The sequence below is a fragment of the Pantoea conspicua genome, from assembly GCF_002095315.1.
GTDB classification, from domain to species: domain Bacteria; phylum Pseudomonadota; class Gammaproteobacteria; order Enterobacterales; family Enterobacteriaceae; genus Pantoea; species Pantoea conspicua.
Window position 1 is genome coordinate 57,672 of record NZ_MLFN01000002.1, and the last position, 57,671, is coordinate 115,342.

At 56.8% G+C, this 57,671-nt stretch carries 41 protein-coding genes, 5 pseudogenes and 1 riboswitch (2 of these 47 cut by a window edge); of the genes and pseudogenes, 25 read left to right on the top strand and 21 right to left on the bottom strand.

What is annotated here, in order from left to right:
* The 3 genes in view from HA41_RS01250 to HA41_RS01260 are tightly spaced (at most 9 nt apart) and all read right to left on the bottom strand, a layout consistent with a single transcriptional unit that may run on beyond the window.
* Nucleotides 1–444: the 5' portion of a PTS sugar transporter subunit IIB gene (locus HA41_RS01250; RefSeq protein WP_094119229.1), read on the bottom strand. 51 nt of this gene lie to the left of the window's left edge; the window shows 444 of its 495 coding nt (coding positions 1–444); its start codon is at nt 442–444; its stop codon lies beyond the left edge, outside the window.
* 9 nt (nt 445–453) lie between these two features.
* Nucleotides 454–882 (bottom strand): PTS sugar transporter subunit IIA, encoded by a 429-nt coding sequence (locus tag HA41_RS01255; RefSeq protein ID WP_094119230.1) that lies wholly within the window; start codon nt 880–882, stop codon nt 454–456.
* Between the two features lie 3 nt (nt 883–885).
* Nucleotides 886–2,634, bottom strand: a complete 1,749-nt coding sequence (locus tag HA41_RS01260) for a class I mannose-6-phosphate isomerase (RefSeq protein WP_094119231.1) — start codon at nt 2,632–2,634, stop codon at nt 886–888.
* Nucleotides 2,635–2,821: 187 nt separating this feature from the next.
* Here HA41_RS01260 and HA41_RS01265 point away from each other — a divergent pair, with 187 nt between their 5' ends.
* From HA41_RS01265 to HA41_RS01295, 7 genes are all read left to right on the top strand, one after another.
* Nucleotides 2,822–3,817 (top strand): LacI family DNA-binding transcriptional regulator, encoded by a 996-nt coding sequence (locus HA41_RS01265; protein WP_094119232.1) that lies wholly within the window; start codon nt 2,822–2,824, stop codon nt 3,815–3,817.
* 145 nt (nt 3,818–3,962) lie between these two features.
* Complete coding sequence (dapB, locus tag HA41_RS01270) at nt 3,963–4,784, top strand: 4-hydroxy-tetrahydrodipicolinate reductase (protein ID WP_094119233.1); 822 nt, start codon at nt 3,963–3,965, stop codon at nt 4,782–4,784.
* Nucleotides 4,785–5,252: 468 nt separating this feature from the next.
* Nucleotides 5,253–6,401: a glutamine-hydrolyzing carbamoyl-phosphate synthase small subunit gene (carA, locus tag HA41_RS01275; protein ID WP_094119234.1), complete on the top strand. Its 1,149-nt coding sequence runs from the start codon at nt 5,253–5,255 to the stop codon at nt 6,399–6,401.
* A gap of 13 nt (nt 6,402–6,414) precedes the next feature.
* Complete coding sequence (gene carB, locus HA41_RS01280; RefSeq protein ID WP_094119235.1) at nt 6,415–9,642, top strand: carbamoyl-phosphate synthase large subunit; 3,228 nt, start codon at nt 6,415–6,417, stop codon at nt 9,640–9,642.
* A gap of 237 nt (nt 9,643–9,879) precedes the next feature.
* Nucleotides 9,880–11,013 (top strand): porin, encoded by a 1,134-nt coding sequence (locus HA41_RS01285; protein ID WP_425270635.1) that lies wholly within the window; start codon nt 9,880–9,882, stop codon nt 11,011–11,013.
* A 235-nt stretch (nt 11,014–11,248) separates the two neighbouring features.
* Nucleotides 11,249–11,731, top strand: a complete 483-nt coding sequence (gene folA / locus HA41_RS01290; protein WP_094119237.1) for a type 3 dihydrofolate reductase — start codon at nt 11,249–11,251, stop codon at nt 11,729–11,731.
* A 101-nt stretch (nt 11,732–11,832) separates the two neighbouring features.
* Nucleotides 11,833–13,716, top strand: coding sequence for a PhoX family protein (locus HA41_RS01295; RefSeq protein ID WP_094119238.1), 1,884 nt, complete (start codon nt 11,833–11,835; stop codon nt 13,714–13,716).
* A gap of 36 nt (nt 13,717–13,752) precedes the next feature.
* Here HA41_RS01295 and apaH read toward each other — a convergent pair whose 3' ends face one another.
* The 6 genes and pseudogenes from apaH to lptD form a co-directional block, all read right to left on the bottom strand.
* Nucleotides 13,753–14,610, bottom strand: a complete 858-nt coding sequence (apaH, locus tag HA41_RS01300) for a bis(5'-nucleosyl)-tetraphosphatase (symmetrical) ApaH (protein ID WP_094119239.1) — start codon at nt 14,608–14,610, stop codon at nt 13,753–13,755.
* Between the two features lie 55 nt (nt 14,611–14,665).
* Complete coding sequence (gene apaG, locus HA41_RS01305; protein WP_094119240.1) at nt 14,666–15,043, bottom strand: Co2+/Mg2+ efflux protein ApaG; 378 nt, start codon at nt 15,041–15,043, stop codon at nt 14,666–14,668.
* Between the two features lie 3 nt (nt 15,044–15,046).
* Nucleotides 15,047–15,868 carry a 16S rRNA (adenine(1518)-N(6)/adenine(1519)-N(6))-dimethyltransferase RsmA gene (gene rsmA / locus HA41_RS01310; protein ID WP_094119241.1) on the bottom strand — a complete coding sequence of 274 codons (822 nt, stop codon included), beginning with the start codon at nt 15,866–15,868 and terminating at the stop codon, nt 15,047–15,049.
* On the bottom strand, nt 15,861–16,853 hold the full coding sequence (gene pdxA, locus HA41_RS01315) for a 4-hydroxythreonine-4-phosphate dehydrogenase PdxA (protein WP_094119242.1): 993 nt from the start codon (nt 16,851–16,853) through the stop codon (nt 15,861–15,863). Before pdxA ends, rsmA begins: the two co-directional genes overlap by 8 nt.
* Nucleotides 16,843–18,137 (bottom strand): annotated as a pseudogene (surA, locus tag HA41_RS01320) (peptidylprolyl isomerase SurA). Before surA ends, pdxA begins: the two are co-directional and overlap by 11 nt.
* 54 nt (nt 18,138–18,191) lie before the next feature.
* Entirely contained in the window at nt 18,192–20,564 is a 2,373-nt protein-coding gene (gene lptD, locus HA41_RS01325) for an LPS assembly protein LptD (protein ID WP_094119310.1), read from the bottom strand.
* Between the two features lie 182 nt (nt 20,565–20,746).
* Between lptD and djlA the strand changes: the two genes are divergently transcribed.
* Nucleotides 20,747–21,556 (top strand): co-chaperone DjlA, encoded by an 810-nt coding sequence (djlA, locus tag HA41_RS01330; RefSeq protein WP_094119243.1) that lies wholly within the window; start codon nt 20,747–20,749, stop codon nt 21,554–21,556.
* Nucleotides 21,557–21,618: 62 nt separating this feature from the next.
* On the opposite strand, the gene rluA is transcribed toward djlA, so the two are convergent.
* The 3 genes from rluA to polB form a co-directional block, all read right to left on the bottom strand.
* On the bottom strand, nt 21,619–22,272 hold the full coding sequence (rluA, locus tag HA41_RS01335; protein ID WP_094119244.1) for a bifunctional tRNA pseudouridine(32) synthase/23S rRNA pseudouridine(746) synthase RluA: 654 nt from the start codon (nt 22,270–22,272) through the stop codon (nt 21,619–21,621).
* A 39-nt stretch (nt 22,273–22,311) separates the two neighbouring features.
* Complete coding sequence (gene rapA / locus HA41_RS01340; RefSeq protein ID WP_094119245.1) at nt 22,312–25,218, bottom strand: RNA polymerase-associated protein RapA; 2,907 nt, start codon at nt 25,216–25,218, stop codon at nt 22,312–22,314.
* Between the two features lie 155 nt (nt 25,219–25,373).
* The gene (gene polB / locus HA41_RS01345) at nt 25,374–27,734 is read right to left on the bottom strand and encodes a DNA polymerase II (protein WP_094119246.1); all 2,361 of its coding nucleotides are present in this window, start codon (nt 27,732–27,734) and stop codon (nt 25,374–25,376) included.
* Between the two features lie 171 nt (nt 27,735–27,905).
* Between polB and HA41_RS01350 the strand changes: the two are divergent.
* Nucleotides 27,906–28,669 (top strand): annotated as a pseudogene (locus tag HA41_RS01350) (DedA family protein).
* Between the two features lies 1 nt (nt 28,670).
* Here the strand turns inward: HA41_RS01350 and thiQ are convergent.
* The 4 genes and pseudogenes from thiQ to sgrR form a co-directional block, all read right to left on the bottom strand.
* Nucleotides 28,671–29,372: a thiamine ABC transporter ATP-binding protein ThiQ gene (thiQ, locus tag HA41_RS01355; RefSeq protein ID WP_094119247.1), complete on the bottom strand. Its 702-nt coding sequence runs from the start codon at nt 29,370–29,372 to the stop codon at nt 28,671–28,673.
* Nucleotides 29,356–30,965, bottom strand: a pseudogene (thiP, locus tag HA41_RS01360) (thiamine/thiamine pyrophosphate ABC transporter permease ThiP). The gene thiQ and the pseudogene thiP overlap by 17 nt, the downstream one beginning before the upstream one ends.
* A pseudogene (gene thiB / locus HA41_RS01365) lies at nt 30,941–31,925 on the bottom strand (thiamine ABC transporter substrate binding subunit). The pseudogenes thiP and thiB overlap by 25 nt, the downstream one beginning before the upstream one ends.
* Before the next feature lie 45 nt (nt 31,926–31,970).
* Nucleotides 31,971–32,062, bottom strand: a riboswitch (TPP riboswitch).
* A gap of 35 nt (nt 32,063–32,097) precedes the next feature.
* On the bottom strand, nt 32,098–33,759 hold the full coding sequence (sgrR, locus tag HA41_RS01370) for an HTH-type transcriptional regulator SgrR (RefSeq protein WP_094119248.1): 1,662 nt from the start codon (nt 33,757–33,759) through the stop codon (nt 32,098–32,100).
* A gap of 252 nt (nt 33,760–34,011) precedes the next feature.
* Between sgrR and HA41_RS01375 the strand changes: the two genes are divergently transcribed.
* Nucleotides 34,012–35,190 carry an MFS transporter gene (locus tag HA41_RS01375; protein WP_094119249.1) on the top strand — a complete coding sequence of 393 codons (1,179 nt, stop codon included), beginning with the start codon at nt 34,012–34,014 and terminating at the stop codon, nt 35,188–35,190.
* Nucleotides 35,191–35,228: 38 nt separating this feature from the next.
* Here HA41_RS01375 and leuD read toward each other — a convergent pair whose 3' ends face one another.
* The 5 genes from leuD to leuL form a co-directional block, all read right to left on the bottom strand.
* Nucleotides 35,229–35,834, bottom strand: coding sequence for a 3-isopropylmalate dehydratase small subunit (leuD, locus tag HA41_RS01380; protein ID WP_094119250.1), 606 nt, complete (start codon nt 35,832–35,834; stop codon nt 35,229–35,231).
* A gap of 3 nt (nt 35,835–35,837) precedes the next feature.
* Nucleotides 35,838–37,241, bottom strand: coding sequence for a 3-isopropylmalate dehydratase large subunit (gene leuC, locus HA41_RS01385; protein WP_094119251.1), 1,404 nt, complete (start codon nt 37,239–37,241; stop codon nt 35,838–35,840).
* Between the two features lie 4 nt (nt 37,242–37,245).
* Nucleotides 37,246–38,337 carry a 3-isopropylmalate dehydrogenase gene (gene leuB / locus HA41_RS01390; protein WP_094119252.1) on the bottom strand — a complete coding sequence of 364 codons (1,092 nt, stop codon included), beginning with the start codon at nt 38,335–38,337 and terminating at the stop codon, nt 37,246–37,248.
* A gap of 2 nt (nt 38,338–38,339) precedes the next feature.
* Complete coding sequence (gene leuA, locus HA41_RS01395) at nt 38,340–39,902, bottom strand: 2-isopropylmalate synthase (RefSeq protein ID WP_094119253.1); 1,563 nt, start codon at nt 39,900–39,902, stop codon at nt 38,340–38,342.
* Nucleotides 39,903–39,990: 88 nt separating this feature from the next.
* Nucleotides 39,991–40,089 (bottom strand): leu operon leader peptide, encoded by a 99-nt coding sequence (gene leuL / locus HA41_RS21625; RefSeq protein WP_193387671.1) that lies wholly within the window; start codon nt 40,087–40,089, stop codon nt 39,991–39,993.
* Between the two features lie 718 nt (nt 40,090–40,807).
* Here leuL and ilvI point away from each other — a divergent pair.
* The 15 genes and pseudogenes from ilvI to HA41_RS01470 form a co-directional block, all read left to right on the top strand.
* On the top strand, nt 40,808–42,532 hold the full coding sequence (ilvI, locus tag HA41_RS01400; protein WP_094119254.1) for an acetolactate synthase 3 large subunit: 1,725 nt from the start codon (nt 40,808–40,810) through the stop codon (nt 42,530–42,532).
* A 2-nt stretch (nt 42,533–42,534) separates the two neighbouring features.
* Complete coding sequence (ilvN, locus tag HA41_RS01405) at nt 42,535–43,026, top strand: acetolactate synthase small subunit (protein WP_094119255.1); 492 nt, start codon at nt 42,535–42,537, stop codon at nt 43,024–43,026.
* A 196-nt stretch (nt 43,027–43,222) separates the two neighbouring features.
* Nucleotides 43,223–44,233 carry a catabolite repressor/activator gene (gene cra, locus HA41_RS01410; protein ID WP_094119256.1) on the top strand — a complete coding sequence of 337 codons (1,011 nt, stop codon included), beginning with the start codon at nt 43,223–43,225 and terminating at the stop codon, nt 44,231–44,233.
* A 500-nt stretch (nt 44,234–44,733) separates the two neighbouring features.
* Nucleotides 44,734–45,192 (top strand): division/cell wall cluster transcriptional repressor MraZ, encoded by a 459-nt coding sequence (gene mraZ, locus HA41_RS01415; RefSeq protein WP_094119257.1) that lies wholly within the window; start codon nt 44,734–44,736, stop codon nt 45,190–45,192.
* 2 nt (nt 45,193–45,194) lie between these two features.
* A pseudogene (rsmH, locus tag HA41_RS01420) lies at nt 45,195–46,135 on the top strand (16S rRNA (cytosine(1402)-N(4))-methyltransferase RsmH).
* On the top strand, nt 46,132–46,452 hold the full coding sequence (ftsL, locus tag HA41_RS01425; RefSeq protein ID WP_094119258.1) for a cell division protein FtsL: 321 nt from the start codon (nt 46,132–46,134) through the stop codon (nt 46,450–46,452). Before rsmH ends, ftsL begins: the two are co-directional and overlap by 4 nt.
* 16 nt (nt 46,453–46,468) lie before the next feature.
* Complete coding sequence (locus HA41_RS01430) at nt 46,469–48,235, top strand: peptidoglycan glycosyltransferase FtsI (RefSeq protein WP_094119259.1); 1,767 nt, start codon at nt 46,469–46,471, stop codon at nt 48,233–48,235.
* On the top strand, nt 48,222–49,709 hold the full coding sequence (murE, locus tag HA41_RS01435) for a UDP-N-acetylmuramoyl-L-alanyl-D-glutamate--2,6-diaminopimelate ligase (protein ID WP_094119260.1): 1,488 nt from the start codon (nt 48,222–48,224) through the stop codon (nt 49,707–49,709). The genes HA41_RS01430 and murE overlap by 14 nt, the downstream gene beginning before the upstream one ends.
* On the top strand, nt 49,706–51,064 hold the full coding sequence (gene murF, locus HA41_RS01440) for a UDP-N-acetylmuramoyl-tripeptide--D-alanyl-D-alanine ligase (protein WP_094119261.1): 1,359 nt from the start codon (nt 49,706–49,708) through the stop codon (nt 51,062–51,064). Before murE ends, murF begins: the two co-directional genes overlap by 4 nt.
* On the top strand, nt 51,058–52,140 hold the full coding sequence (gene mraY, locus HA41_RS01445; protein WP_094119262.1) for a phospho-N-acetylmuramoyl-pentapeptide-transferase: 1,083 nt from the start codon (nt 51,058–51,060) through the stop codon (nt 52,138–52,140). The genes murF and mraY overlap by 7 nt, the downstream gene beginning before the upstream one ends.
* Nucleotides 52,141–52,142: 2 nt before the next feature.
* Nucleotides 52,143–53,459 (top strand): UDP-N-acetylmuramoyl-L-alanine--D-glutamate ligase, encoded by a 1,317-nt coding sequence (gene murD, locus HA41_RS01450; protein ID WP_094119263.1) that lies wholly within the window; start codon nt 52,143–52,145, stop codon nt 53,457–53,459.
* The gene (ftsW, locus tag HA41_RS01455) at nt 53,459–54,673 is read left to right on the top strand and encodes a cell division protein FtsW (protein ID WP_094119264.1); all 1,215 of its coding nucleotides are present in this window, start codon (nt 53,459–53,461) and stop codon (nt 54,671–54,673) included. Before murD ends, ftsW begins: the two co-directional genes overlap by 1 nt.
* Nucleotides 54,670–55,728, top strand: a complete 1,059-nt coding sequence (murG, locus tag HA41_RS01460; protein ID WP_094119265.1) for an undecaprenyldiphospho-muramoylpentapeptide beta-N-acetylglucosaminyltransferase — start codon at nt 54,670–54,672, stop codon at nt 55,726–55,728. The genes ftsW and murG overlap by 4 nt, the downstream gene beginning before the upstream one ends.
* Nucleotides 55,729–55,798: 70 nt before the next feature.
* Nucleotides 55,799–57,274 carry a UDP-N-acetylmuramate--L-alanine ligase gene (murC, locus tag HA41_RS01465; RefSeq protein WP_094119266.1) on the top strand — a complete coding sequence of 492 codons (1,476 nt, stop codon included), beginning with the start codon at nt 55,799–55,801 and terminating at the stop codon, nt 57,272–57,274.
* Nucleotides 57,267–57,671: the 5' portion of a D-alanine--D-alanine ligase gene (locus tag HA41_RS01470; RefSeq protein ID WP_094119267.1), read on the top strand. The gene runs 516 nt beyond the window's last position; the window shows 405 of its 921 coding nt (coding positions 1–405); its start codon is at nt 57,267–57,269; its stop codon lies beyond the right edge, outside the window. The genes murC and HA41_RS01470 overlap by 8 nt, the downstream gene beginning before the upstream one ends.

Here is a 57,671-nt window from a genome sequence, read left to right on the forward strand (position 1 = left end):
TACCAGACGAAACTCAATCTGATGACCGCGCTGGGCCAGATAGTCAAAAGCGGCAACTTCCTCCGGACTGACCGCCTGATTCGGCCCGATGGTAATGGTATTGGCACGGGAGCTCATCGGGCCGACATTGATTTTCTGACTGGCATTTTGCAGATCGATTCCCGCCTCCTCGATGCGCTGTAATGTCACCGGCGACTTACCAATCACAAAATAGCGTTTCTCACTGGCGATAATTTTCGGTAGCTTTTCAATAGCGGTTGCCGTGTCAAACAGCCAGACTCTGATGTCCTGTACCGCGCCTTTCATCACTGCAGAGAGCAGGGGGTCGGCAGCAACGGCATCGTCGATGGCGATAATGCCGTCGCACGGCAGCTCTTTAGCCCAGCGGGTCACCAGCTGACCATGAATCACCCGATCGTCAATCCGTACAAAAGAAATACTCATGGTTTCTCCTTAATAATCATCTGATTGCTGAGTCTCACTTTGTCGGGCCATCACCAATGACGCGCCAGCCTGCTCCAGCAGCGTGGCAGCAGCCTGGTTGACATCGTTCAGTGACGTGATCTCATCGCTTAACAGCAGCATGGGAAAATTAACCCCGCCCAGTACTGCCATCGGTGGTGTGGTTTCAGGATTGAAGGCATGGTAACAGGCGATATTCCATGGCGTTCCGCTCTGCAGATCGCACAGCACCAGTACGCCGTCAGCCTGATTGCTGGCGAGGTGCAGCACCTCATTAAACGCCTCGCGAAAGTCAGCAATTCCGCTGGCTTCGGTCAGCATCACCGGAAAGATGTGCGGCAGATCGCCATACACCATTCTGGCGCTGGCAAGCATGCTCTCCGCCATCGGGCCGTGCGTCGTCAGAATGACATGAATCATAGGTTAACCCCTTACCCAGGCTTTCATGGTTGCCAGCTGTTTCCCTGCGCTGCTGCCATGAGGTGAAATGCGGTATGCCCCCACCGCAGCCGGCACAATGAAGGTTTCCGCAAAGTTCACCACAAAGGGCGCGAAGGCGTGATGCGGGCTATCAATCAACGCTTCGCTGCCCTCAACCAGATTGAGGACATTGACGTTGCCTTGCGTGTGGTGAGTGACCGGTTTGCTGAACCAATGTCGGCGGGTCTCTATAAATTCGCGGGTGTGTAAGCCGGTACGCTCTTCGGACCAGCCATCACCTTCCGCAACCGGCGCAAACTGGTTAATCAGATGCTCACTGACCCATTGCGTATCCCGTTGCCAGTCAATCACCTGTGCCCCGTGATCCAGATGGACTGGCCGTGGCAGGCCGTCTGACCCCAGTCGTCCCCAGTCCCATAATTTAAAGGTAAAAATGTACGGTGTGGCGCTGATTTCGAGAACCATTGTGCCCGCTCCGGCGCAGTGCACGGTGCCCGCCGGGATCAGAAAATGATCGTGTTTACGGGCTGGAAAACGATTGATAAATTTGCCGTCATCGAAGCTTTTTTCGCCGCGCTGGGCGGCAGCCAGATCGTCCAGCATCGCCTGCGGATCGATGCCACTCCGTGTGCCGAGGCAGACTTCGGCGCCCGGCCGGGCATCCAGCAGATAGTAGCTTTCGTCCTGGGTATAGTGCATGCCGAAGTGCTGCTGAATATATTCCGTCAGCGGATGCACCTGAACGCTAAGATTCTGGCCGTCCACCGTATCCAGAAAATCAAAGCGGATGGGAAATTCGGTACCAAAGCGGGCGTGAACCTTTTCGCCCAGTAACGGACGCGGGTAGAGCAGCACCAGATCCTGAGACGGGATCTCGACCCGCACATCATCAAACCGCAACAGCAGGCTGTTCTCTTCAGGTACACAGTCAAAACACCAGGCGTAGTTTGGCTGTGAGCGATCAAGATCGAAGTGGTGCTTCATCCATTGTCCCCCCCAGACGCCAGGATCGAAGAAGGGAACCACACGAAAAGGTCGCTGAGTGGTTTGCTGCAGGCCCGCGCGTAGCGCCTCACCGGTGATCAGGGCGGGATCGTCCTGCCGGCTGGTATCCAGCAGATAATCGGCCCGTTTGAGCAGCGGCGTTTTATGGCGATCGAACACCCGCCATTCGATAAAGAAAGCCCGCTTGTAGCGGCGCAGAAGATCTTCATCTTTATTATCCACGCCCCAGTTACCCAACTCACCGCTGCGAAAACGCTGCTGAATTTCCCAGCGAGCCAGATCGCAATAAATCAGTACTTCACCGGGATGGATCAGCGCTGCGCCTGGGCCATAAATGACTATCGTGCCTTCATCGATCGCCTGCACTTTTTGCCGCAGCTGCGCCAGCTTGTCGGCACAGAAAAAATCACTTAGCTGATGGCAGGAGAGTACGCCGAATACGCGATCGTCTGTCAGATTTTCCGCCAGCAAATCGTGCAGATGCGCCTCACTGTGGCGCGCAGTTTCAACATTTATCAGCAGCGTCGGCTGCAGATAGGCCATCAACTGCTGTTCAATTTCTGCCAGCCGCACGCCGGGATAGCAGTCAATAATAATCACGGTTTTACGCTGCCCGGGCAGGCGGGCCGCAATGGTTTTCCGGACCGCAGACCAGCTACGCCATGCATGACCATCAAAGCCTTCGACCCGCACTTCGGGGTACTTATCATAATGTGTCTGTTTCATTGCGACTCCCTGTTATCGGTAGCTGAGATTAATCGATTAACCGCGAGGTTAACTGCGATTAACCTGGCAATCTGGCAATAAAACAGGGATTGAAGCGGAGAAGCCGGGAAATGCGTTGCAGGAATAATGCCATCAGAAGGTTATTCGATTAACCTTAGAGGAAATGTCGCAATCGAGAGAAAAGAAGATGGCTTCTGTCACGCTGGCGCAGGTCGCAGAACGGGCCGGGGTTTCCACTGCCACCGTATCCATGGTGCTGCGCAACCGGGGACGTATCTCAGACGCAACACGCCGGCGCGTATTAAAGGTGCTGAATGAGCTGGGTTATGTTTATAACCAGACCGCCGCAAATTTGCGTAACCGCACCAGTAATCAGGTCGGCCTGCTGCTGCATGACATTACTAACCCTTTTTACGCTGAAATGACGGCAGGGCTGGGCCAGGAAATGGAGTGTCATGATTTGCTGCTGTTTCTGGCCAATAGCGAAGAGTCGGGCGAGCGACAGCAGAAATTTGTTGATTCGCTGATGCGCAATAACGCCTGTGGCATGGTGTTGTGCGCCGCTAAAGAGACGCCGACTCTCTTTTACGAGACGCTGAAACGGCGCAATATCCCGACAATCATGGTGGTGCGGCCGCTGAATGATGGGGCGTTTGATTTTGTGGGCACAGATAATTTTCAGGGGACTCAGCTGGCAACGCAGCATTTACTGAGTCTGGGGCATCGTCATATTGCGTTTATCGGCGGCAGTGACAACTCGATCAGCCGCGCGCAGCGAATCGGAGGCTACAGCAGTACCCTGCTTGAGCACCGCCTGCAGCCCAATAGCCACTGGGTGGTGACGTCACTGGCCAGTCAGAGCGATGGCGCCCGCGTGTCTGAGGGGCTATTCAGGCGTTACCCGGAAATCACCGCTGCGGTTTGTTACCAGGATATTGTCGCCTTAGGCGTGATGCAGACGCTGCGTAAAATGGGTCGCGTGCCGGGCAAAGATTTTGCGCTGGTGGGCTTCGACGATATTCCGGAAGCTTCGCTGGTGCAGCCTGCGCTGACCACCGTTTCGGTAGCGGCAAAAGAGATTGGGCGGCAGGCGGGAAAGTTACTGTTCAGCCGGATTCAGGGAAACGATGAGCCGCCAAAGCGCATTATTTTACCGCCGGTACTGCGAATCCGTGAAACCTGAGGCGCAGTCTGCACAACTGTTTTTCTGATAACCCGGGTAGCGTTACTCAAATTTCTAATTATTGGCGATTTTTGCTGGCGACGATATTCGCGGCTGGTTAACCTGATTACGTCTACGTCATTTATTAACCTTAAAGAGTCATACTATGCATGATGCACAAATCCGCGTGGCTATCGTGGGAGCGGGGGGCCGCATGGGACGGCAGCTGATTCAGGCTGTGGTGAATTCGGATGCGGTTTGCTTAGGTGCGGCGCTGGTGCGCCCGGGGTCTTCGCTGACGGGTACTGATGCGGGTGAACTGGCCGGAGCGGGCCGGCTGGGCGTTCAGGTGGTGGATAACCTGGCTACCGTAGTAAATGACTTCGATGTACTGATCGATTTTACCCGCCCGGAAGGCACGCTCGATTACCTGGCTGTTTGTCGTGAGCAGAGCAAAGCGATGGTGATCGGCACCACCGGTTTTGATGAAGCAGGCAAAGCGGCCATTCGCGCAGCGGCGGAAGATATCCCCATTGTGTTCGCCGCTAACTTCAGCGTTGGGGTGAACCTGGTGCTGAAGCTGCTGGAGAAGGCGGCCAAAGTGATGGGCGACTATGCGGATATCGAAATTGTTGAAGCTCACCATCGTCACAAAGTGGATGCGCCATCGGGCACTGCACTGGCGATGGGTGAAGCGATAGCCGACGCCATGCAGTGGAAACTGGATGAGCATGCGGTTTATAGCCGTGAAGGCCATACCGGTGAGCGCCAGCCACAGACCATCGGCTTTGCCACGGTGCGGGCAGGAGATATTGTGGGTGAGCACACGGCAATGTTTGCTGATATTGGCGAGCGGGTAGAGATTACCCACAAGGCCTCAAGTCGTATGACCTTTGCAAATGGTGCCGTTAAGGCAGCGTTCTGGCTGAAAGGTAAAAAAACCGGCCTGTTTGATATGCGTGATGTGCTGAATTTATCAATGTTGTGAGTGTTGTGAACCATCGTGATGTGGTTGTTTCAATCGATAATCACTTGATTGAAAAGGGGCAATGTTTTCATTGCCCTTAATTTTGCCAAAAATAGGCATTACGTTCTTATAATGCATACTGCAATCTGTTTTTAATCTTTATCTGTCATTTTTCTCTCCGGAAGTCGCTAATTTTGACCATTTGGTCAAAAATAATGGTCACTACCTCACGGTTTCGATTTTTTGCTGTCTGGCAAACGATTATTCCACCGAGTTTTCCGCTCTTTTTACCGCTCATGCCCGTTTTACCACTCAGAAGGCAGATAATAGTGAAAAAATCCCGACTCAGGGTAGACAAGGACCAGGTCGATCATTAGAATGCGCGCAATTTGCCAAAAATCGACAATTCAGGCGGTTTTTGCATTGATTCAGGCCAGTATTTTGAATTAATATGCAGATATTGTGACTGTTTATTCCCTGGAGGATGTTTTGATTAAGTCAGCGCTCTTGGTTCTGGAAGACGGAACCCAATTCCACGGTCGGGCCATCGGGGCAACAGGGTCGGCAGTGGGGGAAGTCGTTTTCAACACCTCAATGACCGGTTATCAAGAAATCCTCACTGATCCTTCCTATTCCCGCCAAATCGTCACTCTCACTTATCCTCATATCGGCAATGTCGGTGCCAATGCCGTCGATGAAGAATCCAGTCAGATTCATGCTCAGGGCCTGGTTATTCGTGATCTGCCGCTGATCGCCAGCAACTTCCGTAGCGAAGAGGGCCTGGCTGCCTGGCTGCAGCGCAATAACGTTGTGGCGATTGCCGATATTGATACCCGTAAGCTAACGCGCTTACTGCGTGAGAAAGGGGCGCAGAACGGCTGCATCATCGCCGGTGACAACCCGGATGCTGCGCTGGCGCTGCAAAAAGCCCAGGCGTTCCCCGGTCTGAAAGGGATGGATCTGGCGAAAGAAGTCTGCACAGCGGAAACCTATAGCTGGCAGCAGGGCAGCTGGCAGCTGGAAGGAGGACTGCCAGAGCAGGCTGCAGCGGAAGCGCTGCCTTACCATGTGGTCGCTTATGACTACGGTGCCAAGCGTAACATCCTGCGGATGCTGGTAGACCGTGGCTGTCGCCTGACGGTTGTCCCGGCACAGACCCCGGCTGAAGAGGTGCTGAAGCTGAACCCGGATGGCATTTTCCTCTCCAACGGTCCGGGCGACCCGGAACCCTGTGACTATGCTATCAGCGCCATTCAGTCCTTCCTGAAAACCGATATTCCGTTGTTTGGTATCTGCCTCGGCCACCAGTTGCTGGCGCTGGCCAGCGGGGCGAAAACTGTCAAGATGAAGCTGGGCCACCACGGCGGTAACCATCCGGTGAAAGATCTGGATAACAACCGCGTGATGATTACGGCGCAGAACCACGGTTTTGCAGTAGATGAAACCGATCTGCCGGCGAACCTGCGCGTGACGCACATTTCGCTGTTTGACCAGACCGTGCAGGGGATTCACCGCACTGACAAGCCCGCGTTCAGCTTCCAGGGTCACCCTGAAGCGAGTCCGGGACCGGGCGATGCCGCACCGCTGTTTGACCACTTTATTGAATTGATTGACGCATTCCGTTCGAAAGCGAAGTAATCAGGAGCTAATCATGCCAAAACGTACAGACATAAAATCCATCCTGATTCTTGGCGCCGGTCCGATTGTGATCGGCCAGGCCTGCGAATTTGACTATTCCGGTGCGCAGGCGTGTAAAGCGCTGCGTGAAGAAGGTTACCGCGTCATTCTGGTCAACTCCAACCCGGCGACCATTATGACTGACCCGGAAATGGCCGATGCGACCTACATTGAGCCGATTCACTGGGAAGTGGTACGTAAAATCATCGAAAAAGAGCGCCCGGATGCGGTCCTGCCGACCATGGGCGGCCAGACGGCGCTGAACTGTGCGCTGGAGCTGGAACGTCAGGGCGTGCTGGCGGAATTTGGCGTCACCATGATTGGTGCCACTGCCGATGCGATTGATAAGGCCGAAGACCGCCGCCGTTTCGACGTGGCGATGAAAAGTATCGGGCTGGATACCGCCCGTTCAGGCATCGCGCACAATATGGAAGAAGCGCTGGCAGTGGCTGAAGATGTCGGTTTCCCGTGCATCATCCGCCCTTCATTCACCATGGGCGGCACCGGCGGCGGTATCGCCTATAACCGCGAAGAGTTTGAAGAGATTTGCGAACGCGGTCTCGATCTCTCTCCGACCAATGAGCTGCTGATTGATGAGTCGCTGATTGGCTGGAAAGAGTATGAGATGGAAGTGGTGCGCGATAAGAACGACAACTGCATCATTGTCTGCTCAATCGAAAACTTTGATGCGATGGGCATTCACACCGGTGACTCGATCACCGTCGCACCCGCCCAGACGCTGACCGATAAAGAGTACCAGATCATGCGTAACGCCTCGCTGGCGGTGCTGCGTGAAATCGGTGTCGAAACCGGTGGCTCCAACGTGCAGTTCTCGGTCAACCCGAAAAACGGCCGACTGATTGTGATCGAGATGAACCCACGCGTCTCGCGCTCCTCCGCGCTGGCTTCCAAAGCCACCGGCTTCCCGATTGCTAAAGTGGCAGCCAAACTGGCGGTCGGCTTTACCCTCGATGAGTTGATGAACGACATCACCGGCGGCTTAACGCCAGCCTCGTTCGAGCCCTCGATTGACTACGTGGTGACCAAGATCCCACGCTTCAACTTCGAAAAATTTGCCGGTGCCAACGATCGCCTGACCACCCAGATGAAATCGGTGGGTGAAGTGATGGCGATTGGCCGCACCTTCCAGGAATCGATGCAGAAAGCGCTGCGCGGGCTGGAAGTGGGTGCCAACGGCTTCGACCCGAAAGTTCACCTCGACGATCCGGAAGCGCTGACCCGCATCCGTCGCGAACTGAAAGATGCCGGTTCTGACCGCATCTGGTATATCGCGGATGCGTTCCGTGCTGGCATGTCCGTCGATGGCGTCTTCAACCTGACCAACATTGACCGCTGGTTCCTGGTGCAGATTGAAGAGCTGGTACGGCTGGAAGAGCAGGTGGCGCGTGAAGGGGTTAACAGCCTCGACTATACGTTCCTGCGTGCCCTGAAGCGTAAAGGCTTTGCCGATGCGCGACTGGCGACGCTGGCCGGCGTGGCCGAAAGCGAGATTCGTAAGCTGCGTCAGCAGTTCAACCTGCATCCGGTTTACAAGCGCGTGGATACCTGCGCCGCTGAGTTCGCCACCGATACCGCTTACATGTACTCCACATATGAAGAAGAGTGCGAAGCGAATCCGAATCAGGATCGTGAAAAAATTATGGTGCTGGGCGGTGGACCCAACCGTATCGGCCAGGGCATTGAGTTCGATTACTGCTGCGTTCACGCGGCGCTGGCGCTGCGTGAAGATGGTTACGAGACCATTATGGTCAACTGTAACCCGGAAACCGTCTCGACCGACTACGACACCTCTGATCGCCTCTACTTCGAACCGGTCACGCTGGAAGATGTGCTGGAGATAGTGCGCATTGAGCAGCCAAAAGGCGTTATCGTCCAGTATGGCGGTCAGACCCCGCTGAAACTGGCGCGCGCGCTGGAAGCCGCTGGTGTACCGGTTATCGGCACCAGCCCGGACTCGATTGACCGTGCGGAAGACCGTGAACGTTTCCAGCAGGCTGTCGATCGCCTGAACCTCAAGCAGCCGGCTAACGCCACGGTGGCGACGCTGGAGCAGGCGGTAGAGAAAGCCGCCGGACTGGGTTATCCGCTGGTGGTGCGTCCTTCCTACGTGCTCGGTGGACGCGCAATGGAAATCGTTTATGACGAAATCGACCTCAAGCGCTACTTCCAGACGGCGGTTTCGGTCTCAAACGATGCGCCGGTCCTGCTGGACCGCTTCCTTGATGATGCGGTAGAAGTGGACGTCGATGCGATTTGCGACGGTGAGCGGGTGCTGATCGGCGGCATCATGGAACACATTGAACAGGCGGGCGTGCACTCCGGTGACTCCGCCTGTTCACTGCCGGCCTACACGCTGAATCAGGAGATACAGAATGTGATGCGTCAGCAGGTCGAGAAGCTGGCGTTTGAACTCAACGTGCGCGGCTTAATGAACGTTCAGTTCGCGGTGAAAGACAACGAAGTCTACCTGATTGAGGTCAACCCTCGCGCCGCGCGTACCGTGCCGTTCGTCTCTAAGGCGACCGGGGTCCCGCTGGCCAAAGTGGCAGCGCGCGTGATGGCTGGCAAAACCCTGGCCGAGCAGGGCGTCACCGAAGAGGTGATTCCGCCGTACTACTCGGTGAAAGAGGTGGTGCTGCCGTTCAACAAGTTCCAGGGTGTCGACCCGATTCTTGGCCCGGAAATGCGCTCCACCGGTGAGGTGATGGGCGTGGGACGGACCTTCGCTGAAGCCTTCGCCAAAGCGATGCTCGGTGCGCAGAGCAACATGAAGAAGTCAGGCCGTGCGCTGTTGTCGGTGCGTGAAGGCGATAAGAAACGTATCGTCGACCTCGCCGCCAAACTGCAGAAGTTTGGTTTCGAACTGGATGCGACCCACGGTACGGCAGTGGTGCTGGGTGAAGCGGGCATCAATCCGCGCCTGGTCAATAAGGTGCATGAAGGGCGTCCGCACATTCAGGATCGTCTGAAGAATGGCGAGTACACCTACATCGTCAATACCACCGCAGGCCGTCAGGCGATTGAGGATTCCAAGCTGATTCGCCGCAGCGCACTGCAGTATAAAGTGCACTACGACACCACGCTGAACGGCGGTTTCGCCACGGCGATGGCGCTGAATGCCGATCCGACGGAACAGGTTATTTCGGTGCAGGAAATGCACGCACAAATCAAAGCGAAATAATCGTGATAACGGCTCCTGCGGGAGCCGTTTTTTTGGCTTTTATTGGTACTGAAATACTCGTGATAAGCAGACGCATTTGAATTAAAGTTACTGATTTGGCTTAATTTTTTAGCTTTCGGTGCGAATGAAGCCGTTTCGCACATTTTTATAATTGAAACACTTCCTGTACAAATCTTTCATCAGTACTATGCCTGCCGCTCATTACCAGAGCGGATTCAGGACAAAAATAAAATGAAAATGCGTACTTTTTCTCTGAGTGCAGTGGCTGCACTAATGGCAATGCTCCCTTTCGCCAGCCAGGCGGAAATCACCCTGTTAAAACAGGACCCGCAGGCGGGCGATCCGCTTAGCCGCCTGAACTTTGCCGTGGGCGGCAGTATTCGTGCTCAGGTCAACCACCAGACCGGCGTGAATGACAAATCCTACAAGCGTGACGGTTTTGACGGCGGCACCCGTTTCCGTTTCGGCGCTGACTACTACCTGTTTGATGATGTCAGCTGGATCAGCTACTACGAGCTGGGCGTCAACATACCTGCGGTATTCGACTGGGATCGTCATTACGCGGATGGCGCTAATAACACCACCCGTCGTCAGCTCTATACCGGCCTGAAAAGCAAAACCTGGGGTCAGCTGACCTTTGGCCAGCAGAACAGTGTCTATTACGATGTGGTGGGCGCCAAAACCGATATCTGGGATTACGATATGATCGGTCAGGCACCCGGCAACGGTATCAATGGCGACTATGACGGATCTTACCGCTCGCGTAAGCAGCTGAAGTATAAAAACACCTTCGGCGATGTCGATCTCTATGCCTCATACCTGTTTGACGATAACGAATATCTGCCAGGTAACGGCCTGCGCTACAAGCGTAAAGGCGGCGGTTCGCTGGGCCTGGATTATCACATCACTGACGATCTGACCTGGGGCACGGCGTGGAACTACACCCATGCGGCGATGCGTAACCCGGATAACGGCGACAGTAAAGATTATGACCAGAACATTCTGGGGACTGCGCTGAGCTGGACGCCAGGCAACTGGACCCTCTCTGCGGGCGGTGGCTGGTATCAGAACTTCATGACCACCAAACGCAAAGATGTGCATGATTACTTTGCTGACGACGCGTGGGGCATTGAGTACTTTGCCGGTTATAAAGTGCCGGTGGCACAGTACGGTCTGAAAGCGGTGCAGCCTTATGTAATGGGCGATCGCATCGAGTACGCTAACGGTCGTAATTACCAGCGTATTGATAACGGTCTGGGCGTTACGCTGTTCCTCGACTACGGCTTCCGCGTCGATTACGAACACGTCTTTACCTCCAGCACGGATAACCTCGGTGATATGAATCTGGTGCGTCTGCGCTACGACTTCTGATTACCCTGACGGCTCCTGCGGGAGCCGTTTTTATTTGTTTCTCTTCCTGTTGTACCAGCCTAAGCCGGACCGCAGTCGCGCTGCGGCATTCAGCCACCATTGTGCGGTGAAAAACTCTGCATCAGCGCGAAAACGCGGTGACATAAAAGCTTTACTCAAATAGACCTTTCCCGCTATCGACGAAAGTTTCGCCTTTACGTATGATGGCGCCAATTTTTTCCAGTGAGTGGTTAACATGATTAGTCTTATCGCGGCATTAGCAGCAGATCGCATTATTGGTATGGAGAACGCCATGCCGTGGGACCTGCCTGCAGATTTGGCGTGGTTTAAGCGCAACACGCTGAAAAAGCCGGTTATTATGGGGCGGCTGACCTTTGAATCGATTGGTCGTCCGTTGCCGGGCCGGCTGAACATCGTGGTCAGCAGCAAGCCGGGCAGCACTGAAGGCGTTACCTGGGTTACCTCGCTGGATGCGGCGTTAGAGGCTGCGGGTGAGGCGGAAGAAGTGATGGTAATTGGCGGTGGCCGGATTTATGAGCAGATGCTGCCGCGTGCCGACCGTCTTTATCTGACCCATATTGATGCGGAAGTGGAAGGCGACACTCAGTTCCCGGACTACGAGCCGGATGAGTGGCAATCGACATTCAGTGAATTTCATGACGCCGATGCGCAAAATTCCCACAGCTATTGTTTTGAGATCCTCGATCGCCGTCGCTAATCCTGCGGCGGCCGCTGTTCCTCGCCGACTGTAACAAAGCTGTCACTTAACTTAATTAGCATTGCTTCTTCTCTGGGATCAATACAAAGGAAGCAATGATAATGAAAACCGAATTAACCGCCTTAAGTACTGACCGTCTGCCCGATCCATTGCGTCGAAAATTCATTGCCGGTTCCGGAGCTCTCGGTCTGACCGGCTTTCTCGGTGGCGGACTTACGCTGTCTGGTCATGCACTGGCCAAAGGCGAACCGACCGGCAGCCCGCTGTTAGGCTTCAAAGCCATTACCGCCTCAACCGCTGATGAAGTGGTGGTGGCTCCAGGCTACCGGGCAGAGGTATTAATCTCCTGGGGTGACCCGCTGGTTGACGGCGCAGCGGCGTTTGATCCGCAGGGCAATAACAGCGCAGAAGATCAGGAAAAACAGTTCGGTGATAACAACGACGGCATGAGCTTTTTCGCCATTGATGACCATCATGGTGTCATGGCGATCAATAACGAATATGTCAACGAACGCACCCTGTTTGCCCACGGCGGCAGCAAAGCCACCAGTCTGGAAGATGTTAAGAAGTCACAGGCGGCGCACGGTGTTTCGATCGTTGAAGTCAGACGTGGCGAAGGCAATCGCTGGCAGGTAGTACGTCCTTCTGACTATAACCGCCGCATCACGGCCAATAGCGAAATGCGCTTTTCCGGCCCGGCGGCGGGTGATAAAGCGTTGCAGACCGCAGCCGATCCGCAGGGAATTAAGGTGCTGGGCACCTTTGGCAACTGCGCCAACGGCAAAACCCCGTGGGGCACCTATCTCACCTGTGAAGAGAACTATGACACCTACTTTGGTTCTCATCAGGCTGACTTTACGCCCACCCCGCAGCAGCAACGTTACACCCTGAACGCCGCCGAACCCGAACGTAACTGGGCTGATTTCGATCCACGCTTCGACATCGCTAAAAACCCCAACGAATTTAACCGCCACGGCTGGATCGTCGAGATCGATCCGTTTGATCCACGCTCCGTTCCGGTAAAACGTACCGCGCTGGGCCGCTTCAAACATGAAAACGCGGCAGTAACCGTCGCTAAAACCGGGCAACTGGTGGTTTACATGGGTGACGACGAGCGCGGCGAGTATATCTATAAATATGTTTCGGACGACAAAGTCATCCCGGACGATGCGCAGGCAAATCGCGAGTTGCTCGACAAAGGCACGCTCTATGTCGCGCAGTTTAACGGCGATGCGAACGGCACGCCGCTCAAAGGCACCGGACGCTGGCTGGCGCTAAAGTGGGGTGAAAATGGGCTGACCGCTGACAAGGGCTTCAACAGTCAGGCCGATGTACTGATTAACGCGCGTGCTGCGGCAGATGTGGTTAGCGCCACGCGCATGGATCGACCGGAGTGGATCGCGGTGAATCCGCATGATGGCCGCGCCTATTGTACGCTGACCAACAATAACAAACGCGGCAGTGAAGCGATGCCGGTCAATGCCGCCAACCCGCGACCTGAAAATATTTATGGACAGATTATTCGCTGGGATGAGAAGGGCGACGCGACGGCGCTGCGTTTTGACTGGGATATTTTTGCCCTGTGCGGTAACCCCATCGCACACCCCGAAGGCATCTATCGGGGTACACCGAACATCACCGCTGAAAATACCTTCAACAGTCCGGATGGACTGGGATTTGATGCGCAGGGCCGGCTGTGGATCCTGACCGATGGCAAGTACAGCAATAAAGAGGATTATCAGGGGCAGGGCAATAATCAGATGCTGGTCGGTGACCCGAACAGCGGCGAAATCCGCCGGTTCATGGTGGGACCCAAATCATGCGAGCTGACCGGCATTACCTTCACGCCGGATTACAAAACGCTGTTTGTTAATGTTCAGCATCCGGGTGAAGAGGGCGACTCTCACTTCCCGCACAACAGCCCGCGTCCACGCTCATCAGTGGTGATGATTACTCGCGAAGATGGCGGCGTTATCGGCGCATAACGCTGCAGATACTGGCCGATCAGGCCAGTATCTCTGTTACAGCGTCGGGGGGGACAGGTTCTCGCTGGAGGCTAAGGCCTTTTCACGATTCGATGGCTGCACCACGTAACGCTGGCTTTCCCAGTGCAGCAGCGTCAGCGTACCGCCCCAGCAGCAACCGGTATCCAGGCCAATAATCCCTGCTGGCGTACCTTTGCCTTCCAGCGAGGCCCAGTGACCAAACACAATGGTATAGTCGCGTGCCACCGGTCCTTCAATGTTGAACCAGGGCTTTAACGGCGGCAGCGCCGATTCCGGCGTATCCTTACAGATCATATCCAGCTGACCATTCGGGAAGCAGTAACGCATGCGGGTCAGGGCATTGGTACTGAAGCGCAGGCGGGCCAGTCCGGTGAGGTCTTCGCTCCAGTTGTTCGGCATGTCGCCATACATCGCATCCAGGAACAGCGGATAGCTGTCACTGGCCAGTACCGACTCTACTTCACGCGCACACTTTTTTGCGGTTTCAATATCCCACTGCGGCGTAATGCCGGCATGGCCCATCACCAGCTTTTTCTCTTCATCAACCTGCAACAGCGGTTGACGACGCAGCCAGTTAATCAGTTCATCCGCATCCTCCGCTTCCAGCAGCGGTGTCAGGCGATCTTTGGGTTTGTTACGGCTGATACCCGCGTAGACCGCCAGCAGATGCAGATCGTGATTACCCAGTACCAGTCGCACCGCATTACCCAGCGATTTCACGTAGCGCAGTACTTCAAGCGAGCCGGGGCCGCGCGCCACCAGGTCACCGGTCAGCCACAGCGTATCCTGCTGAGGATCGAAATCGACCTGCTGCAGTAGCGCACGTAATTCGTCGTAGCACCCGTGAACGTCACCAATCAGGTATGTGCTCATAGACTTTTATCCAGTATGAAAATTTGCCCGACGACGCGGGCAACAGGCGTGCAAATCAATGAATGTGAGTCTGAATTGCGAGGCGGAAAACCGGGATCTCAACGTGAAAGGTTTCACCCTGCTCGTCGACCATCACATAGTGTCCCTGCATGGTGCCCATTGGGGTTTCAATCACAGCACCGCTGGTGTACTGAAATTCATTACCGGCAGCGATGTGCGGCTGTTCACCAACAACACCTTCGCCCTGAACTTCGGTTTCCCGGCCGTTACCGTTAGTAATCAGCCAGTAGCGTCCCAGCAGTTGCACTGATGAACGGCCGAGATTGCGTATGGTAATGGTATAGGCGAAGACGTAACGTTCGTCATCCGGAGAAGATTGCGAAGCAACGTACTGGCTTTGTACATGAACCGAGACGCGGGCCGTTTCACTCATCACTTACTCCTGCGATTTTCCCTGATGGTCCGCCAGCCAGTTTGCCAGCTGACAATATTGCGCGACCGAGACGTTTTCGGCCCGCAGGGTTGGATCAATCGACAACGCTTCCAGCGCACCGGCCGCGACCATATGGCTCAGGCTGTTGCGCAGGGTTTTACGACGCTGACCAAAGGCTTCAGTGGTCACGCGGCTCAGGATACGCACGTCGCTGACCGGATGTGGCGGCTCGGCAAACGGTACCAGGCGTACCACGGCAGAATCCACTTTCGGCGGCGGCGTGAAGGAGTGTGGCGGCACTTCCAGCACCGGGATCACCTGGCAGTAATATTGCGCCATGACCGTCAGACGACCATACGCTTTGCTGCCCGGACCGGCCACCAGACGGTTGACCACCTCTTTCTGCAACATGAAGTGCATGTCTTTGATCGAACCAGTATAGCTGAAAAGGTGAAACATCAGCGGGGTCGAAATATTGTACGGCAGGTTACCAAACACACGCAGCGGCTGGCCGCGTTCCTGCGCCAGCGCGGCGAAGTCGAAGGTCATGGCATCCTGCTGGAAAATGGTCAGCTTCGGTCCGAGGAACGGATGGGTTTGCAGACGCGCAGCGAGATCGCGGTCCAGTTCCACCACCGTTAAGCTGTCGAGGCGTTCGCCCACCGGCTCGGTTAAGGCACCCAGGCCAGGACCGATCTCCACCAGCGCTTCATCGCGCTGCGGATGGATAGCGGAGACAATGCTGTCGATAATGTACTGATCGTTCAGGAAGTTCTGCCCGAAACGTTTACGGGCGTAGTGCCCCTGATGGACGCGATTATTCATTACTGCTCTTGATCATAGTGATGGCGAGGTTAAGCGCCGTGATGAAGCTGCCCGGTTCAGCCTGGCCCAGCCCGGCAAGTTCAAGCGCGGTGCCGTGGTCAACTGAAGTCCGGATAAAGGGCAGGCCAAGGGTAATATTTACCGCCCGGCCAAACCCCTGAAATTTTAGCACCGGCAGGCCCTGGTCGTGATACATCGCCAGCACCGCATCGGCATATTGCAGATATTTGGGCTGGAACAGCGTATCCGCCGGCAGCGGGCCGGTCAGCTGAATCCCCTGCTGACGCAATTCGTTCAATGCCGGGATAATAACGTCGATCTCTTCCCGACCCATGTGGCCGCTTTCACCCGCATGCGGGTTAAGGCCACAGACGTAAATGTGCGGCTCGGCAATGGCGAATTTCTGCTGCAGGTCGTGATGCAGAATGGTAATGACTTCGTGCAGACACTCCCGCGTCACCGCGTCTGAGACCGCTTTCAGCGGCAGATGGGTGGTGGCCAGCGCAACACGCAGCGATTCGGTTGCCAGCATCATCACCACCCGATGGCCACCGGCGCGATCGGCAAAGAACTCAGTATGGCCGGTGAAGGCGATACCGGCATCGTTGATCACACCTTTGTGCACCGGGCCGGTGATCAGGGCGGCAAATTCGCCGCTCAGACAACCGTCACAGGCGCGCGCCAGCGTGGACAACACATAGTCGCTGTTGGCCACGCAGAGCTCGCCAGGCGTTACCGGCTGTGCGGTTTCAATCGGCAGGATAGTCAGCGTACCCGCCTGCTGCGGCTGTGCCGCCACGCCGGGCTGATAATTCCGCAGCGTCAGCGGCAGACCGAGCTGCGCCGCACGCTGCTGCAATAAAGCCGGTGAGGCGCACACCACCAGTTCAACCGGCCAGTTTTGCTGGGCCAGTTGCACCGTCAAATCGGGACCAATCCCGGCGGGTTCGCCGGGCGTGATCACCACTCGGGTGTTACTGCGCATTGTTATCCAGAATCTTCACGTAGGCACTGGCACGTTGTTCCTGCATCCAGGTCTGTGCCTCTTCTGCAAACTTGCGGTTGAACAACATGCGATAGGCTCGCTCTTTCTGGGCCGCATCGGTTTTATCCACCTGACGGGTATCCAGCAGCTGGATTAAATGCCAGCCGAAAGAGGAATGGACCGGCTGGCTGGTCTGGCCTTTTTGCAGGCGCAGCAGCGCATCGCGGAACGCCGGATCAAAGGCTTCCGGTGAGGTCCAGCCGAGATCGCCGCCCTGGTTGGCAGAGCCTGGATCGTCCGAGAACTTTTTAGCGGCGGCCGCGAAGGTGGTTTTCCACTGCGAATATCGGCGGCAATCTGCTCCAGCTGAGCACGCGCCTGATCGTCAGTGAGAATCGGCGACGGCTTCAGCAGAATGTGACGCGAATGCACTTCGGTCACCGAGACATTTTTGCTCTCACCGCGCAGATCGTTCACCTTCAGAATGTGGAAACCGACACCGGAACGAACCGGACCGACGATGTCGCCTTTCTTCGCGGTTGCCAGCGCCTGCGCAAACAGCGTCGGTAGCTCTTCGATTTTGCCCCAGCCCATGTTGCCGCCTTTCAGCGCCTGAGAGTCAGCCGAGTAGGTGACCGCCATTTTGCCGAAGTCCGCGCCATTTTTGAGTTCACCCACCAGCTGTTTCGCCAGGGTTTCCTGCTCATCGACCTGCTGCTGTGTCGGGTTTTCTGGCAGCGGCAGCAGGATGTGGCTGACGTTCAGCTCGGTGCCCTGACTGTTCTGTGAGCCGATCTGCGTCGACAGTGTATCCACTTCCTGAGGCAGGATGGTGACGCGACGGCGCACTTCGTTATTACGCACTTCCGCAATCAGCATCTCTTTACGGATCTGCGAACGGTAGGTGCTGTAGTTCATGCCGTCGTAAGCCAGACGGCTACGCAGCTGATCGAGGCTCATACGGTTCTGCGCAGCGATGTTCTGAATTGCCTGATCCAGCTGCTGGTCGCTGATCTCAACGCCCGCTTTTTCGCCCATCTGCAGAATAATGTTGTCCATGATCTGACGTTCCAGAATCTGATGGCGCAACGTTTTGTCATCTGGCAACTGCTGACCTGCCTGCTGGGCCTGAGATTTGACGGTGCTCATCATACCGTCCACGTCGCTCTCAAGCACCACGCCGTTATTGACCACGGCTGCAACTTTATCAACCACTTGTGGTGCTGCGAACGCGGTGTTGGCACTGATCGCCACACCAAGAATCAGCATTCTCCAGTTCTTCATACTTTATCCATTGTTGGTTCCGCACTGCGGGATTGCCTGTCAAACATCACAACATCAGAAAGCGCGCTGGTAAGGAATGATGCCCTGACGCAGCATTTGGTTGGTGCCTAAGCCATAGTTGGAACTCAGACCACGCAGCTCAATGTTGAATGAGATTTGGTTGTCATACTTACTGTCGTTATTTTCCCAACCGTTAATTTTGCGCTCGTAGCCCAGGCGAATCGCGTAACAGCATGAGCTGTATTGCAGGCCAACCAGTTGCGATGCCGGACGCGTGTTGCGGGTATCGTAGTAGTAAGCGCCTACGACAGACCATGCATCCGCAATCGGCCAGCTGGCCGTGGTGCCGACCTGAGAAATCCCGTTTTTGAAAATAGGGTTATCCACCAGCGTACTGTCATTCAGTGCGGTCGCCACGTATTCCGGGCTGCTGTAGCGGTAGCTCAGCTGCACCATACGATCGGCATCACGACGGTATTCCAGGACGGCATTTCCCTGGGAGACGTTATCGAGTTTGGTATCATACTGAATCCCACCCCGAACGCCCCAACGATCGCTTACTTTCCAGTATGTATCGCCAGCCCAGATCAGGCTGCCGGTATCATCTTCTTCACTGGTCTGATTGACGCCAGTGCGAGAAGGGGTAAACGAGTAGATTTGACCCACGGAAACGTTAAAACGTTCAACCAGATCGTTATCATAAATACGTGTAGTGACGCCGGTTGCCACTTCGTTGGCGGACGCGATGCGATCCAGGCCGCTATAGGTACGGTCGCGGAACAGACCGGTGTAGTCAGTTTGCAGCTGGGTCGAGTCGTACGGATAGATATTGCTCTGGTCGCGATACGGGATATAAAGGTACTGCACCCGCGGTTCCAGCGTCTGGGTATAGCCTGCCGCCGAAATCATATCGCGGTCAAACACCATCCGGCCATCAACTTTAAACTGTGGCAGGGTGCGGTTTACCGACTCATCAAGAGCGCCACTCTTGCCATTCACGCCAGCGTAATTGTTGTTGTAGTACTCGACGTCAGTTTGCTGATAATGGGTCGCCAGCAGCTTCGCTTCGGTATCCAGACTGGCCCAGCCGTTGGAGAGCGGCAGGTTCAGCGTCGGTTCAACGTGTAAACGGGTCGCTTCAGGATAGCGATCGCTGACGTTAGTAAATTTCACCGCCTGTGCGTAGATGCGGCCATCAAACGGACCGATATCGTTCTGATAGAAATTGAGATCCAGCTGCGGCATTGCGCGGTAGACATTGCTGTTGCTGGTGTCGCCAAACACCTGGAAGTCTTTAGTCGAGAGCGTGGCGTCCCAGTTGGACTCTGCATAGCCAATGCTGAATTTCTGCGTAGCGTAGTTGTCGGTCGAGCTGTAGTACTTCGAGTCGAGATCGTTGAAGTAGTACTGGTCGCTGACCTTGGTGTAGTCGGCACTGAAGCGCCAGTTCTGGTCATAAACACCGGCATGACGCCAGTAGAATAACCAGCGGTCAGAACTGTCGTCCTCGGCGATGCCGCGCACCGCTTTGTCGTTATCGTACTGTTTGTCCGATCCCAGATAATCGAACTCCACCAGACCCGCACCGGCGACAGTCAGATAACGGAATTCGTTTTCAAACTGCATGCCACGCTTACTCATGTAGTGCGGCGTGATGGTGGCGTCGACCTGCGGCGCAATGTTCCAGTAATAGGGCAGCACAAATTCAAAGCCGTTGTTGCTGCCATATTTTGCATTTGGGATCAGGAAACCGGAGCGGCGGCGATCGCCAATCGGTAACTGCAGATAGGGACTGTAAAATACCGGCACCGAGCCAAGCTTGAAGCGGGCGTTCCAGATCTCCGCCACTTCCTCTTCACGGTCCTGAATGACTTCCGAGCCCACCACGCTCCAGCTATTGGAACCCGGCAGACAGGAGGTGAAGCTGCCATTTTCCAGAATGGTATAGCGGTTATTGCCGCGCAGCTTCATCTGGTCAGCGGTGCCGCGCCCCTGACGATCCACCATCTGGTAGTCGCCATTCCAGACGTTGGTGTCTTTGCTGTTGAGGTTTGACCAGGCTTTCGGACCTTTCAGGATGACCTGATTGTCGTCGTAGTGCACATTACCCAGGGCATCCACGGTACGAACCGGCGTGGTCTGGCCCTCCGGCTGACGCTGATGAAGTTGTACTTCATCCGCCTGCATCCGGCTGTTGCCCTGTTCAATATTCACATTGCCGGAGAAGACCGCATCGTTGGGGTAATTCCCCTTAGCGGCGTCGGAGTGAATGGTTACCGGCAGCTGGTTAGTGTCGCCACTTACCAACGGGCGGTTGTAACTCGGCACGCCTAACATACACTGCGACATTAAATCGTCGGCAAAGGCTTGCTGGCTAATGGCTGAGCCGATCAGAGTGGCCAGCAGGGTAGGTATATGTTTTTTCATACGCGGTATCGAGAATTCCATGAAAACTGGCATCATGCCGACAATCGGGTCAGAGACTAACTTACTGCCCGGCGTTGTGCCAGTGTTAATCCTTTTCTGTCCGCGTTGCCGTTAGGCGCTGAGATAAATGACAGGTATGATAATGCAATTTTCAGCCGCAAGCATGGCGAATTGAGGAGTTTATGCGCTACTGGGGAAAAGTTGTGGGTCTGGCGGTGGGATTACTTTCCGGTGCAGGCTTTTGGGGTATTGTGATCGGTTTGATCATTGGCCATATGATTGACAAAGTTCGCGGCGCACAAGGCAAGGCTTACTTCTCGAATAATCAAACCCGACAAACGCTGTTTTTCAGCACCACCTTTCAGGTGATGGGCCATCTGACCAAGTCAAAAGGGCGCGTCACCGAAGCGGATATTCAGATTGCCTCGCTATTAATGGAGCGGATGCAGTTGCACGGCGAATCGCGTACTGCGGCTCAGCGCGCGTTCCGCGAAGGCAAGCAGGCCGATTATCCGCTGCGCAGCAAACTGCGTGAACTGCGCAGCGCCTGTTTCGGACGATTTGACCTGATTCGGATGTTTCTGGAGATTCAGATTCAGGCCGCCTTTGCTGACGGTTCACTGCATCCTAATGAGCGTCAGGTGCTCTACGTGATTGCGGAAGAGCTGGGAATATCGCGCGGTCAGTTCGATCAGTTCCTGCGGATGATGGAAGGCGGTCAGCAATTCGGCGGCGGTCAGCGTTCAGCCGGTGGTTTCCAGCAGGCGCAACGCGGACCGACGCTGGAAGATGCCTGTAGTGTACTGGGCGTAAAGAGCAGCGATGATGCCACCACCATCAAACGTGCCTACCGCAAGCTGATGACGGAACACCATCCCGATAAGCTGGTGGCCAAAGGGCTGCCGCCGGAGATGATGGAGATGGCGAAGCAGAAAGCGCAGGAAATTCAGGCCGCTTACGACCTGATCCGCAAAGAGAAAGGGTTTAAATAATCGCGCTGTTGTCGTGACGTCTCTCCTTAACCGGCTGACGTCACGGGCTGCCCGGCCGGTGATTAAAAGTCAGCGGGCTGGCGGAAGGTCATGAGGTTACCGAAAGCGGGATGGGTAATGGTCAGGGACTCAGCATGCAGCAACAGACGGGAAGCCATCGCTTTGGCCTCCGGATGCGCATAAAAGTTATCGCCCAGAATCGGATGCCCCAGCGCCAGTAAGTGTACCCGCAGCTGATGTGAACGGCCGGTAATCGGTTTCAGCGACACGCGTGCGCTGTTATCGGCGCGATACTCCAGCACCTGATATTCGGTCTGTGCGGCTTTGCCGGTCTCAAAGCAGACCTTCTGCTTCGGTCGGTTGGGCCAGTCGCAAATCAGCGGCAGATCAATCAGCCCCTTTTCCTCTGCCGGATGGCCCCAGATGCAGGCAACATAACGCTTAGCCGGCTCACGCTCCCGGAACTGCCGTTTCAGCTCACGCTCTGCCGCTTTGGTCAGCGCCACCACAATCACGCCGCTGGTGGCCATATCCAGCCGGTGCACCGACTCTGCCTGCGGGTAATCACGCTGGATCCGCGTCATCACGCTATCTTTATGTTCGTCCAGCCGGCCCGGCACTGAAAGCAGGCCGCTGGGCTTGTTCACCACCATGATGTGCGCATCCTGATAGAGAATGTGCAGCCAGGGTTCACGCGGTGGATTGTAGGGTTCCATACATCTTTCCAAAAATAAGGGGCCATGCGGCCCCTGAGCTTACTGGTGAGTCACCACAATCAGGCGCAGCGCGTCGAGACGCCAGTTAGCCTGATCGAGACTTTCCAGCACCTGCTGACGGTTACTTTCCAGCGCCTCGATTTCATCTTCACGAATGTTCGGGTTGACCGCTTTCAGCGCCTCCAGGCGGGAGAGCTCCGCACCCAGCTTCTCGTTCGCTTCTGCGCGGGCTGCATCAATCACCGCACGCGCTTCGCTGACTACGCTCTCTTCGCCCTGCGTCAGAATGGCGTGAACATCCTGCTGTACCGCGTTGACCAGCTTGCTGCCGGTATGGCGGTTAACGGCATTCAGCTGACGGTTGAAGCTTTCAAACTCCACTTTGCCCGCCAGGTTAGTACCGTTACGATCCAGCAGCAGACGGATCGGCGTCGGTGGCAGGAAGCGGGTCAGCTGCAGATGCTTCGGTGCCTGCGCTTCGACCACGTAGATCAGCTCGACCAGCAGCGTACCGACCGGCAGCGCCTTGTTCTTCAGCAGCGAGATGGCGCTGCTGCCGGTATCACCCGACAGGATCAGATCCAGACCATTGCGGATCAGCGGATGTTCCCAGGTAATGAACTGGGTATCTTCGCGTGACAGCGCCTGATCGCGGTTAAAGGTGATGGTACAGCCATCTTCCGGCAGGCCAGGGAAGTCGGGCACCAGCATATGATCGGATGGCGTCAGCACGATCAGGTTATCGCTGCGATCTTCCTGATTGATACCAACGATATCAAACAGGTTAAGCGCGAAGTTCACCAGGCCGGTATCATCGTCCTGATCAGCGATCGCATTCGCCAGCGCCTGAGCCGCGTCGCCGCCGTTGGAGTTCAGCTCCAGCAGGCGATCGCGTCCCTGTTCCAGTTGCAGTTTCAGGGCTTCGTGTTGCTTACGGCAGTCAGTGATAAAGGCATCGAAGCCGTCACTGTTTTCCGGTGCCGCCAGATAGTCGATCAGCTGCGAATGCACGCTGTCATAAATAGTGCGGCCGGTCGGGCAGGTATGTTCAAACGCATCCAGCCCTTCGTGATACCAGCGCAGTAACACCGCCTGTGCGGTCTTCTCCAGCCACGGCACCAGGATCTGGATATCATGCGCCTGACCGATGCGATCGAGACGACCGATACGCTGCTCCAGCAGATCCGGGTTAAACGGCAGATCAAACATCACCAGACGGCTGGCGAACTGGAAGTTACGGCCTTCTGAACCGATTTCTGAGCAGAGCAGCACCTGCGCGCCGTTCTCTTCCGAAGCAAACCACGCCGCAGCACGGTCACGTTCGATGATCGACAGACCCTCATGGAACACCGCCGCCCGGATACCTTCGCGCTCACGCAATACCTGCTCCAGTTGCAGCGCCGTGGCGGCCTTGGCGCAGATCACCAGCACTTTCTCTTTACGGTTGGTGGTGAGGTAACCCATCAGCCACTCCACGCGCGGATCGAAGTTCCACCAGGTGCCGCTGTCGCCTTCAAATTCCTGATAAATCTGCTCCGGATAGAGCAGGTCACGCGCGCGTTCTTCTGCGCTTTTACGTGCGCCCATAATGCCGGAGACTTTAATCGCCGTCTGATACTGTGCTGGCAGCGGCAGACGAATCTGGTGCAGTTCGCGTTTCGGGAAACCTTTGACGCCGTTACGGGTGTTACGGAACAGCACGCGGCTGGTGCCGTGGCGATCCATCAGCATCGAGATCAGCTCCTGACGCGCCTCCTGCTTGCCGTCACGATCGCTGTTGGCGACCTGCAGCAGCGGCTCAATATCCTGCTCGCCGACCAGATCGTTGATCCGGTTCATCTCCTGCTGCGAGACCGGCTGATCCGCCAGCAGCGCGGTCACCGCATCGGCAATCGGCCGGAAATGCTGCTGCTCTTCAACAAACGCGGCAAAGTCGTGGAAGCGATTGGGGTCGAGCAGGCGCAGACGGGCAAAGTGACTCTCCATTCCCAGCTGTTCCGGGGTTGCGGTTAACAGCAGGACGCCAGCGGTTTTTTCCGCCAGCTGCTCAATCACCTGATATTCGCGGCTCGGTGCGCCTTCCGACCACGCCAGATGGTGCGCTTCATCGACCACCAGCAGATCCCATTCGGCATCGGCCAGCAGTTCAAGACGCTGCTTGTTGCGGCGCACAAAGTCGAGCGAACAGATAATTAACTGTTCGGTTTCAAACGGATTATCGCTGTCGTGCTGGGCTTCGGTATAGCGATCGTCATCAAACAGCGCAAAGCGCAGGTTGAAACGGCGCAGCATCTCAACCAGCCACTGATGCTGCAGAGTTTCCGGCACTACGATTAACACCCGGTCGGCGCGTCCGGCCAGCAGCTGCTGCTGAATGATCATCCCGGCTTCAATGGTTTTACCCAACCCGACTTCATCCGCCAGCAGCACGCGTGGCGCGTGGCGACGGCCCACATCGTGGGCGATATGCAGCTGATGCGGGATCAGGTTGGTGCGCATGCCACGCAAACCGCTGATCGGCAGACGATATTGCTCACTCTGATATTTGCGGGCGCGGAAGCGCAGGGCGAAGCGGTCCATCCGGTCGAGCTGGCCGGCAAACAGACGATCCTGCGGCTTGCTGAAGACCAGCTTACTGTCGAGCATCACTTCGCGCAGCATCACGTCGCTTTCATCGGTATCAAGACGGGTGCCGATATAGGTCATCAGGTCATTTTCGTTGCGTACTTCATCGACGCGCATCTGCCAGCCTTCATGACTGGTGATGGTGTCACCCGGATTGAAGATGACGCGGGTAACAGGCGAATCGTTACGGGCGTAGAGGCGGTTTTCCCCGGTGGCCGGGAACAGCAGGGTGATCATACGGGTATCAACCGCCACCACCGTGCCCAGTCCCAGTTCACTTTCCGTATCACTAATCCAGCGCTGACCTAATGTAAAAACCATATATTTTTAGCTCGAATTTTAACGTTTTTAGAGGTGTTCCCGGATACTCAGGCAATAGGATTTCATCCAAACGAGCAGGTCTGGAGAGTCTCTCTTAGCGCGGTGAATATCAGGAAGGGCGCTATGGTACTGGATGGCAGGGCATTCGTCACCTGTCAAAAAAGACCCAGCTGCCCGGTAATCAGTGTAGCAAAGTCCCCTCCGACGAAAGGTAAAATCCCGTCGGCGACCGGTTGTAACTGCTTACTGACGTAGTGATCGTAATCCAGTGGCGTGGTTCGCGCCTCCAGTGGCTCCGGGCCAGCCGTCGCCATCACGTAACGAATCCGGCCGCCATTCTGGTACTGCAACGGCCGGTTTAATTTACGATTCTGCTCATCTGCCAGCCGGGCGGCACGGACGTGCGGCGGCACATTTCGTTCATACTCTTTCAGCGGACGGCGCAGGCGTTTTTTATAAATCAGCTGATCGTCAAGTTCACCGGCCAGCAGCTGCGCCACGGTGGCGCGGATATAGTCCTGCCACGGCTCACGATGGAAAATCCGGCTATAGAGCTGCTGCTGAAACTGCTGCGCCAGCGGCGTCCAGTCGGTACGTACCGACTCCAGCCCCTTGAACACCATGCGTTCGCCCGCCGCTTCACGGATCAGGCCGGCATAGCGTTTTTTACTGCCCTGTTCAGCGCCACGAATGGTAGGCATCAGAAAACGGCAGAAGTGATTTTCATACTCCAGCTCCAGCGCGCTGGTCAGACCCTGGGTCTGCTGCAGATGGTCACGCCACCAGGCGTTCACTTTTTGTGTCAGCTGCTGACCAATCGCTGCCGCATCCTGTTCATTGTGGGCCGATTTCAGCCAGACAAAGGTCGAGTCGGTATCGCCGTAAATCACATCGTAGCCTTCCGCCTCAATCAGCGTGCGGGTCTGCTGCATAATGGCGTGACCACGCATCGTAATCGAGGAGGCGAGGCGCGGATCGAAAAAGCGGCAGGCGCTGGTGCCGAGTACGCCATAAAACGCATTCATAATGATTTTCAGCGCCTGCGACAGTGGCTGGTTGCCCTGCTTTTTAGCGGCTTCGCGGCCCAGCCAGATCTGCTCGACGATAGCGGGCAGGCAGTGGGTATGACGTGAAAAGCGCGCCTCGCGAAAACCTTCCACCGAATCAACATCATCGGGGTGCGCCAGCCCTTCAACCAGCCCAACCGGATCGATCAGGAAGGTGCGGATAATCGACGGATAGAGGCTTTTGTAATCCAGCACCAGCACCGAGTCGTAAAGTCCCGGGCGCGAATCCATCACGTAACCGCCGGGGCTCGCTTCCGGCGCCACATCGCCGAGGTTCGGCGCGACAAAGCCGACCCGGTGCATGCGCGGAATATAAAGATGGCCAAACGCGGCGACCGAACCACCGTGCCGATCCACTGCCAGGCCGTTCACTGCCGCGCGTTCCAGCAAAAACGGCATGATCGCCGTTTTGTGGAAAATGCGCGTCACCAGTTCACAATCTTTCAGGTTATAGCGCGCCAGCGCCGGTTTATCGTTGGCGAAGCGCCAGTTGATCTCCTCCATGCGCTGCCACGGATTATCGATCGCCTTGCCTTCGCCCAGTAACTGCTGCGACACCGATTCCAGGCTGAATGACGGAAAATCCCAGAAGGCGGACTTTAGCGCGTCGATACCATCAATGATCAGGCGGCCGCTGGCCTGGGCGAAAAACACGCCGGGCTTGAAGCCGTGCTCACGCCACTCCAGTGCGCTGTTCTGCCGGCCCATGCGCAGCGGAATAGCGTAGCGATCGGCGTGTTTCTGCAACACCCGCAGGTCAAACTGCACCACGTTCCAGCCAATGATCACGTCGGGATCGTGCTCAGCGAACCACTGATTGAGTGCTTCAATCAGTTGCGGTCGGGTATCGAGGTAGATCAGCTCAAAATCGAGTGCGCTGGCATCGCCGTTCGCCGGACCGAGCATGTAGACCTGGCGCTGGCCGCAACCCTCCAGCCCGATGCAGTAAAGCTCACCGTGCTGGGTGGTTTCAATATCCAGCGAGACCCATTTGAGCGGTGGCCGATAGTCGGGATGCGGCTTCAGCCGGGCGTTCACCACGCTGTCGCCCTGCGCATTGCCATCAAACCAGACCGGGGCAGTAATAAAACGCTCCATCAGGTAGCGTTCCGGCGGGCGGATATCCGCTTCATAGACCGGAATGCCCTGTTCACGCAGCCGCTTTTCGATATGCTGCAGCTGGCGGTTCTGCCGGCAATAGAGCCCGAACACCGGGCGCTGGCGAAAATCTTTGAGTTCAAGCGGCTGGATGCGCAGCTGACGCTCATCCTTTAGCAGCTCGCTGACCTGAGACTGAAACTCACGCGGAATAAACGCCACTGACTCCTGAACCGGCAGCACCACGCGCTGGGCACCCTGATCGGTGGCGAGCCAGAGGATAATTTCACTGCCTTGCGGCGTATCGCGCCAGTGGCGGGTAAGCAGAAAACCTGCGCGGGGCCTATTCACATCGTCTCCAGACTCAGGATTTTTGATCGGTGAGAAAACCCGCTCAGTATAACATGGATATTTATACAGTTCCCGCCGCTGGGTTTTGTCAACATTGTCCTACAATTCTTGCCTTGACGCTGTGCGGCTGGCTCTGGACAATCCAGCCTTCTGCTTTTTCTAAGGAAGTTTATGGAAGCCTGGGTACAACACCTGTTTACGCAGTCGCTGGAGTGGGCGCTGTTTGCGGTAGCGCTGGTCACTTTTCTGGAATCGCTGGCGCTGGTCGGGCTGTTGCTGCCGGGTACCGTGCTGATGGCGAGTCTGGGTGCGCTGGTGGGCAGCGGACAGATTGGTCTTTATCCGGCCTGGGCGGCGGGCTTTGCCGGTTGCCTGATTGGTGACTGGGTTTCCTACGGTATCGGCTGGAAATTTCAGGGGCCGCTGCATCGCTGGAAGTATCTGCAAAAGTATAAAGGTTTGCTGGATAAAACCGAACACGCGCTGCATCAGCACAGCATGTTTACCATTCTGGTGGGGCGCTTTGTCGGGCCGACGCGTCCGCTGATCCCGCTGGCCGCGGGAATGCTGGAGCTGCCGGTACGTAAATTCCTGCCGCCAAACCTGATTGGCTGCATTCTGTGGCCGCCGCTCTATCTGCTGCCCGGTATTCTGGCAGGTGTGGCGGTGGATGTTCCCGAGGCGGCGCAGGGCGGCAACTTCAAGTGGCTGCTGCTGACGGCCGCGATTGTGGTGTGGCTGGGTGGCTGGCTGGGTGGCGCTGGTGGCGCAGTGGCAGGAAGCAGGATTGGGCGAGCGCGTATCTGCCGCCGGAACGGCTGCGCTGGCTGGGACCGCTGGGGCTGGCGGTCGCCATCGCCGCCTTCGTCGGCATTCAGTTTCATCCGATGATGCCGATTTTCCGTCACCTGCTGTGGCAGGTCTTTTTCGAATAATTTAGCGGCGCGGGATGCCCAGTACCTCAGCTTCCCGCGTCTCGCCCGACAGCAACTGTTGGGTCGCGCCATCCCAGTAAACCCGACCATCGACAATCACTACGCTGCGCGGCGCGATTTGCTGCGCATCTTCCAGGCTGTGTGACACCATCAGCAGCGTGATGCTGCGGGCTTCGCACACCGAGCGCACCAGTTGCAGCATTTCGCTGCGCAGCGCCGGGTCCAGCGCTGAAAAGGGCTCATCCAGCAGCAGCACCGGACGGTCACGCAGCAGGCAGCGCGCCAGTGCCACGCGCTGCCGTTGTCCACCTGACAGCTCGCCCGGCAGCCGCGTTAGCAGACCGCCCAGTCCCACCTGTTCGGCCAGCGCAGTCAGTTGCTGGCGCTGGTCCGCGTTCAGCTTCAACCCCGGATGCAGTCCCAGCGCCATGTTCTGCTGTACGCTGAGGTGCGGAAACAGATTGTTTTCCTGAAACAGCATGGAGACCGGCCGTCTGGCCGGTACGCTGTGGCTGTGGTCCTGTCCATCAATCATCAGCGTGCCCTGACGAATCGGCAGAAATCCGGCGATCAGGCTGAGCAACGTGCTTTTTCCCGCCCCGCTGGGTCCGAGGATCGCCAGCCGCTCGCCGCGTTCGGCGTGCAGGCTGAAGCGCATCGGCAGGTGCTGATAAAGGTAGGTGAGGTTATTCAGAGTCAGCATGGCGGCCCGGTAATTTTTCCATCAGGGTGAACAGCAACAAACAGAGTAGCAGCAGCAGCAGAGCGGTCACTGCGCCATCGGCGCCGCGATAGGCACCGATCTGTTGATAAAGGTAGAACGGTAGCGTGCGGAAGTCGGCGTTACCAAACAGCGCCACGACACCAAAATCACCAATCGACAGCACGCAGGCAAATGCCAGCGCCTGCGCCAGCGGACGTTTCAGCGCCCGCAGTTCTATCAACCGCAGCCGGTTCCAGCCGTGGATATCCAGTGACTCGCAGAGCCAGCCGTAGCGCCCGGCGATGTCACGCATCGGGTTCTCCAGCACTTTCAGCGCATAGGGAATGGCGATCAGCGCATTGGTGAAGATCACCAGCCCATCTGCTGAGTCCGGCAGGCCGACGGTGGCGTTAAACAGCAAAAAGAAACCGGTCGCCAGTACAATCCCTGGCATTGCCAGAATCAGCATCCCGCTGGTGTCAATCAGCTGCGCCGCGACCGGACGCTGGCGCAGGCGCAACTCGCGACTGCTCCACAGCAGCATCAGCGTCAGTATCACACAGAGCAGACCGGCACCCATCGCGATACGCAATGAGGTCAGTGTCGCCTGCCACAGTGCTGGCTCGGCCAGCGCGCCGCGCAGGCCGCCGTGCAAACCATCCACCACTACCGCCGCCAGCGGTGGCAACAGCAGCAGTAACGCCAGCACAATCAGCAGTCCATCGGTCAGCTGCGCCAGGCGCGAACCTGCGGATCGCGCCAGCCGCGAAGCTGGCTGGTGCCGACGGGAATCGCCTTGCTGAAACGCTGGCTGAGCAGCACCAGCGTCAGACAGCAGCCGAGCTGAATCAGCGCCAGCAGGGCGGCTCGTCCGGGATCGTAGTCATAACTGAGCGCCTGAAAAATCGCCAGTTCAATGGTGGTGGCCTGCGGCCCGCCGCCCAGCGACAGCACAGTGGCGAAGCTGGCGAAGCAGAGCATAAAGATCAGCGCGCCGGTCGGCAGCAGCTGACGACGCAGCCACGGCCACTCCAGCAACCGAAAGTGGTGCCAGCCGCGCAGATCGAGTTGCGCCGCCAGCTGGCGCTGTTCCGCCGGAATACTCTCCAGCGCCTGTAGCATCAGGCGCGTCGCCAGCGGCAGGTTGAAAAAGACGTGTGCCAGCAGAATGCCCTGCAGGCCATAAGGTGAGAAGTGGTAATCGATGCCCAACAGCTGACAAATCTGCGCCAGCCAGCCGACGCGGCCATAGACTGTCAGCAAGCCGAACACCGCCACCAGCACTGGCAGCACCAGCGTCATGGCGCACAGGCGCAGCACTAACTGACGGCCGGGAAAGCGGCGTCGATAGAGGGCGCGGGCCAGCGGCAGGGCAGGCAGCAACGACAGCAGGGCAGAGAGCAGCGCCTGACCAAAGGAAAAGGCGATAACATGGTGCAGATACGCGTCCTGCAACACGCTGAGCCAGTCGGTGACCGGCGCTGCATTCCACAGCGAGCCAAAGGCGAACAGCGCCACGCTGATTAACAGCAGCGTGGCGAGCGAACCGGAAATCAGCCAGCGTGGCATCAGCGGCTGACGGCGCGTTGCCACTGGCTAATCCAGCCTGAACGCTGGCTGGCGACCGCTTCCGGCGAGTATTGCAGTGCGGTGGCGGGCACCTTCAGAGTGGAAAATCCGGCGGGCAGGGGGGTGTTGATCACCGGATACATCCAGTTGCCGGTCGGGATGGTGTTCTGGAACGCGGGCGACACCATAAACTGCATGAACTGCTGCGCCAGTTTCGGCTGTTTGCTGCTGGCTAACTGTGCGGCGACCTCAACCTGCAGATAGTGCCTTCGGCAAACGGCGCGGCGGCGTAGTTCTCTTTTTTCTCTTCGATGATGTGGTAAGCAGGCGAGGTGGTATAGCTCAGCACCAGATCGCCTTCCCCTTTCAGGAACAGGCCATAGGCTTCACTCCAGCCCTTGGTGACGGTCACGGTTTTCTGCGCCAGCTTTTGCCACGCCTGCGGTGCCTGATCGCCATAGACTTTTTGCATCCACAGCAGCAGACCTAATCCTGGCGTACTGGTGCGCGGATCTTCGTAGATCACCCGCCATTTTTCCGGGCTCTCTACCAGCTCTTTCAGGCTTTTCGGCGGATTTTTCAGGCGGGTTTTGTCATAGACGAAGGCGAAATAGCCGTAGTCAAACGGGACAAAGGTGCTGTCATGCCAGCCGCCCGGTAGCGTCAGCTGCGCGGTATCGACCTGACTGGCGGCGAACAGGCCGGTTTTTGCGCCGCCTGCAGCAGGTTGTTATCCAGGCCCAGTACCAGATCGGCTTTGCTGTTTTTGCCTTCCATCCGCACGCGATTCAGCAGCGACACGCCATCTTCCAGCGTGACAAATTTCAGTTCGCAGCCGCATTGTGCTTCGAAGGCTTTTTTGATCGCCGGGCCAGGCCCCCAGTCAGCGGAGAAGGAGTCGTAGGTGTAAACCGTGAGCACCGGTTTAGCAGCCAGTACCGGGGTGGAGAGTAACAGCAGCAGTGGCAGAACTTTGTTTAACACTTTGCGCTCCTTCGGGAGAATAGGGGATGAGTCGCAAAGGATCTGAGCAGCAGGTCTCTCAAATCCCTACGTCGGTATTAACCGAATCAGGTTCGACGGGTCTTTCTCAGCCGCACGCGGCACCCCGTTGAGAACGTCACATTCTAGTCATTTCAGCCGCAGCGCGAAAGCGTTACAGCGCGGGCGGCGCAAACCAGGCAGATTTAAAATCGAACCAGCCCAGCGTATTCATCCTCACGCCACGCATACTGCGCTGGCCTTCCAGCAGCAGCCAGTGATGAAACAGCGGGTGCAGACCCGCCTCCTCCACTAACCGCTTACTCCATTCCGCCAGCGGCAGTGCCTTTTCGCGCCAGCGGGCGGCATCTGCCTGCCAGTCAATCGGCAGGCAGTGATGCAGCAGCGGGATCTCATAGAGCTGGGCAAACAGTGAGAAGGCCAGCGGCAGGGTGAAATTCACGCTGCCGAGCCAGATATCGCTGTCAGCCTCGCCCTGATGCCAGCATTCATAACTGACCTCGCGTGTTTCCAGCGTGACGCCTTGCTGCGCCAGCAGCGGACGCAGCGCATTGGCGATCCCTTCGTGTTCGACGTGCTGGCTATACCAGGTCAGCGTCAGATGGGTCAGACCGGGCGGCTTTTCTACCGGCGTCAGATCGCGCCGGTGATGCCAGCGCGGCAGCAGGCCATAGGCCGGAAACCAGTAGCGCTGATAGCCAACGCCTGCGTGATTGAGCAGGGCGATGGGATTAAACAGATAGCTGACCCAACGCCGTATCGCCTCGTCGCGGCCCTTTTCTGAGCGCTGATCAAACAGCAAATAGTAGCACCCCTCTTCGAGGCGGCTCTCTTCCTGGATCTCATCTGCGCCGTCGCCCTGCAGACGCACGCCCGCATAGACCAGCTCATCGCTGATATCCGGCAATACCCAGATAGAGACATCATCAATCAGGGCGCGAAAGCCGAAATAATCATCAAAGGCTTCAATCTTCAACTGACTTTCCTGATTGCGGATCACGCTGTAAGGGCCAGTGCCAATCGGCTGGCGGGCAAAGTCGCGTAGCGTTGGCCACTCGCGTGGCAGGATCATGGCGCTGACGCTGGCCAGCAACCAGGGTAACCAGTCATCGGGCTGGCTTAAGGTGATATCCAGCGTCCAGGGCGCGGGCGAGTCGATCTGCTGAATGTGGGAAAACAGCGGCTGCTGGCGCTGGCGTTCCAGCGAGTCGATCACGTCGGCCATCTCCAGCTCACGACCATGATGAAAGCGAATCGCCGGACGCAGAAAGAAGCGCCAGTGCAGCGGGGAGGTCTGCTGCCAGTGATGGGCGATATCGGCCTCGATTTCCCCGTTTTCCTCATTTATGCGCGTCAGGCCGTTGAAAATCTGGCGGGCAATATGGGTTTCGGAGCGGCGCAGGGCGGAGCCAGGTTGCAGATTAAGCAGCGGACGGTAATAAAGCACCCGCAGAATGTGTTTGCCCTGGCGAAAGCTGCGGCCCAGGTGAGCGCCAATCATCTGCCTGACCTGATTTTTATCGCCGACCAGCTGCACCAGCTGATCGATGCGATCCTGCTCCAGCAGATCCTCGGCGCGCTGCTGCTGTAGCGCCAGGCCGGTGTAGCAAAACGTGAGCTGCGAGCGCTTACCACGTCCGGCCTCAGCCTGCCAGATCAACCAGCCGGCAGCCTGCATCCGGTTGAGTAAATTACGCATGTGACGGCGCGAACAGTGCAGCAGGTCAGCCAGTTCGCTGAGGGTGATATCCTGCGTCTGACCCTGACAGCTTTGCCACAGGCGGATAAACTGCTGCTTCAGACGAGATGAGGACATAAAAGAGGAACTCCCTGTGAAAAGCGCTCTGTTTTTCTTGCCCCATTTTAAGGGCAAACTTTCCCTAATGGGAAGAGCGGGAGGCATTCAGCAATGAATGGCGTTCGACCCTCATGCCGCTGTTCAGCGGGATGCTTTTCTGAGTAGGGTGCATTTACACCGCCAGCAGATGATCTCTGCTGGCTTTTTCATGCTGCACGGTATCGTCTACCCTTCTTCTCTTCCCCTATTCATCCTGTAAGGGATTTCGGTATGAAATCGCTGTTAGCGCGGCAGCGCCGCATCAATCCGGTCTACCTCGCTTTTATGGTCGCCTCGTTCATGCTGGGTGTGGCCGGTGCGCTGCAGGCACCGACGCTCAGTTTGTTTTTAACCCGTGAGGTGCAGGCTCGCCCGTTCTGGGTCGGGCTGTTTTTCACCATCAACGCGGTGGCCGGTATTGTGGTGAGTATGCTGGTGGCGAAGCGATCGGACAGCGTCGGCGATCGTCGTAACATCATTCTGTTCTGCTGCCTGATGGCACTGGTCAATGCGCTGCTGTTTGCTTTTACCCGTCATTATCTGACGCTGATTACTCTCGGTGTGCTGCTGTCGGCGCTGGCCAGCGTTTCGATGCCGCAGCTGTTCGCGCTGGCGCGTGAATATGCTGACCAGTCGGCGCGGGAAGCGGTGATGTTCAGTTCAGTGATGCGTGCGCAGCTGTCGCTGGCGTGGGTGATCGGACCGCCGCTGTCATTCGCGCTGGCGCTGAACTACGGCTTCGTGACGCTGTTTATAGTGGCGGCAGCGCTGTTTCTGATCTGCATTCTGCTGGTGTGGTTTACCCTGCCGTCGGTACCGCGTGCCACACCGCTGCTGCAAAGCGGCGGTCTGCCGCTGACCGGCTGGCGGGACCGGGATGTGCGGCTGCTGTTCATCGCCTCGGTGACCATGTGGGCCTGCAACACCATGTATATCATCGATATGCCGCTCTACATCAGTACCACGCTGGGATTGCCGGAAAAGCTGGCCGGCCTGCTGATGGGCACCGCCGCCGGGCTGGAGATTCCGGTGATGCTGCTGGCCGGACATTATGCCCGCAAGGTGGGCAAACGGCGGCTAATGCTGCTGGCCGTGGCGGCAGGTGTGCTGTTCTACCTCGGGTTGGTATTATTCAATTCGCGGACCTCTTTAATGGTGTTACAGCTGTTTAATGCGGTCTTTGTCGGGATTATCGCCGGGATTGGCATGCTATGGTTTCAGGATTTAATGCCGGGGCGGCCAGGTGCGGCCACAACGATGTTCACTAACTCTATTTCGACCGGCATGATTCTGGCTGGGGTGATTCAGGGAACCCTGAGTGAGCGACTGGGGCATGAGGCGGTGTACTGGCTGGCGTTTGTGCTGGCGATAGTGGCTTTTGTGATGTCGGCGCGGGTACGGGATGTCTGACGCAGACAGGGCGACGGTCACGTCGCCCTGTTGGTTTATCAGCGCAGGTAGGCCGGCTGATTCTGCTCATACTGCGAGATTGATGCTTCGTGTTGCAGCGTCAGACCGATACTGTCGAGGCCGTTAATCATGCAGTGACGGCGGAAGCTGTCGAGCTCGAACGGATAGACTTTATCCCCCGCAGTGACCGTCTGGGCTTCCAGATCGACCGTAAAGCGAATGCCGGGTTGGGCCGCCACCAGTTTAAACATCTCATCCACTTCCTGTTCGCTTAATTTCACCGGCAGCAGCTGGTTATTGAAGCTGTTGCCGTAAAAAATGTCGGCGAAGCTCGGCGCAATCACCACGTGGAAACCGAAATCGGTCAGCGCCCAGGGCGCATGCTCACGTGATGAGCCGCAGCCGAAGTTTTCGCGCGCCAGCAGAATGCTGGTGCCTTTAAACTCCGGCTTGTTGAGCACAAAGCCCGGTGTCGGCACCGTGCCGGCATCATCTTCAAAGCGCCAGTCGTGGAACAGATGCTGGCCGAAGCCGGTACGGGTCACTTTCTGTAAAAACTGCTTAGGAATGATGGCGTCAGTATCAACGTTAGCCGCATCCAGTGGCGCAACGATGCCGGTGTGTTGGGTAAATTTATTCGCCATGACTCAGGCTCCTGTCAGTTGACGGATGTCAGCAAAATGGCCGGTGACGGCCGCCGCCGCCGCCATTGCCGGGCTGACCAGATGCGTCCGGCCACCGCGGCCCTGACGACCTTCAAAATTGCGGTTGCTGGTTGAGGCGCAGCGCTCGCCCGGATTCAGGCGGTCGTTGTTCATCGCCAGGCACATTGAGCAGCCTGGCAGACGCCATTCAAAACCGGCCTCGAGGAAAATTTTATCCAGACCTTCCGCTTCGGCCTGCGCTTTGACCGGGCCGGAACCTGGCACCACCATGGCGATCACGCCTGGCGCAACTTTACGGCCTTTGGCGATGGCGGCTGCGGCACGCAGATCTTCAATGCGTGAGTTGGTGCAGGAGCCGATAAAGACTTTATCAATCGCCACATCGGTCAGCTTAATGCCCGGCTGCAGGTTCATGTAGGCCAGCGCTTTTTCCGCTGAAGCACGCTCGACCGGATCGGCGAACGAGGCCGGATTCGGGATCACCTGATCGACGGCGATCACCTGACCCGGATTGGTACCCCAGGTGACCTGAGGTGCAATCTCTTCTGCGTGCAGGGTGACGACCGCATCAAATTTTGCGCCTTCATCTGACTTCAGCGTGCGCCAGTAAGCGACTGCCTGTTCCCATTTCTCATCTTTCGGCGAGAACTGACGGCCTTTCAGGTAGTTGAAAGTGGTGTCATCCGGCGCAACCAGGCCCGCTTTGGCACCCATCTCAATCGCCATATTACACAGGGTCATGCGGCCTTCCATGCTCAGCGCTTCAATCGCCGGACCGCAGAACTCCACCACATGACCGGTACCGCCCGCGCTGCCGGTTTTACCGATAATCGCCAGCACGATATCTTTGGCGGTAATGCCGGTTGCCGCTTCGCCCAGCACTTCAATTTTCATGGTTTTCGCCCGACCCTGTTTCAGGGTCTGAGTAGCGAACACATGTTCCACTTCCGAGGTGCCGATACCAAAGGCCAGCGAGCCAAACGCGCCATGAGTAGCGGTGTGGGAGTCACCACAGACGATGGTCATGCCCGGCAGCGTCATGCCCTGCTCAGGACCGATAACGTGGACAATGCCCTGGAACGGGTGGTTCAGGTCATAGAGCTGGACGCCAAACTCGGCGCAGTTTTTCATCAGCTCCTGCATCTGGATACGGGCCATCTCACCCGATGCATTGATGTCTTTGGTCTGGGTAGAGACGTTGTGATCCATGGTGGCGAAGGTTTTTTCGGGCTGACGAACTTTACGTCCGTGCGCACGCAGCCCGTCAAACGCCTGCGGCGATGTCACTTCATGGATCAGATGGCGATCGATGTAGAGTAACGGCGTTTCGTTTGGCGCTTCGTGGACGACATGTGCATCAAATAACTTCTGGTATAAGGTTTTCATTATTTTATTTTTCCTCGGCGATAAAGCGGGCAATGATGCTGCCCATCTCATCTGTGCTGACCGCAGGGCCGTCACCGGCTAAATCTTTGGTGCGGTAACCCTCTTCCAGCGCCCGGCTGATGGCGCGCTCAATACTATCAGCGGCGTCATCGGCATTCAGGCTATAACGCAGCAGCAGCGCCAGTGACAGGATCTGCGCCACCGGGTTAGCGATGTTCTGACCGGCGATATCGGGCGCAGAGCCGCCCGCCGGTTCAAACAGACCAAAACCCTCTTCGTTCAGGCTGGCGGAAGGCAGCATGCCCATTGAACCGGTGATCATCGCGCACTCATCAGAGAGAATGTCGCCGAACAGGTTAGAGCAGAGCAGTACATCAAACTGCGACGGATCTTTGATCAGCTGCATGGTGGCATTGTCGATGTACATGTGGCTCAGCTCGACATCCGGGTACTCTCTGGCGATCTCATTGACAATCTCACGCCACATGACTGAGGTCTGTAGCACGTTGGCTTTGTCGATGGAGGTTACTTTGTGACGACGCTTGCGCGCTGACTCAAAGGCGATGCGGGCGATGCGTTCGATTTCGAAGCGGTGGTAAACTTCCGTATCAAATGCCCGCTCGTGCGGACCGCTGCCTTCACGACCTTTCGGCTGGCCGAAATAGATGCCGCCGGTCAGTTCGCGCACGCACAGAATATCGAAACCTTTAGCGGCAATGTCGCTGCGCAGCGGACAAAAAGCTTCCAGCCCGCTGTAGAGCGCCGCCGGACGCAGGTTGCTGAACAGACGGAAATGTTTACGCAGCGGCAGCAGCGCACCGCGCTCAGGCTGCGAGGCGGGTGGCAGGTGTTCCCACTTAGGTCCGCCAACCGAACCGAACAGAATGGCATCCGCCTGCTCACAGCCCGCGACGGTGGCCGGGGGTAACGGTTCGCCATGCTGGTCGATGGCGATGCCGCCGACCGCGTATTCGCTGGTGGTGATGCGCATGTCGAAGCGCTGACGAATCGCGTCTAACACTTTCATCGCCTGCGCCATCACTTCAGGGCCGATACCGTCACCCGGTAACACTGCGATATGGGAAGAACTGGACATAGTTATACCGTTTCCTTCTGATCTTTAAATTTGCGCTGCAATTCTTGTTCAACCTGTCTGGCGCGCCAGATATTGTTCAGGGCGTTCACCATCGCTTTGGCGGAGGATTCCACGATATCGGTCGCCAGACCCACGCCGTGGAACTTACGGCCGTTGTAGCTCACTACAATGTCTACCTGACCCAGCGCATTTTCGCCGTGGCCTTTGGCGGTCAGCTTGTAGTTCACCAGCTCTGCATCCAGCTGGGTGATGCGATTGATCGCCTGGTAGACGGCATCAACCGGGCCATTGCCGGTCGCGGCATCCGATTTTGTCTCGTCGCCACAGCCCAGATTTACTGAGGCGGTGGCGGTAATGCTGGAGCCGGTCTGGACGTTGAATTCGTGCAGCTGGAAATGTTCCGGTTCTTCATTCTGTTTATTGATAAAGGCCAGCGCTTCCAGATCGTAATCAAACACCTGACCTTTTTTATCAGCCAGCTTCAGGAAGGCGTCGTACAGGGTATCCAGGTTGTAATCAGACTCTGCGTAGCCCATCTCTTCCATGCGGTGTTTGACCGCCGCACGGCCTGAACGCGAGGTCAGGTTGAGCTGGATTTTGTGCAGGCCAATCGATTCAGGCGTCAGGATTTCATAGTTCTCGCGGTTCTTCAGTACGCCATCCTGGTGAATGCCGGAGGAGTGGGCGAAGGCGTTGGAGCCGACCACCGCTTTGTTCGCCGGGATCGGCATATTGCAGATCTGGCTGACCATCTGGCTGGTGCGGTAGATTTCCTGATGATTGATGTTGGTGTGGACATTCATGATCTGCTGGCGGGTTTTGATCGCCATGATCACCTCTTCCAGCGCACAGTTACCGGCACGCTCGCCCAGGCCGTTCAGCGTGCCTTCAACCTGACGGGCACCCGCCTGCACGGCGGCGAGGGCGTTACCGGTCGCCATGCCCAGATCATCATGGGTATGCACCGACAGAATCGCTTTATCAATGTTTGGCACGCGCTGAGTTAACTGGCTGATGATGTGCGCATATTCGCCTGGCAGGGTATAGCCAACGGTGTCGGGGATGTTGATAGTGCGGGCACCGGCGTTAATCGCCGCTTCCACCATCCGGCACAGATCGTCAATCGGCGTACGGCCACCGTCTTCACAGGAAAACTCAACGTCATCAGTGTAATTGCGGGCGCGTTTCACCATCTTCACCGCACGCTCAATCACCTCAGGCAGCGTACTGCGCAGTTTAGTGGCGATGTGCATCGGCGATGTCGCGATAAAAGTATGAATACGGAAGGCTTCGGCAACACGCAGTGATTCGTAAGCGGCGTCGATATCTTTCTCTACACAGCGCGCCAGACCGCAAACCCGGCTGTTTTTAATGGTACGTGCAATGGTCTGTACGGATTCAAAATCACCGGGAGAAGAGACCGGAAAACCGACCTCCATAACGTCAACGCCCATGCGCTCCAGCGCTAATGCGATCTGCAATTTTTCTTTCACACTCAGGCTGGCCTGTAATGCCTGCTCACCGTCACGCAGAGTGGTATCGAAAATAATAACTTGCTGGCTCATCGTAATCATCCTTATGCATTTCTTGCCTTGCAACGAGCATAAAAAAACCCGCGACAGGCGCGGGTTTTTAACTTTCAGCAGGTTTGAATCAGTGTTTGATTCCGCCCACAAGTCTACCGCGCAAACTGAATGCGTTTAGTAGTAGACCGAGTAGGCGAGAAGAACGAAACATGGATTCAAACCTCATAAAATTTTGTGCTGCACATATTGGTACTGGAATCTTCCGGGGATGTCAACCTTGAATGAAAGGCTATTTTTTGCGGCGATTAAGGAAAATATTCTGTCAGATATCGGTGAAGCAGCGTATTGAACAACAGAGCAGGCGGTGCGGGTTAAAACGGACGCTCGCGGGCGGTGTGGTGATGCTCGATTATTTCATAATTAATTGAAAATTAATGATTATTTTATTTATTAGTCACGCGGAGTGGAGAGTTTTATTTTCGCCTGTTCAGCATAATCGTATGAACTTTAATGGTTTTAAGGTTAATTACGCCAGAAAAGAAAAGAGACAGGAAATTGTGGGCTGTGTCAGGCGGCAATAACTTTTCGCTATTTCTTAGATCGCGCTGAAAATAATTTCATCGCCAGCATTTTCCTCTGCGGTTCTGCGGCGTAATTAGTTTAATCGGCGTAGCCCATTCTTATCGCGCAGAGCCTTTACGTTCGCCGGGTTTAATTTACGCGCGTTTGCGGTTTGCCTGCCAGGTTAACTGCGGTTATGGTAATCGACCTACTCTCAAAACAATGAACTCAACAGAATTCTCTGTATCCGGACAGCGGAATGCGTTTCCGTCGTGCGGGCATAAACATAAGGTTTTGATCTTACATTGGCAAAGAAGGCATCGGGATGACGTAACGCGCAAGGCACGTTAGCGCAGCCCGGTCCTCACGCCTGGAGGCAGAAGATGGAGATGTTGTCAGGAGCCGAAATGGTCGTCCGTTCGTTAATCGATCAGGGCGTTAAGCAGGTATTCGGTTATCCGGGTGGTGCGGTATTAGATATTTACGACGCGCTGCAAACTGTCGGAGGTATCGACCACGTTCTGGTGCGCCATGAACAGGGCGCGGTGCATATGGCGGATGGCCTGGCGCGCGCGACCGGCGAAGTCGGCGTGGTGCTGGTGACGTCCGGACCCGGTGCTACCAATGCGATTACCGGTATCGCGACCGCCTACATGGATTCCATCCCGCTGGTGATTCTATCGGGCCAGGTGCCATCGTCGCTGATCGGTTATGACGCCTTTCAGGAGTGCGACATGGTCGGCATCTCCCGTCCGGTGGTGAAACACAGCTTCCTGGTGAAAAACACTGAAGAGATCCCGACGGTACTGAAAAAGGCGTTCTGGCTGGCCTCCAGCGGACGTCCGGGACCGGTGGTGATCGATCTGCCGAAGGACATCCTGAATCCGGCCAACAAACTGCCTTATCACTGGCCGGAAGAAGTGAGCATGCGCTCTTATAACCCGACGATTCAGGGGCATAAAGGGCAGATCAAACGCGCACTGAATACGCTGCTGGCAGCGCACAAACCGGTGATGTATGTCGGCGGTGGAGCCATCACCGCAGGCTGTGAGGCGGAGCTGCTGCAGCTGGCGGAGAGTCTGAATATTCCGGTGACCACCTCGCTGATGGGACTGGGTGCGTTTCCTGGCACTCATCGCCAGTGCGTGGGGATGCTGGGGATGCACGGCACTTACGAAGCCAACATGACGATGCACAACGCTGACCTGATTTTTGGCGTCGGGGTGCGCTTTGATGACCGAACCACCAACAACCTGGCAAAATATTGCCCGGATGCCACGGTGATGCACATCGATATCGATCCGACCTCTATCTCGAAAACGGTGGCGGCCGATATCCCGATCGTCGGCGATGCCCGGCAGGTGCTGCAGCAGATGCTGGAGCTGCTGGCGCAAACCGACAGCAAACAACCGCTCGACAGCCTGCGTGACTGGTGGCAGTCGATAGAGGGCTGGCGCAGTCGTCACTGCCTGGAATTTGATCGCACCAGTGCGAAAATCAAGCCGCAGGCAGTGATTGAAACCATCTGTCGACTGACCAAAGGCGACGCCTATGTCACCTCTGATGTCGGTCAGCATCAGATGTTCGCGGCGCTGTATTACCCGTTTGATAAGCCACGTCGCTGGATCAACTCCGGTGGCCTCGGCACCATGGGCTTTGGCCTGCCGGCCGCGCTGGGCGTGAAAATGGCGTTGCCGGATGAGACGGTCATCTGCGTCACCGGTGACGGCAGTATCCAGATGAACATTCAGGAGCTCTCCACCGCGCTGCAGTACAACCTGCCGGTGCTGGTGCTGAACCTCAACAACCGTTTCCTCGGCATGGTGAAACAGTGGCAGGATATGATCTACTCCGGCCGCCACTCCCAGTCCTATATGGAGTCGCTGCCCGATTTTGTCCGTCTGGCTGAAGCCTATGGTCATGTGGGGATCGCCATAGAGCATCCGGCTGAGCTGGAAGAGAAGCTGGTGCTGGCGCTGGAAACACTGGCGCAGGGACGGCTGGTGTTTGTGGATGTCACCGTTGACGGCAGCGAACACGTCTACCCGATGCAGATTCGCGGTGGCAGCATGGATGAGATGTGGTTAAGCAAAACGGAGAGGACATAATTATGCGTCGCATTTTATCGGTTCTGCTGGAGAACGAATCCGGCGCATTATCCCGCGTCGTCGGCCTGTTCTCACAGCGCGGATACAACATCGAAAGTCTGACCGTTGCGCCAACCGACGATCCGACCCTGTCGCGGATGACCATTCAGACGGTCGGCGATCAGAAGGTGCTGGAGCAGATTGAGAAGCAGCTGCACAAGCTGGTGGACGTGCTGCGCGTCACCGAACTGGGGCAGGGCGCTTACGTTGAGCGCGAGATCATGCTGGTGAAGATTCAGGCCAGTGGCTATGGCCGGGAAGAGGTAAAGCGCAACGCGGAGATCTTCCGGGGTCAGATCATCGATGTCACGCCCACGCTGTACACGGTTCAGCTGGCGGGCACCAGTGATAAACTGGATGCTTTCCTGACGACGGTACGCGATGTGGCGGAGATTGTTGAAGTGGCGCGCTCCGGTATCGTCGGCGTATCACGCGGCGATCGCATCATGCGTTAATCACGCAACGTCATCACTCAGGATGTCTCTAACCCGGCGAAATGCCGGGTTTTTTTATTTTTTATGCGCCAGGCGGGTTACATTCAGAAAAGCGGTTGCTCCGCGCACTTTTCTGCTGTTAGATGATAACCATGAGTTGTCCATAGCTTAACTGCGGCTATTTTTGTCGTTCGAGCGGCCTTGATTGAGGGTTATCGTGAAACTGGATGAAATTGCGCGCCTGGCAGGCGTGTCGCGCACCACGGCCAGTTATGTCATTAATGGCAAAGCGCGGCAGTATCGTGTCAGCGACAAAACCGTTGAGAAAGTGATGGCGGTGGTGCGTGAGCACAATTACCACCCTAACGCGGTAGCGGCTGGTCTGCGCGCCGGGCGTACGCGTTCGATTGGCTTAGTTATTCCTGATCTTGAGAATACCAGTTATACCCGCATCGCAAACTACCTTGAGCGTCAGGCACGCCAGCGTGGCTATCAGCTGCTGATCGCCTGTTCGGAAGATCAGCCTGATAATGAGATGCGCTGCATTGAACATCTGCTACAACGGCAGGTTGATGCGATTATCGTCTCAACGTCGTTACCGCCAGAACATCCGTTTTACCAGCGCTGGATCAACGATCCACTACCGATTATCGCTTTAGACCGCGCGCTCGATCGTGAGCATTTTACCAGCGTGGTGGGTGCCGATCAGGATGACGCCTATACGCTGGCGGCGGAATTACGGCAGCTTGAGGTGAAAAATGTGCTGTTTCTCGGCGCATTGCCTGAGCTTTCGGTCAGTTTCCTGCGCGAGATGGGATTCCGTGAGGCGTGGAAAGAGGATACCCGTCCGATTGACTACATCTACTGCAACAGTTTTGAGCGCAGCGCGGCGGCGGCACTGTTCGAAAAGTATCTTGAAGATCACCCCATGCCTGAGGCGCTGTTCACCACCTCGTTTGGTCTGCTGCAGGGCGTAATGGATGTGACGCTGAAACGTGACGGGCGGCTTCCGACCGAGCTGGCTATTGCCACCTTTGGCGACCACGAATTACTGGACTTTCTGGAGTGTCCGGTGCTTGCGGTCGGTCAGCGTCACCGTGATGTGGCAGAGCGGGTACTGGAATTGGTTTTAGCCTCGTTAGACGAACCGAGAAAACCCAAACCGGGCTTAACCCGCATCCGGCGTAATTTATACCGACGTGGACAATTAAGTCGGAAAGTTAAATGAGTCCTGGGCAGTATTACTGCTGCCCACCATTTTAAATTGCCGTTATGACATTGACAAAAAAATTGCCCGAGGTAAAAAAGCGTAAATTCTGCTCATTGAATCTAACAAATCAAAAAGCTTTATTTATCTTATTTGTTTACATCTTCAACAAACCCACTTTCCCGTCTCGCCTGAAGGCGCTGGGCTTCCTTTCGGAAATCCCCTAAAATGCCGCCGCCGTCTCAGAAACCACGATAAATATTTAGCGCTTTACATTGCTCTATTTTTTAGCCGCTTTTTTGCTCGCCGCTATTTTTTATTCAGGTATTCATCGGTTTAATTTTTTATTTTTTCCCCTTTTTTTGAATATAACGTCATCGGACGCTAATTTTCCGACCTGTAAAGGGTGATATTCAACTGCCGCTCCGGCTTGACAAGGATTTCATCGGGTCCTTAAACTCGTTTCGTGGTAAAAAGTGGGATAAAGTGGCGTAAATGGGTATCCAGGGGGTAGGGCTGACATGTTCCGTGGAGCAACGTTAGTCAATCTCGACAGTAAAGGGCGGCTCGCTGTACCAATGCGATATCGCGATTTACTGAACGGGGAGTCTCAGGGGCAGATGGTCTGTACCATCGACCTCCACCAGCCATGTCTGTTGCTTTATACCCTGCCCGAATGGGAAATCATTGAAAAAAAGCTTGCTCGCTTATCCAGTATGAACCCGCTTGAGCGCCGCGTGCAGCGCCTGTTACTCGGGCATGCCAGTGAGTGTCAGATGGACAATGCAGGCCGCTTGTTGCTGGCGAATACGCTTCGTCAGCACGCAAAATTAACCAAAGAAGTGATGCTGGTTGGACAGTTCAACAAGTTTGAACTGTGGGATGAACAGACCTGGTATCAACAAGTCAGGGAAGATATTGACGCAGAACAGTCGGCTCAGGAGCCTTTATCTGAGCGGTTGCAGGACTTGTCGCTATAGCTATGCAGGAAAATTTTAAACATACCACCGTGCTGTTAGATGAGGCGGTTAACGGCCTCAACATCAGGGAAGACGGCATCTACATCGACGGCACATTTGGTCGTGGCGGTCATTCGCGCTTAATTCTTTCGCACCTTGGCGCGAAGGGAAAGCTGATCGCTATCGATCGTGACCCGCACGCTATTGCCGCGGCCGCTGAGATCACCGACCCGCGTTTCTCAATTATCCATGGTCCTTTTTCTGCGCTGGCGGAGTACGTTTCTGAGCGTGAATTAGTCGGTAAAATTGACGGTATTTTGCTCGATCTGGGCGTCTCTTCACCGCAACTGGATGATGCCGAACGCGGCTTTTCTTTTATGCGCGATGGGCCGCTGGATATGCGGATGGACCCGACGCGCGGGCATTCCGCCGCAGAGTGGTTACTCCACGCCGAAGAAGCGGACATCGCTTTCGTGCTGAAGACCTACGGTGAAGAACGTTTTGCTAAACGTATCGCCCGCGCCATTGTTGAGCGCAATCGCGAGCAGCCGATGACCCGGACCAGGGAACTGGCAGAGGTGATCGCCGCGCTACGCCGATCAAGGATAAGTTCAAGCATCCGGCAACGCGCAGTTTCCAGGCGATCCGCATCTGGATCAACAGTGAACTGGAAGAGATCGATATTGCGCTGAAAGGTGCGGTTGAGGTACTGGCGCCGCAGGGACGGCTATCGGTGATCAGCTTCCACTCGCTGGAAGATCGGCTGGTGAAGCGCTTTATGCGCGATCAGAGCCGCGGACCGCAAGTGCCTGCCGGAATACCAATGACCGAACAGCAGTTACGCGCGCTGGGCGGACGTGAACTGAAATTGCTGGGCAAACTGTCGCCGGGCGAAGCGGAAGTGGCTGAGAACCCACGCGCGCGCAGTTCGGTATTACGTATTGCGGAGAAGACCGACGCATGATCGGTAATGAGCGCCACAGCCTGCCGGCCGTGATTGGCGGGGATCTGCTGCGAAAAGGCAAGATCCCGTTTCTGCTGCTGATCGCGGTGCTGGTTTCTGCGGTACTGGTGGTCACCACCACGCATAAAACACGCTTGCTGACGGCGCAGCGTGAACAGCTGGTACTGGAGCGGGATGCGCTGGATATCGAGTGGCGCAACCTGATCCTGGAAGAGAACGCGCTGGGCGATCACAGTCGTGTTGAACGAATCGCAACCGAGAAGCTGCAATTGCAGCACGTTGATCCTTCACAAGAAAATATTGTGGTGCAGAAATAAGGACCTCAGATAGCGAATGAGCGGCGCAGGCAGAACGCTGAAGTTGAAGAAACCGGAAGATAAAGCCAGCTTTGTAAGCTGGCGTTTTGCGTTGCTGTGCGGCTGTATTTTGCTGGCGCTGGGTGGCTTACTGTCGCGTGTGGCCTGGCTGCAGGTCATTAACCCTGACAAGCTGGTGAAAGAGGGCGATCTGCGCTCGCTGCGCGTGCAGGCGGTGCCGACCTCGCGCGGCATGATCAGCGATCGTGCTGGCCGTCCGCTGGCGGTGAGCGTGCCGGTTAACGCCATCTGGGCGGATCCAAAAGAGCTGCATGCCGGTGGTGGCGTAACGCTGGACAGCCGCTGGAAGGCGCTGTCGGATGCGCTTTCCATTCCTCTCGACCAGCTGGCCGCGCGGGTGAATGCGAATCCTAAAGGCCGCTTTGTCTATCTGGCGCGCCAGGTCAATCCGGCCATCGGCGAGTATGTCAAAAAACTCAAGCTCCCCGGTATCCATCTGCGCGAAGAGTCACGTCGCTACTATCCGGCCGGACAGGTCACGTCCCATCTGATTGGTTTTACCAACATCGACGGTCAGGGCATTGAAGGCGTTGAGAAAAGCTTCGATAAGTGGCTGACCGGCGCACCGGGCGAACGTACAGTGCGAAAAGATCGCTTTGGCCGGGTGATTGAAGATATCTCCTCGGTCGACAGTCGCGCCGCCCATAACCTGACGCTGAGTATTGATGAGCGCTTACAGGCGCTGGTCTACCGCGAACTGAACAACGCCGTGGCCTTTAACAAAGCGGAATCGGGCACGGCTGTGCTGGTGGATGTGAATACCGGTGAAGTACTGGCGATGGCCAACAGCCCGGCGTACAACCCGAATAACCTCAGCAACACGCCAAAAGATCTGATGCGTAACCGCGCTATCACAGACATCTTTGAACCCGGCTCTACCGTCAAGCCCATGGTGGTGATGACGGCGCTGCAGCGTGGCGTAGTTAAAGAGAACAGCGTACTGAATACCGTGCCGTACCGCATTAATGGTCATGAGATCAAAGATGTGGCGCGCTACAGCGAACTGACCCTGACAGGGGTCTTACAGAAGTCGAGTAACGTCGGGGTTTCACGTCTGGCGTTAGCGATGCCTTCCTCAGCACTGGTAGATACTTACGCGCGCTTTGGACTGGGCAAACCGACCAATTTGGGGCTGGTCGGGGAAAGCAGTGGCTTATACCCTCAAAAACAACGGTGGTCTGACATAGAGAGGGCCACCTTCTCTTTCGGCTACGGGCTAATGGTAACGCCGTTACAGTTAGCGCGAGTCTACGCAACCATTGGCAGCTACGGCATTAATCGCCCACTGTCGATCACTAAAGTCGATCCGCCTGTCGCGGGACAACGCGTTTTCGATGAGTCACTGGTTAAAACCGTGATGCACATGATGGAAAGCGTGGCGCTGCCCGGTGGTGGCGGTGTCAAAGCGGCGATTAAAGGTTATCGCATCGCGATCAAAACCGGTACGGCAAAAAAGGTCGGGCCGGATGGACGCTACGTCAATAAATACATTGCTTATACCGCAGGTGTCGCGCCTGCCAGTCATCCTCGATTCGCGCTGGTAGTGGTGATCAACGATCCCCAGGCTGGCAAGTATTACGGTGGTGCGGTCTCTGCGCCGGTATTTGGTGCCATCATGGGTGGCGTATTGCGCACCATGAACATCGAGCCGGATGCGTTGCCGACCAATGACAAGAACGAGTTGGTGACTAACAGAAGTGAGGAATCAAGTGACAGATCGTAACCTGCGCGACTTACTCAGCCCCTGGGTGCCAGGCGCGCCGGCGCGTCCACTGCGTGACATGACACTGGATAGCCGTATTGCGGCATCCGGCGATCTGTTTGTCGCTGTTGCAGGCCATCAGGCTGACGGACGCCGTTTCATTCCGCAGGCGATTGCACAGGGCGTAACCGCCGTGATCGCGGAAGCGGAAGGGGAAGCGGTCGACGGCGAAATCCGTGAAATGCACGGTGTACCGGTTATCTATCTGACGCAGCTGCATCAGCGCCTTTCGGCACTGGCTGGCCGTTTTTATCAGCAGCCGGGTGAAAAGCAGACGCTGATTGGCGTCACCGGGACCAACGGTAAAACCACCACCACCCAGCTGCTGGCGCAGTGGGCCAGCCTGCTGGGCGAAACCAGTGCGGTCATGGGGACGGTAGGTAACGGATTGATCGGTCAGCTTATCCCGGCTGAAAACACCACCGGCTCGGCGGTCGATGTTCAGCATCTGCTGCACGATCTGGCAGAACAGGGCGCCACGCTGACTGCGATGGAAGTCTCGTCGCACGGGCTGGTTCAGCATCGTGTGGCAGCACTGCCGTTTGCGGCCGCGGTGTTCACCAATCTCAGCCGCGATCACCTCGATTATCACGGGGATATGCAGCGCTATGAGTCCGCTAAATGGCTGCTGTTCTCTGAGCATCAGGTCGGACAGGCGATTCTCAACGCCGATGATGAAGTCGGTCGTCGCTGGCTGGCAAATCTGCCTGATGCGGTCGCCGTAACGATGGAAAATAATTTACAGCCTGGCTGTCACGGCCGCTGGCTGAAAGCCGACGCAGTGCAGTATCACGATAACGGCGCGCATATCCGTTTCAGCTCCAGCTGGGGCGAAGGCGAAATCGACAGCCGTCTGATGGGCGCGTTCAACGTCAGTAATTTACTGCTGGCGCTGGCGACGCTGCTGGCGCTCGACTATCCGCTTGATGCGCTGATCAACACCGCACCGCAGTTACAGCCGGTCAATGGCCGGATGGAAGTATTCAGCGCGGCTGGCAAACCGACGGTGGTGGTGGATTATGCCCATACGCCGGATGCGCTGGAAAAAGCGCTGGAAGCGGCACGTCTGCACTGCAAAGGCCAGCTGTGGTGTCTGTTTGGCTGCGGCGGCGATCGCGACAAAGGCAAACGTCCATTGATGGGAGCCATCGCTGAGCAGTTCGCCGATCGGGTGGTGATCACCGATGACAATCCACGCAGCGAAGATCCACAGGCAATTGTGCAGGACATTCTGACCGGCTTGCTGGACCCGGGCCGTGCCCGCGTCGTCGCGGGCCGCGCGCAGGCGGTCACCAGCACCATCATGCAGGCGCAGCCTGACGATATCGTGCTGGTGGCGGGTAAAGGCCACGAAGATTACCAGATCATTGGCAATCGCCGGCTGGACTACTCCGATCGCGCCACGGTAGCGGCACTGCTGGGAGGCGCGGCATGATCCCGATCTCCTTACATACCCTCGCTGAAATCACCGGCGGCACGCTGTATGGCAGTGATTTAACCCTGACTGACGTCACCACCGACACCCGCAAGGTGACGGCGGGCAGCCTGTTTGTCGCGATAGTGGGTGAGCGTTTTGATGCCCATGACTTTGTCGGCGATGCGATTGCCAACGGCGCGCAGGCATTGCTGGTGAGTCAGCATTTACCCGTCGCGGTACCCCAGGTAGTGGTTGACGATACCCGACTCGGCTTTGGCAGGCTGGCGGCCTGGGTTCGCCAGCAGGCGACCGCCCGCGTAGTGGCGCTGACCGGTTCATCCGGTAAAACCTCGGTTAAAGAGATGACCGCGTCGATCCTGCGTCAGTGCGGCGAAACACTCTATACCGCCGGTAACCTTAATAACGATTTTGGCGTCCCGATGACGCTGCTGCGTCTGACGGCAGAACATCACTATGCAGTGATTGAGCTGGGCGCTAATCATCAGGGCGAGATCGCCTACACCACCGATCTGGTGCGACCGGAAAGCGCGCTGGTGAATAACCTGGCCGCGGCGCATCTGGAAGGCTTTGGCTCGCTGGCCGGTGTTGCCAAAGCCAAAGGCGAAATTTTTATGGGATTGCCCGCCAACGGCACGGCAATCCTCAATGCGGATAGCAACGACTGGCCAAACTGGCAGGCGCATCTGCAGGACCAGACGGTCTGGCGCTTTTCGCCTGATGCGACAGGTTGTGACTTCGCTGCCCGTGATATCACCATTGCGCAGGATGGCACCCACTTTGTGATGGTGACGCCGCGCGGTGAGGTGGCGATTACGCTGCCGCTGCCGGGACGACACAATATCGCCAACGCGCTGGCCGCCGCGGCGCTGGCGCTGTCGGTTGATGCGCCGCTGAGCGCAGTACAGCAAGGTCTGAAAACCTTGCAGTCGGTGCCAGGGCGTTTATTCCCGATACGCTTAAACGCGCACCAGCTGTTGCTGGATGACAGCTACAACGCCAACGTTGGATCGATGACCGCCGCGGCGCAGGTGCTGTCAGAAATGCCGGGTTACCGGGTGATGGTGACCGGGGATATGGCGGAACTGGGTGATGAAAGCGAGCAGTGCCACCGTGAAGTCGGGCTGGCGGCACGTGCCGCGGGTATCGATCGGGTGCTGAGCGTGGGCAGCGTGAGTCAGTTGATCAGCGAGAGCAGTGGCGCTGGTGAACATTTCAGCGATAAAACCGCGCTGACTGAACGTTTGCGTCAGCTGTTGTCCGAACACAAAGAAATGACTGTCTTGATTAAGGGTTCGCGTAGTGCCGCCATGGAGCAGGTAGTACAGAGCTTACAGGAGAAAGGAACATGTTAGTTTGGCTGGCCGAGCATCTGGTCGCTTTTTATTCCGGCTTCAACGTCTTTTCGTATCTGACGTTTCGCGCCATTGTCAGCCTGCTGACCGCGTTATTTATTTCGCTGTGGATGGGACCGCGCCTGATTGCCTGGCTGCAAAAATTGCAGATTGGCCAGGTGGTGCGTAACGATGGCCCGGAATCGCATTTCAGTAAGCGCGGTACGCCGACCATGGGCGGCATCATGATCCTCACCTCCATTACCATCTCGGTGCTGATGTGGGCCTACCCATCTAACCCCTATGTCTGGTGCGTTCTGGTGGTACTGATTGGATTCGGGATCATCGGTTTTGTCGATGACTACCGCAAAGTGGTGCGCAAAGACACGAAAGGCCTGATTGCCCGCTGGAAATATTTCTGGATGTCAGTGATTTCGCTTGGCGTCGCGTTCGCGCTTTATGTGGCGGGAAAAGATACGCCCGCTACGCAGCTGGTGGTGCCGTTTTTCAAAGACATCATGCCGCAGCTTGGCCTGTTTTATGTGGTGCTGGCCTACTTTGTGATTGTTGGTACCGGCAACGCCGTCAACCTGACTGATGGCCTTGATGGGCTGGCGATTATGCCGACGGTGTTTGTCGCGGCGGGCTTCGCACTGGTCGCCTGGGCAACCGGTAACGTGAAGTTTGCCGAGTACCTGCATATTCCTTATCTGCGTCATGCCGGTGAGCTGGTGATCGTCTGTACCGCCATCGTCGGGGCAGGGCTGGGGTTCCTGTGGTTCAACACCTATCCAGCCCAGGTCTTTATGGGTGATGTGGGATCGCTGGCGTTAGGGGGCGCGCTGGGTACCATTGCAGTGCTACTACGTCAGGAGTTTTTACTGGTGATCATGGGCGGCGTATTTGTGGTTGAAACGCTGTCGGTGATCCTGCAGGTGGGATCGTTTAAGTTGCGCGGTCAGCGTATTTTCCGCATGGCGCCGATCCATCACCACTATGAACTGAAGGGCTGGCCGGAACCGCGCGTCATTGTGCGCTTCTGGATTATTTCGCTAATGCTGGTGCTGATTGGCCTGGCCACGCTGAAGGTGCGTTAATCATGGCTGACTATCGGGGTAGAAAAGTTGTCATCATCGGGTTAGGCCTGACCGGTCTCTCCTGTGTTGATTTCTTTTTAGCGCAGGGTGTAACGCCTCGCGTGATGGACACCCGTGTGTCGCCGCCGGGGCTGGAGAAATTGCCAGCGCGGGTGGAACGCCATCTGGGCGGCATTAACGCTGACTGGCTGCTGGATGCCGACCTGATTGTCGCCAGCCCGGGTGTCGCGCTGGCGCATCCGATTCTGAGCGAAGCGGTCGACGCCGGGATTGAAATCGTCGGCGATATCGAGCTGTTCTGCCGTGAAGCGCAGGCACCGATTGTGGCGATTACCGGCTCCAACGGCAAAAGCACCGTCACCACGCTGGTAGGCGAGATGGCGAAAGCCGCGGGCTGGCAGGTGGGCGTAGGCGGGAATATCGGTCTGCCGGCGCTGAGCCTGCTGCAATCACCGGCGCAACTTTATGTGCTGGAGCTCTCCAGTTTCCAGCTTGAAACCACTCACAGCCTGAAAGCGGCGGCGGCGACCGTGCTTAACGTCACCGAAGACCACATGGATCGCTATCCGCTCGGCATGCAGCAGTATCGCGCCGCCAAGCTGCGTGTCTATGAAAATGCGCAGGTCTGTGTGGTCAATGCCGATGATGCCCTGACCATGCCGGTTCGTGGCGCGGATGCGCGCTGCATCAGCTTTGGTATCGATTTTGGTGACTATCACCTCAATAAGCAGCAGGGCAGCGTCTGGCTGAGGGTGAAGGGCGAGAAGGTACTGAACACCGCTGAAATGAAGCTGGTCGGGCAACACAACTATACCAATGCGCTGGCTGCACTGGCGCTGGCCGATGCGGTCGGCCTGCCTCGTGCCTCCAGCCTGGCGGCGCTCACCAGCTTTAACGGTCTGGCGCATCGCTTTCAGCTGGTACATGAGCATCAGGGCGTGCGCTGGATCAATGACTCCAAAGCGACCAACGTGGGCAGCACCGAAGCCGCGCTGAATGGTCTGCAGGTCAGCGGGACCTTATGGCTGCTGCTAGGCGGCGACGGCAAATCAGCCGATTTCTCCCCGCTGACGCCTTATCTGCAGGGCGATAATCTGCGGATCTACTGCTTTGGTCGGGATGGCGATGCGCTGGCCGCGCTGCGCCCTGAGATTGCCGTACGCACGGAAACGCTGCGTGAGGCGATGGAGCAGATCGCCCCGCAGGTGAAGTCAGGCGACATGGTGCTGCTGTCACCGGCCTGCGCCAGTCTCGATCAGTTCCGCAATTTCGAGCAGCGTGGCGAACAGTTCGCGCAACTGGTGAAGGAGCTGAGCTGATGCGTATTCCCGGCGCCGGACTGGCGCGTTTCTTCTCAGGCCGCCTGCAGGATTGGGTGATGGGTTCGCGTGAAAGCGATGACACTTCGCTGGTGCTGTATGACCGCACGCTGCTGTGGCTGACGCTCGGCCTGGCGGTGATTGGTTTTGTGATGGTGACTTCCGCCTCCATGCCGGTGGGTCAGCGTCTTAATGACGATCCGTTTTACTTCGCCAAGCGTGATGCGTTTTATATCGCGCTGGCAATCGGCATAGCGCTGGTGACGCTGCGGATACCGATGGACTTCTGGCAGCGCTACAGCAACGTCATGCTGATGGCCTCGGTGGCGATGCTGCTGATTGTGCTGGTGGTCGGTAGCTCGGTGAACGGGGCATCGCGCTGGATCGCGCTCGGACCGCTGCGTATTCAGCCAGCTGAACTCTCCAAGCTAACCCTGTTCTGCTATCTCGCCAGCTATCTGGTGCGCAAAGTGGAAGAGGTGCGTAACAACTTCTGGGGCTTCTGTAAGCCGATGGGCGTGATGGTGGTGCTGGCGGTGCTGCTGCTGGCGCAGCCGGACCTCGGTACCGTGGTGGTGCTGTTCGTCACCACGCTGGCGATGCTGTTCCTGGCAGGGGCCAAACTGTGGCAGTTCCTGGCGATTATCGGCTCAGGCATCTTTGCTGTGGTGCTGTTGATCATCGCAGAACCTTACCGTATGCGTCGCGTCACGTCGTTCTGGAACCCGTGGGAAGATCCGTTCGGCAGCGGCTACCAGCTGACGCAGTCGCTGATGGCATTTGGGCGCGGTGAATTCTGGGGCCAGGGGCTGGGTAACTCGGTGCAGAAACTGGAATATCTGCCGGAAGCGCATACCGACTTTATTTTCTCGATTATCGGTGAAGAACTCGGCTACATCGGTGTGGTTATGGCGCTGTTAATGGTATTCTTCGTCGCTTTTCGTGCGATGTCGATTGGCCGTCGCGCACTGGAGCTGGATCAGCGTTTTTCGGGCTTTCTTGCCTGTTCAATCGGGGTCTGGTTTAGCTTTCAGGCGCTGGTTAACGTCGGCGCGGCAGCCGGTATGTTACCGACTAAAGGTCTGACGCTGCCACTGATCAGTTATGGTGGGTCGAGTCTGATTATCATGTCGACCGCCATCGTCTTTTTGTTACGCATAGATTATGAAACGCGACTGGCAAAAGCGCAGGCGTTTACCCGAGGTGGTCGATGAGCAGTAAGCGATTGATGGTGATGGCGGGCGGAACCGGTGGGCATGTCTTTCCCGGTCTGGCTGTCGCCCATCATCTGATGGAACAGGGCTGGCAGGTCCGCTGGTTAGGTACCGCCGACCGTATGGAAGCGGATTTAGTGCCAAAGCACGGCATCGACATCGATTTTATCCGCATCAGCGGACTGCGGGGCAAAGGCCTCAAGGCGTTACTGCTGGCTCCGCTGCGCATCTTCAACGCCTGGCGTCAGGCGCGTCGCATCATGAAAGCCTGGCAACCAGATGTGGTATTGGGAATGGGCGGCTATGTTTCCGGACCGGGCGGCTTAGCGGCATGGAGCTGTGGCATTCCGGTGGTGCTGCATGAGCAGAACGGCATTGCTGGCCTGACCAACAAGTGGCTGGCGAAGATCGCGACCAAAGTGCTGCAGGCGTTTCCCGGTGCCTTTCCCCGGGCTGATGTGGTCGGCAATCCGGTACGTACCGATGTACTGGCACTGCCGCTGCCGGCTGAGCGTCTGGCCGGTCGCACCGGTCCGATCCGGGTTCTGGTGATTGGCGGCAGTCAGGGCGCGCGGGTGCTCAACCAGACATTGCCGCAGGTTGCCGCGGAGCTGGGCGAAGCGATCACTCTATGGCACCAGACCGGTAAAGGCGGGTTGCCGCTAGTGGAAAAAGCCTATCAGCAGGCCGGTCAGCCCCAGCACAAGGTCACTGAGTTTATTGATGATATGGCCGCCGCCTATGCCTGGGCTGATGTGGTGGTCTGTCGCTCCGGCGCCTTAACGGTGAGCGAAGTTGCCGCCGCGGGTTTACCGGCGATTTTCGTGCCGTTTCAGCACAAAGATCGCCAGCAGTACTGGAACGCGCTGCCGCTGGAAAAAGCTGGCGCGGCCCGAATTTTTGAGCAGCCGCAGTTTACGGCGGAGGCAGTCGCCGATCTGCTGCGCCACTGGGATCGCCCGACGTTACTGACGATGGCTGAGCAGGCCCGTCAGGTTGCGATCCCCGATGCGACCGACCGGGTCGCGCAGGAAGTGGCTCGCGCCGCAAAGTAATCATTCCGGTCAGCGCGTCTGACCCGTGCTCAGGTTGAGCACAAACTGAAAGAGCAGGTAATTGAGAGCGATGAATACACAACAATTGGCAAAACTGCGAACTATCGTGCCCGAGATGCGTCGCGTCCGGCACATCCACTTTGTCGGCATCGGCGGAGCGGGCATGGGCGGTATTGCCGAAGTGTTAGCAAATGAAGGCTACCATATCAGCGGTTCAGATCTGGCCCCTAACCCGGTGACTCAGAACCTGATTGCGTTGGGTGCCACCATTTATTTCAACCATCGCCCTGAGAATGTGACCGACGCCAGTGTAGTGGTGGTTTCCAGCGCCGTTGCGCAGGACAACCCTGAGCTGGTGGCTGCCCGCGAGCAGCGTATCCCGGTGATTCGCCGGGCCGAAATGCTGGCTGAGCTGATGCGTTTCCGTCATGGCATTGCCGTTGCCGGCACCCATGGCAAAACCACCACCACGGCGATGGTATCGAGTATTTATGCAGAGGGCGGTCTCGATCCGACCTTTGTTAACGGCGGACTGGTAAAAGCAGCAGGCACCCATGCACGTCTGGGCAGCAGCCGTTATCTGATTGCGGAAGCGGATGAGAGCGATGCGTCGTTCCTGCATCTGCAACCGATGGTGGCGATTGTCACTAACATCGAAGCCGACCATATGGATACCTATCAGGGCGACTTCGAGAACCTGAAACAGACGTTTATTAATTTTCTGCACAACCTGCCGTTTTACGGTCGTGCTGTGCTGTGTGTAGATGATGTGGTGATCCGCGACCTGATCCCGCGAGTGGGGCGTCAAATTACCACTTACGGTTTCAGCGATGACGCCGACTTCCGCATTGAAAATTACCATCAGCGCGGCTCGCAGGGGCATTTTACCCTGGTGCGTCAGGACAAACCGCTGTTGCAGATCACCCTGAATGCGCCAGGTCGTCATAACGCGCTGAACGCGGCGGCGGCAGTGGCCGTAGCCAGCGAAGAGGGTATTGAGGACAACGCGATTCTGGCTGCGCTGGAAAGTTTTCAGGGCACCGGTCGCCGGTTTGATCTGTTGGGTGAATTCCCGACAGAACCGGTTAACGGTCAGGCTGGCAGTGCAATGCTGGTTGACGACTATGGACACCACCCGACCGAAGTGGACGCAACGATCAAAGCGGCGCGCGCCGGCTGGCCAGATAAAAAGCTGGTGATGGTGTTTCAGCCACATCGCTACACCCGTACCCGCGATCTGTTTGATGACTTCGCGAACGTGCTGTCGCAGGTCGATGTGCTGCTGATGCTGGATGTCTATTCGGCGGGCGAGACGGCGATCCCTGGCGCTGACAGCCGGTCGCTGTGCCGCGCGGTTCGCAATCGCGGCAAAGTAGACCCGATTCTGGTGCCTGAACATGACGCGCTGCCGGAAATGCTCGCGCCACTGCTGTCCGGTAACGATCTGATTCTGGTGCAGGGTGCCGGCAACGTCGGCAAGGTCGCCCGCAAGCTGGCGGACTGCAAACTGCAGCCGGAACGCAAAGCGGAGGATCGTCATGGCTGACAAAGTTGCCGTATTAATGGGCGGTACGTCCGCCGAACGCGAAGTTTCGCTGATGTCAGGTCAGGCTGTACTGGCCGGACTGCGGGAAAGCGGTATTGATGCGCATGCTGTCGACACCCGCGATGTGTCAGTGCTGACGCTCAAAGAGCAGGGCTTTACCAAAGCGTTTATCGCCCTGCATGGGCGTGGCGGTGAAGATGGTACGCTGCAGGCGGTGCTGGAGTTCCTGCAGTTACCCTATACCGGCAGCGGTGTCATGGCGTCGGCAGTGACCATGGACAAGCTCCGCACCAAACTGCTGTGGCAGGGACGCGGGTTGCCGTCGGGTCAGTTTGTCTGGCTGACGCGCCAGCAGTTCGATAGCGGACTGGATGCCGCGACAGATGCAGCCATCGCG

What these genes read in the sequence shown, in the direction of transcription:
- HA41_RS01375 (WP_094119249.1), top strand. Translation starts at nt 34,012, where the DNA reads ATGAAATCGCTGTTAGCGCGGCAGCGCCGCATCAATCCGGTCTACCTC.
- rluA (WP_094119244.1), bottom strand. Translation starts at nt 22,272, where the DNA reads ATGGAACCCTACAATCCACCGCGTGAACCCTGGCTGCACATTCTCTAT.
- rsmA (WP_094119241.1), bottom strand. Translation starts at nt 15,868, where the DNA reads ATGAATAATCGCGTCCATCAGGGGCACTACGCCCGTAAACGTTTCGGG.
- murG (WP_094119265.1), top strand. Translation starts at nt 54,670, where the DNA reads ATGAGCAGTAAGCGATTGATGGTGATGGCGGGCGGAACCGGTGGGCAT.
- lptD (WP_094119310.1), bottom strand. Translation starts at nt 20,564, where the DNA reads ATGAAAAAACATATACCTACCCTGCTGGCCACTCTGATCGGCTCAGCC.
- HA41_RS01260 (WP_094119231.1), bottom strand. Translation starts at nt 2,634, where the DNA reads ATGAAACAGACACATTATGATAAGTACCCCGAAGTGCGGGTCGAAGGC.
- mraY (WP_094119262.1), top strand. Translation starts at nt 51,058, where the DNA reads ATGTTAGTTTGGCTGGCCGAGCATCTGGTCGCTTTTTATTCCGGCTTC.
- HA41_RS01255 (WP_094119230.1), bottom strand. Translation starts at nt 882, where the DNA reads ATGATTCATGTCATTCTGACGACGCACGGCCCGATGGCGGAGAGCATG.
- ilvN (WP_094119255.1), top strand. Translation starts at nt 42,535, where the DNA reads ATGCGTCGCATTTTATCGGTTCTGCTGGAGAACGAATCCGGCGCATTA.
- leuL (WP_193387671.1), bottom strand. Translation starts at nt 40,089, where the DNA reads ATGAGGTTTGAATCCATGTTTCGTTCTTCTCGCCTACTCGGTCTACTA.
- djlA (WP_094119243.1), top strand. Translation starts at nt 20,747, where the DNA reads ATGCGCTACTGGGGAAAAGTTGTGGGTCTGGCGGTGGGATTACTTTCC.
- HA41_RS01430 (WP_094119259.1), top strand. Translation starts at nt 46,469, where the DNA reads ATGAGCGGCGCAGGCAGAACGCTGAAGTTGAAGAAACCGGAAGATAAA.
- leuB (WP_094119252.1), bottom strand. Translation starts at nt 38,337, where the DNA reads ATGTCCAGTTCTTCCCATATCGCAGTGTTACCGGGTGACGGTATCGGC.
- leuA (WP_094119253.1), bottom strand. Translation starts at nt 39,902, where the DNA reads ATGAGCCAGCAAGTTATTATTTTCGATACCACTCTGCGTGACGGTGAG.
- leuD (WP_094119250.1), bottom strand. Translation starts at nt 35,834, where the DNA reads ATGGCGAATAAATTTACCCAACACACCGGCATCGTTGCGCCACTGGAT.
- HA41_RS01285 (WP_425270635.1), top strand. Translation starts at nt 9,880, where the DNA reads ATGCGTACTTTTTCTCTGAGTGCAGTGGCTGCACTAATGGCAATGCTC.
- apaG (WP_094119240.1), bottom strand. Translation starts at nt 15,043, where the DNA reads ATGAGTGAAACGGCCCGCGTCTCGGTTCATGTACAAAGCCAGTACGTT.
- murF (WP_094119261.1), top strand. Translation starts at nt 49,706, where the DNA reads ATGATCCCGATCTCCTTACATACCCTCGCTGAAATCACCGGCGGCACG.
- leuC (WP_094119251.1), bottom strand. Translation starts at nt 37,241, where the DNA reads ATGAAAACCTTATACCAGAAGTTATTTGATGCACATGTCGTCCACGAA.
- ftsW (WP_094119264.1), top strand. Translation starts at nt 53,459, where the DNA reads ATGCGTATTCCCGGCGCCGGACTGGCGCGTTTCTTCTCAGGCCGCCTG.
- thiQ (WP_094119247.1), bottom strand. Translation starts at nt 29,372, where the DNA reads ATGCTGACTCTGAATAACCTCACCTACCTTTATCAGCACCTGCCGATG.
- folA (WP_094119237.1), top strand. Translation starts at nt 11,249, where the DNA reads ATGATTAGTCTTATCGCGGCATTAGCAGCAGATCGCATTATTGGTATG.
- HA41_RS01295 (WP_094119238.1), top strand. Translation starts at nt 11,833, where the DNA reads ATGAAAACCGAATTAACCGCCTTAAGTACTGACCGTCTGCCCGATCCA.
- dapB (WP_094119233.1), top strand. Translation starts at nt 3,963, where the DNA reads ATGCATGATGCACAAATCCGCGTGGCTATCGTGGGAGCGGGGGGCCGC.
- murC (WP_094119266.1), top strand. Translation starts at nt 55,799, where the DNA reads ATGAATACACAACAATTGGCAAAACTGCGAACTATCGTGCCCGAGATG.
- ilvI (WP_094119254.1), top strand. Translation starts at nt 40,808, where the DNA reads ATGGAGATGTTGTCAGGAGCCGAAATGGTCGTCCGTTCGTTAATCGAT.
- mraZ (WP_094119257.1), top strand. Translation starts at nt 44,734, where the DNA reads ATGTTCCGTGGAGCAACGTTAGTCAATCTCGACAGTAAAGGGCGGCTC.
- rapA (WP_094119245.1), bottom strand. Translation starts at nt 25,218, where the DNA reads ATGGTTTTTACATTAGGTCAGCGCTGGATTAGTGATACGGAAAGTGAA.
- apaH (WP_094119239.1), bottom strand. Translation starts at nt 14,610, where the DNA reads ATGAGCACATACCTGATTGGTGACGTTCACGGGTGCTACGACGAATTA.
- murD (WP_094119263.1), top strand. Translation starts at nt 52,143, where the DNA reads ATGGCTGACTATCGGGGTAGAAAAGTTGTCATCATCGGGTTAGGCCTG.
- sgrR (WP_094119248.1), bottom strand. Translation starts at nt 33,759, where the DNA reads ATGTCCTCATCTCGTCTGAAGCAGCAGTTTATCCGCCTGTGGCAAAGC.
- pdxA (WP_094119242.1), bottom strand. Translation starts at nt 16,853, where the DNA reads ATGCGCAGTAACACCCGAGTGGTGATCACGCCCGGCGAACCCGCCGGG.
- HA41_RS01265 (WP_094119232.1), top strand. Translation starts at nt 2,822, where the DNA reads ATGGCTTCTGTCACGCTGGCGCAGGTCGCAGAACGGGCCGGGGTTTCC.
- ftsL (WP_094119258.1), top strand. Translation starts at nt 46,132, where the DNA reads ATGATCGGTAATGAGCGCCACAGCCTGCCGGCCGTGATTGGCGGGGAT.
- carB (WP_094119235.1), top strand. Translation starts at nt 6,415, where the DNA reads ATGCCAAAACGTACAGACATAAAATCCATCCTGATTCTTGGCGCCGGT.